This window comes from Dactylosporangium salmoneum (genome assembly GCF_039532525.1).
GTDB classification, from domain to species: Bacteria; Actinomycetota; Actinomycetes; order Mycobacteriales; family Micromonosporaceae; genus Dactylosporangium; species Dactylosporangium salmoneum.
Genome location: NZ_BAAARV010000072.1, coordinates 1 through 55,617, shown reverse-complemented (window position 1 = coordinate 55,617; position 55,617 = coordinate 1). Strand labels below are relative to the sequence as shown.

Below are 55,617 nucleotides of genomic sequence, written 5' to 3'. Positions count from 1 at the left end.
CCTCGCGCGCCGTCGCCGTCGTTGCGCCGCCGCTCGCGATCGGGCCCGGGCGCGTCGAGCCCGCCGTCGCGCTGCCGCTCGTGATCCAGCGCGAGGTCGGCGCCGCCGCGCAGGCCGCCCTCACCGTCGCCGCGCGGCGCGGGTTCGGCGCGGTGGATCTGCGTGGCGCCCGCCAGCTCGCGGGACAGCAGGGCGAACGTGTCCGCGGCCGGGTGGCGGCGGGTCAGCGCGCCGTCACCGTCGAAGTCCAGCAGCGGCAGCCGGCCGAAGAGCAGGTCCATCATCTGGTAGCGGTCGCGGTAGCCCGGGATCTCCGGGGCCAGGTTCCAGTACGCGGTCCGGGTCACGCCCGCGGCCAGCGCCCGCACCGTGCGCGTCACCACCTGCCGGCACGCGATCCGGTCGCGCTTGACCGACAGCTCGCCCGGGCAGCCCTCCATCAGCATCTGCAGTCGCGGCGGGAGCTCGGGCATCCGGGCGTACAGGGCGGCCATCGCGCGCCGCTCCGGCGACGACTCGGCGGCCAGCGAGGCCGGGTCCGAGGGCAGCGCGGCGAACGTCGCGGCCAGGATCGACTCCAGCTCAGGGAACTCGAACAGCACCGGGCCGCCGTGCTCGCCGGCCAAGACCGGGCGCTCGCAGCCGTGGCGGCGCATCATCGCCCGCGCCTGCTCGACGTAGTCGCCGACCCGCTCCGGCGGGCCGTACAGGTGCACGTCGAAGGCGTCGAACGCGTCCCCGCCGAGGGAGAGCACACGGTCGAAGAACGCCCGCTCGGGGCTGTCCTCGGCGCTGCTCAGCATGTCGTACCCGCACCCGCCCAGGACCACCAGCGAACCGGGCGCGCCGGCGTGGACGGCACGGTGCAGGGCGCGCAGCTGTGCGACGTAGTCGTCGGCGGTGCCGGCCCACAGCAGGGCGGTGTTGCTCGGCTCGTTGTCGCATTGGAAGTACCGGATCCAGCCCCGGCAACGCTCGACGAGCGCCGCGGCGAACCGCTCGTAGTCGGCGATGTCCTTGGCCGGGGACGGGGGCAGGAAGGTGGCCGGCCGCTGTGTCGCCCACGGCGAGCTGGAGACCACGGTCAGCCAGGCCTCCTCGTCGCCGTCGAGCTGCGCGAGCAGCGCGTCGGTGGCGGTCCAGTCGAAGCGGCCCGGCTCCGGCTCGACCTGGGACCAGTACAGGTAGGCGCGCACCAGGCCGGCGCCGAGGGCGCGGGCCTGCGGCACGAACTCGCCCGGCGGCCCGAAGAGCCCATAGCTGATCCCGCGCACCACACCGACCCGGAAAGTTTTGTTCATATACTCAGGTATAGCTCGTATATTTGAACCATGCCAGCAGGTACTCCCCCGGTGTGGGCCCTTCCCGCGCCCCCCGCCCGCCAGCGCCGGCTCGGGCGAGACGAGATCGTCGCGGCGGCGATGGAACTTGCCGACGAGGGCGGGACGGCGGCGCTCACCATGAAGGCGGTCGCGGCGCGGCTGGGGCCCTACACGCCGATGGCCCTGTACCGGTACGTCCACCACAAGGACGGCCTCGTGGACCTCATGCTCGACGCCGCGGCCGCCGAGGTGCGCCTGCCCGACCCCGCTGGCCCCGACTGGCGGGCCGCCCTGCACGACATCGCCACCGGGACGCGTTGGATGATCAAACGCCATCCCTGGTACGCCGAACTGGTGCACACCCGCCCACCGGCCGGACCGCACGCGATGCGCCGCCTCGAGTGCATGCTGCGCATCCTGACCGGCCGGGGCGTCGAGGTGGGCCGCGCGCTCACGTTCGCCGCGCTGCTGGACCGGCACGTGGTCGGCAGCGGCGTGCAGGAGGCACAGGAGGCCCGCTTCGAGCGGCTGGACGAGCCGGGCGCCTTCGCCACGGTGCGCGACCTGGCCGCGGCCGACGGCACGGTACCGCTGCTCACCGGCTGGCTGTCCGCCCCCGAGCCGGCCCCGCCGGACGAGCAGTTCGACCTGGGCCTGGCCATGCTGCTCGACGGAATCGAGGCCCGCCTGCCCTGATCGGAGGGGCATGCTGGAAGGGCAACAACCGCAACTCAGGCGAGGAGGAGCGATGCACGCGAACGTCGGAGATCGCCTGATCATCGAGGGCACGCACGTCGGCGACGGCCGCCGCGAGGGCGTCATCACGAAGGTCCGCCGCGACGACCACACGCCGCCGTACACCGTGCGGTGGCACGACGGCCACGAGGCCCTGGTGTACCCCGGCCCCGACGCCCGGGTCCTGCCCCCGGCGCCCACCGGTCGGCGCTGAAAACCGGGCGGCCGGTGGATCCGGCCGCCTGGCGCCGCCGTGATGTGATGGGTGCGTGGTCGATCCCCGACGGATCGTGATGCTCGTGGTCCGCCGGGCCGACGGCTCGCGCTGGGTCGGGTCGGGCTACACGCTCGCCCCCGACGCCGTGCTCACCGCCGCCCACGTCGTCGAGGGCGCCGCGTCGATCGAGATCCGCCCGGAGGGCGCCGCCGCCCTGCCGGCCACCGTCGCGCGGGCCGACCCCGGCCCCGACCTGGCCCTGCTCGCGCCCATCGACGGCACGCTGCCCGCCGCGACCGAGCGCCCGCAGTGGGGCACCGTCGGCGACCGGCCGGCCGTGCTCGACGTGGCCGTGTTCGGCTACCCGCGCTGGAAGCTGCGGGACACCTTCCGCGTGCTCGCCCACGAGCCCGGCACCCTGGCCGCCCTGGCCAACCGCCGCGAGTCGACCTTCCAGGTGACGGTCGCCCCGCCCGCTCCCGACGCGGCCGGGGTCTCCCCGTGGGAGGGCATGTCCGGCGGGCCCGTCTTCGCGGGCGAGCGCCTCATCGGGGTGATTTCGCGGCAGTACCCCAGGGAAGGCCCCAACCGCCTCACCGTGGCCCGCATCGATCGCTGGTCACCGTTGCCCGCCGGGGTGGAGCCGGTCGACGTGCTGCCCCGCCCGGCCGCCGAGACGACCACCGCCGCGTACCTGGCCCAGGTCCGCGACCTCGCCCCTGCCGCCGGGCTGCGCGACCGGGCCGCCGAGATCGACGAGCTGACCGCCTTCTGCGCCGGCGACGAACCCTACGTCTGGTGGCAGGCGGGCCCATGGGCCGGCAAGACCGCCCTGCTGTCCACGTTCGTCCTGCACCCGCCGGCCGGCCTCGACGTCGTGTCGTTCTTCATCACCGCCCGCCTGGCCGGCCAGACCGACAGCACGGCGTTCACGGATGCCCTGCTGGAGCAGCTTTCGGCGTACCTCGGCGAACCCCTGCCGCCCCTGCACTCCCCCGCCGGCCGTGACGCCCACCGCCGCCGCCTCCTGCGCGACGCCGCCGACCGCGCCGTGCGCGACGGCCGCCGCCTGATCCTGGTCGTCGACGGCATCGACGAGGACACCGGCGCCGAGCCCGGCTCGGCGGTACCGTCCATCGCGTCCCTGCTGCCCAAGCACCCCGACCCGGGCCTGCGGGTGGTCCTCGCCGGCCGCCCGCACCCGCCGATCCCGTCCGACGTCGCGGGCGACCACCCGGTCCGCACCTGCCCGGTCCGCCCGCTGACCCCGTCGCCGTGGGCCGGCGAGCTCGCCCTGGAGGCCCGCCACGAGCTGGGCCGTCTCCTGGCCGCGGGCGGCCTGCACCGGCAGGTCGTCGGCCTGGTCACCGCCAGCGGGGGTGGCCTGACCCTCGACGACCTGGAACACCTGACCGCCGCTCCGCGCGACGAGATAGAGCACCTGCTGGGCGGCGTCTTCGGCCGCACCGTGCGCGCCGGGACCGACCTCGTCTACCTGTTCGCCCACGAGACCCTGCGCGTCGAGGCCCTGCAGAAGCTGGGGCACACGCAGGTGGCCGTCTTCGCGGACCGGATCCATTCGTGGGCCGACGGATACCGGGAGCGCGGCTGGCCGGACGACACCCCGGGGTACCTGTCCCGCGGCTATCCGCGCATGCTCGCCGCCGCCGAGGACCACCGCCGCCTGTCCGCCCTGGCCCTGGACCAGTCCCGGCACGCCTGGCTGCTGCGCTCCACCGGTGCGGACGCGGGGGCGCTGGACGACCTCCGCGCGGCCCAGCGCCTGACACTGACGCAGGCCGATGCCGACCTCGCGACGATGGCCCGCCTGGCGTACCGCCGCGACCAGCTCGCCGACCGCACCCGGAACATTCCCACGGGCCTGCCAGCCGTCTGGGCCGCCCTCGGCCAGGTCCGCCGGGCCGAGGCGCTCGCCGCCAGCATCAGCGACCCGGACCGTCAGGGGCGGGCGAAAGCCGCGCTCGTGGCACCGATCGTGGCGGCCGGCGAGCCGGGACGGGCTGAACGCCTGGCCCTCGACGTCGCCGACCACAGCGTCCGGGCCCAGGCGCTGCTCGATCTGGTGCGTGCGCTGGACGCGACCAACGCCCAGGCCGAGGCACGCCGGGTGATCAACGTCCTCCCCGCGGAGCGACAGGACGAGGCGTTCGCGGAGCTGGCCGGGGCGGCGGCCGCGCGGGGCGACCACGACGGTGCCGAGGAGCTGGCCGGCGCCATCGCCGAGCCGTCCGCCCGGTCCGCCGCGCTGGACGGGCTGCTGGGGATACTGATCGAAGCCGGCGCGTTCGACCGCGCCGAACGGCTCGCCCAGAGCGTGGACGACCCCGGCAAACGGGTCCGTTGGCTGACGGCGCTGGCCGCGGCAGGCGACGCGGAGCTCGTGCGGCGCGTCATCGGGCACCTGGAGCTGATGCCCGGGGCCGGCGATCCACCTCGGCACGCCGCGCGGCTGGCCGAGCTGGCCCTCGCGCTCGGCGCCGCCGGCGAGCCGGGTGCCGTCGGCGAGCCGGGTGCCGTCGGCGAGCCGGGTGCCGTCGGCGAGCTGGCCGACGCTGTGGAGCGACTCGTCGAACCACCGGTCCCGATGGCCGTCGGCCTTCTGCGGGCGCTGTCCGGAGCGGGCGAGCGCAGCCGCGCGGCCCGGATCGCCGCGCGCGCCGAGCGGTCAGCCTGCGCGCCGGGGCAGGATTCGGCGGCGCAGGCCGCCGATCTGGGCCTGCTCGCGTCGGGGCTGGTGGCCGTGGGTGACCTCGGTGGCGCCCAGCGCGTCGTCGCCCGCACCCGCCTGCTCGGGCTCGACAACCAGCGACCTGAAACCACGCAGGCGCTGACCGAGGTGGTGACGGCGCTGGTCCGCGCGGGTGACCTCGACCGCGCCGAGAGGCTGGCCCGCGCGTTCACCGAGCTGCCGTTCGACGGCGGGCCGTACCGGGCGGCCGTGTTCACCGCGCTCGCCGTTGCCTTCGTGGCCGCCGGCGAGCCGGACCGCGCCGAGCGGCTGGTCGAGGAGATGCCCGGCGCCAGGCAGCGGACCGAGGCCCGCATGCGGCTGATCCCGGTGCTGGCCGCGGCCGGTGCCGACGAGCAGGCAGAGCGCCTCGCCGGCGCCGAGCGCCTCGCTGGCACCGGCCGCGGCCTCGACGCGGGCAGGGCGGTCGTCGTCGCGGTCGCCGCGCACGGCGGCGACGAGCGCGCCGAACCGATCGCCTGGCGGCTCGACCTGCCGCTTGCCGAACGGCCCGGGCTGACCAGAGAGCTCATCGCCACGGGGGCCTTCGGCACGGCCGAGCGCGTCGCCGTGTCCATCGGCAACGCCGGCCTCCGGGCCGAGGCCCTGACGGAGCTGGCGGCCGCGCTCGCCGCGGCCGGGCAGCACGATCGCGCCGCCCGCCTCGCCGAGGAGGTCGAGCAAGGCGCGCGCCTGACGGCCGGTGCGGGCCTGGTGATGGCACTGACGCCCCTCCTGGCCGGGCTTGCGGCGGCAGGCGATCCCCGGGCGCGCGGCCTCGCCGAGGAGGTGGAACGGCAGGCCCGGGAGACGGCAGGCTACGATGGCGCGGTCACGCTGGAACGGCTGACCACCGCCTTGATCTCGGCCGGGGAGTTCACCTGGGCTGCGCGGCTGGCCCACGAGATCGGCATCCCGTATGAGGCAGAACCGGTGCTGCCCTTGCTGGTCGCCGGGTTGACGAAGGCGGGTCTCCACGACGGTGTCGAGCATCTCGTCCGGCGGGCCGCCGCCCGGACCGGGCGACACGGGCAGCTGGCCGCGCTGATTCCGGCGCTGATGGCCGCCGGCGAGCGCGAGCGCGCCGAGGCCCTTGTCGAGCAGATCGCGGCCGAGGCCGCCAGGGCCACCAACAGGAACTCGGCGGAGGACATCAACGCCGCCCTTGCCATCGCACTCGCCGCGGCCGGCGACCTCGATCGAGCCGAGCGCCTCGCTCGCGACCGGCCGGGACGCGCGGGCGACCTGCTGGCACGGATCGCGGCCAGGCACAAGGCGGCCGGCAACCACGCCCGCGCGCGGCGTCTCGCCGAGGAGGCCGAGCGGGTCGTCCGCCGCGGGTCTCGAGAGGGCCCGTTGACGGAGCTGGTGGCGGGGCTGGCTGCGGCCGGGGAACCGGACCGGGCGGAGCGCATCGCCCGCTCGCTCAACGGCCGGGATGCGTTGGCAGCGGTGCTGAGCAGGCTCGCGGCGGCCGTGCCGGACCCGCGCCGCACGCGGGGGCTGTATGCGGAGGCGTGGCTGACCGCGCGGTGGCAGGTGCCCTTCGAGGCGGTGCCGCTCCTGTCACCGGAGGCGGCCGTGGCGGTCGCCGACGAGGCCGGGGTCGGCAACGAGCACGACGTCATGGCAGGGCCGGGCAGGATCGGCGGACTACGGCCGCTTCCAGGCACATCGCTGTGAGCACGGCCCAGACCGCTGCGCCCGAGGCCGCGCGGCCGACGGCAGCCGCCCACCCGGCTAGTCCGGAAGCGGCGGGGCGGGGCTCAGCCAGGTCCGCACGGCCGCCTCCTCCTCGCCGGTGAGGGGGATCTGGGCGGCCTCGGCGCGGGCGAGGACGTTGTCGACGAAGGCGGCGCCGATCTCGGTGGGGGTCGGCGGGGGCTGGCGGTGCAGCGGGGAGCCGCCGAACGAGGTGCCGCGGACCACGAACGCGACCGCGCCCCGGCTGACCGGGACGCCGCCGTCGCGCAGCTGGTCGCGGGACCAGCTGGTGCACTGGGTCAGGTTGAAGCGGTGCGTGCGGGCGTACGCCGACAGCGTCTCGTAGATCGAGGGCCACCACGCCTGCGGCAGGCGGGGCAGGCTGAGCTGGTCGGCGAGGCGCTCGACCGGCTCGGGCAGGGTGGTGCGCTGGGCGCCGGGCGCGGGTGTCTCCGGGGTCGGGTGGCGGCCCTCGTCCCACAGCAGGTGCTGGGACATGCGCAGGCCGGGCAGGCCCAGCGCCTCCACGGCCCGGGCGAAGCTGCCGAGGCCGAACCAGCCGCTGGCCGCGATCACCGGGCCGAGCTCGCCGCGCAGCCGGTAGGCCAGGGCGGCCATGTTCAGCGGGGACTCGGCGGCCTCGTAGTCGGCGGTGACGATGGCCCGGAAGCGCTCGTGGGCCTCGTCGACGGCGCCGGTGTCCTCGAAGCCGCCGGCGGCGACCTCGTCGGGCTCGTCGTCGAGGTCGACCGGCTCGCCCTGGACCAGCGCCAGCAGCTGCTGGCTGTCCAGCAGCTGGTCGGCGATGGCGGTGAACGCCTCGGCGGCGTCGGCCGGGGAGACGATCATCGTGCGCCGGTCGGCGCGGCGCAGGCGCTGCAGCAGCGGGGTCATGTCGGAGTCGCCGGACGCGATGACGAACTGCTCGTAGCGGGCCTCGTCGGCCAGCGCGTCCAGGGCGTCGACGACGATGCGGATGTCGGCGGCGTTCTTCGTCGCGTTGTACCGCGGGCAGTCGATCACCTCGAACCCGGCGCGCACGAACGACGGGCGGAAGCGGGAGAAGTACAGCCGCGTGGGTTCGCCGGCGCCGTCGCGGGCGTTGACCCAGCCGGCCGGGTTGAGGTAGCACCGCAGGATGAGCCAGCGCCGCGGGTCATCCGGAGTGAGGGTGGTCGACAGCCGCCGCAGCCAGGTCCCCGGCTCGGTGGCGAAGAGCACCGCCACCTCGGGGTCCAGCTTGAACAGTCCGCTGAACACGTTGTCGAAGTCGAGGAAGAAGGCCGCCCGCACGGGTCCATGATCCCCTACCGGGGGCCTGAGTGAACCCCCCGTGAATGGGCCTCAGTGTGTTGCGATCGACATAGCACATCGTGCATCGAGCAACTTCACGCAGCGTCATTCAACGGCTACGCTGAATGCCCGGCGACCCGGACGGGGAGGAAAAGGCGACCATGGTCAAGAAGATCCTCAGATGGGGTGGCCTGGCGTTTCTGGTGTTCTTCGTCGCGTACCGGCCGCACTCCGCGGCCAACGTGGTGACCACCATCGGCGGCAGCCTCCTCGACATCGCGAACGGCTTCGGCGACTTCTTCGCCTCGCTCGGCGGCAGCTGATCCCCCGGCCGCAGGCGAGCAAGCCCGCAGCTGATCCCCCGGCCGCAGCCGAGCGAGGTGGCAGCAGATCCGGTTCGCCGGGTCAGGTGCGCACCGGCGAACGGCGGCGCAGCACGATGTGCGACGGGTCGGGCGGCGGCGCCGGCGGCAGGGTCACGGTCACCGTCACCTCGGCGTCGTTCGCGCTGACGGCGAGGGAGCCGCCGTGGTGCCGTACCACCGCGGCCACCACGGCCAGCGCGAGCCCGACGCCCTCCAGCTCGGCCGGGCCCGGACCGAAGCAGCGCTCGTAGAGGGCGCGCTGCTCGTCTGCCGGCGTGCCGCCCGGCGGGCAGAGCAGCGCCAGGCGGACCGAACCGCCCGGGTCGGGCTCGGCGGCCAGCCGGACCGTTCCCTGGCGGGGCGCGAAGGCGATGGCCGCGGACAGCAGGTTGGCCAGGGCCCGCTGCAGGTGCCGCGGGTCGGCGTCGAGCGCGGCGGCGTCCGGGACGGCCACGTCGATGGTCACCCCGGCGGCGCGGGCCTGCGTGGCCAACTCGCCAGCGACCCGGACCGCGAGCGGGGCCAGCCGGGTCGGCTCGACGGCCAGGCCGAAGCTGCCCTCGTCGAGCCCGGCCAGGACGATGAGGTCCTCCACGATGCCGTACACCCGGCCGGCGCACAGGTCGATCATCGTCACCATGCGCAGCTGCTGTTCGCTCAGCTGGCCGGCGCGGCCGCTCACGAGCATTTCGCTGTACCCGCGCAGGGAGGTCAGCGGGGTACGCAGCTCGTGGGAGGCGATCCGCATGAACTCGGCACGCAGCTGGCCCTTGCCGGGCGGGGGCCCGGGTGCGGCTGGCAGTCCGGCTGACATGGAGGGGCAACCTCCCCGTCGGTGACGCCGGCCGCGGCAGGGCGGCGGCGGGCATATCGGATGTGTCGGTTTATATCCCGCCGAACGTAGCACCTGGATCATGAGGATTCGGTACCGTCGGACGGAAAGCAACCGACCCGAGGGGCCTGGTGGAATGGCGACGGTGCTGCTGGCGGAGGACGACGACGCGGTCCGGGAGCTGCTGGAGTTCATGCTCACCGGCGCGGGCCACACCGTCCTCGCGTGCGGCGACGGCGACGCCGCGCTCCGGCTGGCCCTCGCCCGGCACCCCGACGTGGCCGTGCTCGACGTCTCCATGCCCGGCCGCAGCGGGCTGGAGGTCTGCGCCGCGATGCGCGCCGACCCGGCCACCGCCCGCACGCCGGTCCTGCTGGTCACCGCCCGCGGCACCCACGGCGACGTCGCCGACGGCTTCAGCGCCGGCGCGACCGACTACGTGGTCAAGCCCTTCGGCGCCGGCGACCTGCTGGCCCGCATCGACGCGCTGACCAGCACCGCCGGCGGGGGCGGCTGGGACCGGCTGGGCAACGCCCAGGCGCACCCGACGCGAGCCTGACCGATGGACCCGGCGCACGGCGGGCGGTCACGGTGAACGCGGCGATGCCGGCGACCGAGGCGGCGAAGGTGGCCGCCGCGCCCGGGCTCGCACCGAGCCTGCTCCCCGAGGTGCTCGGCGTGCTCGACGTGGGCGTGGCGGTGGCCGGCCCCGACGGGCGGCTCGTGCTGGTGAACCGGGCGATGCCGGCGCTGCTGGGGCTGAGCGGCGACGGCCGGCTCGCCGACCCGCTCGGCATGGCGCTGTCCGAGGTCGGGGAGGCGCTGGCGGCCCACGACGCCCGAGCCGCGGCGGCCGCGCTGACGTGGCCGCCGCCGGAGCACCCGCAGCAGCTGCGGCTGCCGGACGGGCGCAGCGTGCAGGCGGCCTGGCACCGGCTCAGCGGCGACGGCTGCTGGGTGCTCGTGGTGCGGGACGTGACGCTGCAGGCCCAGATCCGCCAGCGGCTGCGGGAGCACAACCGGGCCCTGGCCGAGAAGGTGGCGGAGAAGACGGAGCTCGTCGCGGCGCTGTGCCACGAGCTGCGCACGCCGCTGACCTCGACGAACACGATGCTGGACCTGATGCCGGACGCGTCGGCGGCACCGGAGATGGCCGACCTGCTGGACGTCGTGCGCCGCAGCGCCGCCCGCATCGGCGACGTCGTCGACGAACTGTCCACCCTCAACGCGCTCGAGCAGGGCTCCGTCGGGCTCGACCTGCGCCCGGTGGACCTTCCGGCCCTGCTGCGCGGCGCCGTCGAGCGGTGGAACGCGCGCCAGGCCGGCGGAGCCCCGGTCACCCTGGCCGTGGAGGCGCCCGGCGACGGCCCGATCACCGCCGACCCGGCCTGGCTGGACGCCCTCGTCGAGCGGCTGCTGTCGGTCGCCGTGGCCTCGGCCGGGGACGGCCCGGTGCGGGTGGCCGCGGCGCCCGGCCCGGGCGGCTGGCTGGTCCGGGTGCCGCTGCACGAGCAGCTCACCAGCAACCGCCTCTTCACCGCGACCGGCGGGGCCCGCACCTCGACCGCGCTCATGCTGGCCCGGGCGGTGGTGGCACGGCACGGCGGCAGCCTGCGGATGGCGACCGGGCCGGACGGGGGCGCCATCGAGCTGCGCCTGCCCCGCGAGGCGCCCCGCGACCCGCGCGCCTGAGCACCCGGCCGGCGGGCGCGAAAAGCCGGGACGAAGCCGATCAGGCCGGGCCGAGGAGCTGCTCGATGCGCTGTAGCAGGTCGCGCGGGCTGAAGGGCTTCACCACGTAGTCGTCGGCGCCCGCCGCGAAGCCCGACGCCACGTCGAGCCACTGCCCCAGGGCGGTCAGCAGCACGATCGGCAGCTGGGCGGTCTCCGGGTGGGCGCGCAGCTCCCGGCACACGTCCAGCCCCGACATCCCCGGCATCGAGACGTCCAGCACGGCGAGGTCGGGGACCCGGCGCAGGGCGTCGCGGACCGCGGCCCGGCCGTTGTCGTGGGCGGCGACGTCGAAGCCCGCGCCGTCGAGCACGGTCTCCAGCATCGAGCGCACGTCCCGGTCGTCGTCGACCAGCAGTACCGTCGGCATGATCAGACCCCTGGGAACAACATAACCCGATGTCAGGAGCTGCCGCTGCCGAAGGCGTACAGCACCGAGGCCCCGTCCGGCGTGCGGATCGTGACCGGCAGGCGGCCCGGGGTGCCGGCCCGGCCGGTGAGGGCGTCGGCCAGGGCGGCCAGCGACGGGGGCTGGTAGCCGTAGACGGCGAGGTAGGCGGGGGCCGTCGGGAAGTACGCGATGTCGTAGGGGCCGCCGACCGCGGCCACCACGACCGGGCGGCCGGTGGCCAGCAGCGCCTGGACGAGGGCCACCTGGGTCGGGTCGGACCAGGCGTTGTTGGTCGTCACGACGGTGGCGGCGGCCGTCTGGGCGGCGGCGACGGCCTGGGCGATGAGCGCCGGCGACGGCGAGCCGGTCCACAGCCGGGTGGCGCTCAGGCCGCGGGCGGCGAGGCCGTCGGTGAGGGTCTGGGTGGTGCTCACGCCCCAGCCGGTGACCAGCACGCTCGACCCGGCGGCCAGGGGCAGGCCGGCGCCCTTGAGCTTGGTGACGGAGCGGGCGGCGATGTCGGCCATGGTCTGCAGGTGCTCCGGGGTGCCGACGACCGGGGCCGGCGCGTCGCCGCGGTCGAACAGGCCCAGGGCGCGCTTCATGCGCAGGATGCGGCGCACCGACTGGTCGATGCGGGCCTCGGTCAGGGTGCCGGCGGCGACGGCGTCGAGGACGGCCCGCACGGCCCGCGGCGGGTCGGCCGGCATGAGCAGCTGGTCGATGCCGGCGTCGAGGGCGCCGAGGACGATCTGCTCCTGGGTGAGGCCGGCGAGGGCGGCCGCGTCGAGGGCGTCGGTGACGACGACGCCGTCGAAGCGCAGGCGCTCGCGCAGCAGGCCGGTGACGATCGGGCGGGACAGGCTGGCCGGGGCGCCGGAGGGGTCGAGGGCGGGCGCGACGATGTGGGCGGCCATGATGCTGGGCACGCCCGCGGCGATCGCGGCCACGAACGGCGGCACATGGGTGGCCAGGATCTGTTCGCGGGTCTCGTCGGTGACGGCGACGCCGTTGTCGGTGTTGACGGTGGTGTCGCCGAGGCCGGGGAAGTGCTTGGCCTGCGCGCCGATCCCGGCCGCGCGGTAGCCGGCCACGGCCGCGGCGCCGAAGAGCGCGACGGCGGCGGTGCGGTCGCCGAACGCGCGGGGGCCGTCGGCGGCGTTGCGCGGGTTGGTGTTGACGTCCACCACGGGCGCGTCGACCACGTTGATGCCCAGGGCGAGCAGTTCCTGGCCGCTCACCCGGGCGGCCCGCAGCGCGGCGCCCGGGTCGGCGGTGGCGCCGGCGGCCATGTTGCCCGGGGAGATGGCGAGCGGGGCGCCGATCCGGTTGACGATCCCGCCCTCCTGGTCGGTGCTGATCTGCAGCGGGATGCCGGCGTCGGCCCGGGCGGCCGCCTGCAGCCCGTTGGACAGCGCGGCGATCTGGGCGGGCCCGCCGCCGAGGTTGTGGCTCCACGTGAAGTAGATGACCCCGCCCAGGTGGTACCGCCGCACGACCTCAGCGCCGCTGGCCACCCCGTAGCGGGCGGTGTTGGCGGCCGCGTCGGCGGCGGAGGGGGCGGTGGCGTTGTCGCCGTACACGTACCCGACGAACAGCTGCCCGACCTTCTGCTCCAGGCTCAGCCCGGACAGGAGCTTCGCCACGGGGTCACCGGGACCGGCCCAGGCGTCCTCGGGCAGGCTCGCGGCCGCGAGGGCCGCCGCGGAACACATCAGCACTGATCGCCGCAACATACATCAATCTCACTCCTGTCTATGCGTGCCGTCAACCAGAGCGGCGATCCCGTCCAGGACCCGGGTGAGGCCGAACGCGAACTCGGCGTCCGGGTCGAACTCGGCGTCGTCGTCGATCGCGCCGGCGGCGATGGCGGCCGCGATGGCCGGGAACCGGGCCGGGACGGCCAGCCGGGTCAGGGCCCGGCCGTAGTCGATCCGCGGGCGGTCGCCGGGTGCCCGCATCGCCGCCGCGGCGGTCGCCGCCCAGCTGCGCACGAAGCCGCCGAGGAGCATGACGACGGAGAGCTTCGACCGCTCCGCGAGACCCGTGTCGCCGAGGGCGGCGAGGCAGCGTTCCAGCCAGGCGATCTGGTTCGGGGTGATCGGCGGGGCGGCGGTGGGCACCTGCAGCATCCACGGGTTGGCCAGCAGCGCGGCGAGGTACGCGCCGGCCCACGCCTCCAGCCGCGGCCGCCAGCCGCCGCCGGGCGCCGGCTCGGGCGGGGTGCCGACGCCGGCGTCGAGCATGAGGTCCAGCAGCTCGTCCTTGGCGGCGACGTAGCGGTACAGCGCCATCGCCGACGTGCCGAGTTCCTTGCCCAGCCGGACCATCGACACCGCCGCGAGGCCCTCGGCGGCCGCCACCCGCACCGCGGTGTCCACGATCCGCTCGAGGCTCAGGCCGGGCCGCGGGCCGTAGCCGGGCCGGTCGCGCAGCCCCCAGGCCGCCGCGACGCTCGCGGGAACTCCGTCGTCATCCACCCCTTGTTTATATCATAAACAGTCGTGTTTAATCCTTAAACAGTCGAGCGAAGGAGACCCCTCATGCACGTCCTGATCTCCGGCGCGGGTGTCGCCGGACCGGCCCTCGCCTACTGGCTGCGCCGCGGCGGCCACGCCGTCACCGTCGTCGAGCGCGCCCCCGGCCTGCGCGAGGGCGGCCACGCCGTGGACTTCCGCGGCGCCGCGCACCTCGGCGTGCTGCGCCGCATGGGGGTCCTCGAGGAGATCGAGCGCCGCCGCACCGGCATGGGCGCCATGTACTACGTCAACGAGTCCGGCCGGCGGGTCAGCCGCATGCCGGCCGACCTGTTCGCCGGCGACGTCGAGATCCTGCGCGGCGATCTCGGCCGGATTCTGTACGACGCCACGGCCCCCATCGGCGTGCAGTACCGTTTCGGCGACGCGATCACGGCGCTGCACGAGGACGAGGACGGCGTGACGGTGGCGTTCGAGCGCGCCCCGGCGGCCCGCTACGACCTCGTCGTCGGCGCCGACGGCCTGCACTCCGCGGTGCGGGCGCTCGCCTTCGGCCCCGAGGAGCGGTACGTGCACCACCTCGGGCTGCACTGCGCGATCTTCCCGGTCGGCAACTTCCTCGGCCTGGACCACACCGCCGAGGCCTACCGCACGACGAGCAAGGTCGTCATCGTGGCCAGCGCCAACCACAACGCCGAGGCGCGCGCCCAGCTGTTCCTGCCCACCCCGGCGCGGCTGCCGGACCGGCGCGACGCCGACGCCCAGCGCCGCGCCGTCGCCGAGGCGTTCGCCGGGATCGGCTGGCAGACGCCGCGCCTGCTGGAGGCGATGTTCAAGACCCCCGAGTGGTACTTCGACAGCGTCGCCCAGGTCCGCATGCCGCGCTGGAGCACGGGCCGGGTGACGCTGCTCGGCGACGCCGCGTACTCACCGTGCCTGCTGTCCGGCATGGGCTCCGGCCTGGCCGTGGTCGGCGCCTACGTCCTCGCGGGCGAGCTGGACCGCCACCCCGGCGACCCGGCCGCCGCGTTCGCCGCGTACGAGCGGATCATGCGCCCCTACGCCGAGGGTGCCCAGCAGGGCGCGGAGGGCACGAGCAGGATGATGGTGCCCCAGGGGCGGCTGCTGACCGCGTTCCTCAACCAGTACATCAGGCTGGTCCCGTATCTGCCGGGCAAGAAGATGATCGCCGACGCGGCCCGGCGCACCGCGGAGGCCGTGCGGATGCCCGAGTACGCCTGATCAACGCGCCAATCTCGGTTTCGTCAAAATTTTGCCGAGATCGATCGCGGAAACGACTCTTGACGCGCGAGCGGATCCAGCGTTGCATGCAAATACTTGCGGCCGCCGCTACGTGCCGCGACAAGGAGGACGTGTTTCCATGCAACGACCGTCCATGCGGGCGGGACGCCGGGCTGTCGGGGTGGTGGGGGCGGCCGGGCTGGTCGGCGCGCTGCTCGTCGCGCCGCTCAGCCCCGTCTCCGCCGCCACCACCGCCGGCGCCACCACGCCGTTCACCAGCCTCGAGGCCGAGGCCGGCACCCTTGCCGGAGGAGCGTCGACCGTGGCGCTCACCTCGGCGCCCACCACGCAGTACTCCAGCCCCGCCCTGGAGGCGTCCGGCCACGCGTACGTGCACCTGGCCGGCACCGGCCAGAAGGTCCAGTGGACCAACACCACCGGGCACCCGATCAGCGCGATCGTCGTGCGGGCGAGCATCCCCGACGCGCCGGGCGGGGGCGGCATCGACGCCACCCTCAACCTGTACGTCGACGGGACCTACCGCCAGGCGCTGAACCTCACGTCGCGCCAGACGTGGGTGTACGAGGGCAACAACCACTACAACGACAGCAGCGACCAGAACCCCGCCGACGGCAACCCGCGGGTGTTCTTCGACGAGGCCCGCGCCTTCGTGACCGGCACGCCGATCGCGGCGGGGGCCACGTTCGCGCTGCAGAAGGACGCGGCGAACACGGCGGCGTTCTACGACATCGACGTCGTCGACGTGGAGCAGCCGGCGCCGATCGCCCAGCCGGCGAACTCGCTGTCGATCACGTCCTGCGGCGCGGTCGCCGACAACCCGGGCGTGGACAGCACCGGGGCCATCCAGAGCTGCATCGACCAGGCGCAGGCGCAGGGCAAGGTACTGTGGATCCCGGCCGGGACCTTCTACCTGAAGGGCACGAACGGGCTGCACGCGCAGGGCATCACCATCGCCGGGGCGGGGCCCTGGTACAGCACGGTCTACCGCGCGGTACCGCTGCCCAACCCGACGCCGCTGGGGGCCGTCTTCCAGCTCACGTCGACCACGGTGAAGGACTTCCACGTCGACTCCAACGCCACCAGCCGGGCCACCGCCGACGGCGCCGGCGGCGCGATGGACACCACCGGCACGAACTGGGTCGCCGACGACATCTGGACGCAGCACACGCTGTCCGGGTTCTGGGCCTCCGGGACCGGCGGGCAGGTGCGCAACAGCCGCCTGACCACGATCTGGGCCGACGGGATCAACCTCAACAACGTGTCGCTGAACGGCACCGTCGGCAACAGCCTGTCCGCGACGAACAACTTCGTGCGGGGCACCGGCGACGACGGCATGGCGATCAACTCGGTCAACTACAACACGGACGGCAACGGCACCCGCACGTACTACACGGCGATGTCCAACGTGTCGTTCACGCACAACACGATCGTGGCCCCGTGGGGCGGCAAGGGCATCGGCATCTACGGCGGCTCCGGGCACGACGTGGAGTACAACCTCGTCTCCGACACCGCCCGGTACATCGGCCTGGGCGCGGGCCGGTTCGGCGTCAACGGCAGCGACCTGCTCGGTGCCACCGTCAACGGCAACGTCGTGGCCCGCTCCGGCGGCAACGGCTACAGCCAGGGCCAGCCGGCGCTGCAGATCGGCAACGGCGGCGACGGGCAGAACGTCGGCGCGGTGGACCGGGTGAACGTCACCAACAACACGGTCACGGACTCGCTGTACGACGGCATCGGCTTCTCGCAGTCGACCAACACCCAGCTGCAGGGCAACACGGTCACGTCGCCGTGGCGCAACGGCGTGGTGATCGCCCCGCCGTTCTACCCGGCCCCGAGCGGCTCGGCCACGATCACCGGCAACACGGTGACCGGGCTGAAGGCGGGCGCGTCGGCGTACCTCAACAACTCCGGCGGCTTCGCGGCCACCCTGAGCGGCAACAGCTGGCAGGGCGGCGGCGGCCCGGTCGAGGCCCCGTACGGCGGCACCCCCGCGGCGATCCCCGGCACGGTCCAGGCCGAGAACTACGACACCGGCGGCCAGGGCCTGGCCTACAACGTCACCTCGGTCAACGGCAGCGGCGCCGGCTACCGCGCCGACGGCGTCGACCTGGAGCCGACCTCGGACGCCGGCGGCGGCTGGAACCTCGGCTGGACGTCGGGCGGCCAGTGGTTCCGCTACACGGTGAACGTGGCCACCGCCGGCCAGTACACGGTGACCGCCCGGGTCGCCGCCCCCGCCGCGGTGACCGGCGCCTGGCACCTGGCCAACGCGTCCGGCGCCAACCTGACCGGCGCGGTGAACCTCCCGGCCACCGGCGACTGGCAGGCGTGGGCCTCGGTCACCGCGACCGTGACCCTGCCGGCCGGCCAGCAGGTGCTCACCCTCGTCGAGGACACGGGCGGCTGGAACCTCAACAGCCTGGCGTTCGCCTCCGGCGGCACCACCCCGCCCCCGTCCAACCTGGCCGCGGGCAAGCCGACCAGCGAGTCGTCGCACAACCAGACGTACGGCTCGGGCAACGTGACCGACGGCAACCAGGGCTCCTACTGGGAGAGCGCCAACAACGCGTTCCCGCAGTGGGTCCAGGTCGACCTGGGCAGCGCGCAGAAGGCCACGAAGGTGGTACTCCAGCTGCCCGCGTCGTGGGGCGCCCGCAACCAGACCCTGACCCTGAGCGGCTCCGCCGACGGCGCGAGCTTCACCACGGTCGTGTCCTCGGCGAGCTACGCCTTCAACCCGTCGTCGAACAACACCGTCACCATCACCTTCCCGGCGTCGACCCAGCGCTACTGGCGGGCGACGTTCACCGCGAACACGGGCTGGCCGGCCGGCCAGCTCTCCGAGTTGCAGGTCTGGGCGTAGATCCGCACCGAACACCGGCGCGTCGCCCGCAGCGGCGGCGCGCCGGCGTTCGGTAAGGTGGCGTCCGTGTCGGGCCCGTGCTGGACATGAGCCGCCGGCGCCCTGCTGCGCAGCGCCTCGGCCGGCGTCCGGCTGGCCGGCGCCACTCCCCCGCTGTCGGACCTGCTGGCGTTGCTGTCCGGCGACGTCAGCCGGTGACGGGCGCCGACGGGTCGGTGACCGGCGGCAGGCTCGACCACGGGAAGTTGATCCAGCGGTCCGTCCGGTGCCACACGTACTCGCACGCCACCGTCGAGTGCGGCTTCTCGTACAGCACCGCGCACCGCACCTGCGCCACCCGCCCCGCGCAGAACTCGCGGACCACCTCCAGGGTGGCGCCGGTGTCGGCGACGTCGTCGGCGATGAGGACGCGGGCGGCGGACAGCTCGCGCAGGTCCGGCACGGGGTCCAGGATGACGGGGGCCTCGAGGCGCTCGTCGACGCCGGTGTAGTACAGGACGTTCAGCATGTGGATGCTCTTGACGTCCAGCGCGTAGCTCAGCGCGCCGGCGACCAGCAGCCCGCCCCGGGCGACGCTGAGGACCAGGTCGGGGCGGAAACCGTCGTCGGCGATGGCCTGCGCGAGCTCGCGCGCGGCCGTGCCGAAGGCCTGCCAGTCGAGGATCTCCCGCTGCTGTTCCATGCTGACCGTCCCACGCCGGCTGCCCGGCTCCGCGCGGCCGGTCCGCGCAGCATATCGGTCAGCGGTGGTGGTGGACCGCTGCGGCCGGGTGCGGCGGGACCTGGTCCGCCGGAGCCTGGTCGGCCGGGGCCTCGTCGGCCGGAGCGAGTCCGGCCTGGTTGGCGTCGGCCGGGACGACGGCGGTCTCCCGGCGGCCGATCTCGGTCGAGGTCACGTGCCCGCTCAGCTGCGCGACCGGCTCGGGGCGCAGGGCGACGCCGCTCGTAGCCAGCGTGACGAGCAGCGCACCCCAGGCGAGGGTGGGGTACCGGCGACGGCGGCGGGGCCGCGGCCGGGGCCGGGGCACCACCGGCGCCGAGGTCACCGGCGTCGAGTGGCGCGGGCGGTACTCCACCGGCGCCGGGCGGGCCGGGATGGGTGAGCTGCGGGGGTACGCCGGGGCGACGTGGGTGATCGGGATGACCCGCACGTACGGTCGGACGAGGGCTGCAGGCATGGACCGACGGTAAGCCGCATCAGTCCCCGCCGATCCCTTCCGGACCGGGTGAGCAGACGAATCACCCCGTCGCTCACCCGATCCGGGCGAGATGTCACACGAACTTGAACCAGTCGAGGTCGAGCGCGTCGGCGCTGTCGCTCACCTTGGCCACCGCGGTGATCGTGGTGGTACCGGCGGGCAGGTTGCTGACGTTGAAGGAGATCTCCTTGTAGGTGCGCCAGTCACCGGTGCCCAGCAGGCCGGGGGCGGCGATGACCGGGCCGGTGGCCGAGCCCGCGTGGAACTCGAGCGTGAACGCCTGGTTGGTCGGGCGGCCCGAGGAGTAGCGGAAGGTCACCATGTTGGGGTTGCGGCCGCCGAAGTTGACGCCGTTGTACTGCAGCCAGTCGTTGTTGCCGAAGTAGCCGACCTCCACGCCGCCGCTGGCCGTGGACGTGGACACCTTCTGGGTGCCGGACTGGCTGTCGTACGACTCGGCCTCGATGGTGGCGAAGGCGTTGCGGTTGCCGGGGTTGCCGCCGGTCGGGGACGGCGTCGGCGAGGTCGGCGGGTTGGACGTCGGCGGGTTCGAGGTCGGGGGAACCGTGCCGCCGCCCCAGTTGGCGCCGCGGCCCGACAGGGTGCCGTTGACGAAGACCGAGTTCTGCAGCTCGCGCTTGAAGTTCGCCTTGATGTTGGCGTTGTCCTGGACGCGGCTGTTGCCCCAGTAGCCGTCGGTGCAGTTCGGCGAGCCGGCGGTCGCGCCCGGCGGGCAGGCGAACTGGGTGATCGCCTCCCAGTTGCTGTTGATGTAGGCGGCCGCACGCAGCACGTCGGTGTTGGCGTTGACGTAGGAGAAGTACTGGTCGTACCACGACCCGATCTTCGTCCAGTCGCCGTTGAGGGAGACGCGGTTGTTCACGTTGGTGCAGGACGCGTCGAGGTTGGCGGTGCGGTACCCCTGCGGCGTCGACTCCGAGATCATGGCCGGCTTGTTGTGCGCGCGGGCGAAGGTCAGGGAGCGGTCGTAGAGCGACTTCGGGCTGGCCGTGGTCGGGGTGTCACACGCCCACTGGTACTGCCGGAAGTTCGCGTCCCAGTAGAAGGTGCTCATGCCGATCCAGTCGACGACGTCGTCGCCCGGGTACCAGTCGGTGAGGTGGCTGGGGTTGCTGAAGTCGAACTTGTACTGCGCGTCGCCGTCCTTCGGGTAGGTAGCGCTCTGCCACACGGTGGCCACGTTGGTGGCCCCGAGGGCGTCGATGCGCTGCTTCACCACACGGAAGGCCTGCTTGTAGAAGTCGGTGTTGTAGCAGTTCCACGGCCCGTCGAACTCGTAGCCGACCCGCAGGTAGATGGCCCGGTTGGTGTTCTTCAGGTACGTGATGAGGTTGTCGAGGTTCTGCCGGTACTGCTGCCCCAGCGCGCCCGCGATGTCGGCGTCCTGGCGGCCGATGATGGCCCGCAGCGGCTGGTTGTTGCAGCCGGGGTTGTCGGCCAGGTACAGCCCGACGGCGAGCGCCGCGCCGGGGTACTCCGACAGCGTCTGGTCGAAGTTGAAGACGTTGCCGTTGAGGTTGCACGTCGCGGTGAGGCCGTTGCACGCGTTGGGGGAGATGTTGGTGTACAGCGTGACGCCGCCCGGCCGCGGGAAGCTCGCGTCGACGTCGAGGACCTGCTGCTTGAGCGCGGTCAGGTCGGGCGTGGTCTGCCCGGCGAGGAACAGGACCTTGCCGTTGGCGGGGAGGTTGCGCCCGGCGACGGCGGCGGCGGGCAGGGCGTTGATGATCGGCAGGGTGACGGCGGCCGCGATGGCCAAGCCGGCGCCGAGCAGCACTCTCGTACGGAACATGGGGCTCCTTTTGCGGGGGTGTCCGGGCCTCAGGCGGTTGCGAGGCGCCAGTTCTGGTTGGACTGCGGGCCGGTGCCGCACGTCCAGATCTGCAGCCGGGTGCCGTTGGCGGTGCCCCAGCCGTTCGCGTCGAGGCACTTGCCCGACTGCGGGTTGACGATGGTGCCGTTGGCCTGCACGGTCCAGCGCTGCGCGCCGTTGCCCAGGCACGTCCACAGCTGCACCTTGGTGCCGTCGGCGGTGCCGCTGCCGGTCACGTCCAGGCACTTGCCCGACTGCGGGTTGACCCAGGCGTCCCCGTTGCGCCGCCAGGTCTGCGCCCCGTTGCCCAGGCAGTCCCACAGCTGCACGACGCTGCCGTCGGCGGTGGCCCCGCCAGAGATGTCGACGCAGCGGTTCGATCCGACGCCGATGATCCGGTTGTTGGTCTGCGTTGCCGTACACCCCGTCACAAACCCTCGATCCGTCAGACCTTGGCAGAACGAGGCCTTCGCGGCGGGGTACTGCGACAGCCGCCCGTCCACGAACCACGTCGAGTTCACCGGGAAGTCGAACGTGCCGTCCTGCACCCCGTCCCAGCCGTAGCGGAAGTCGAGGTCGATGTAGACGGCGGCCTTGATGACGTTGCTCAGGTCGTACGTGCCCGAAAGGTTGGGGATCGGGCCCTTGTAGTTCATGAGGCCGAAGTACCGCTTGACCCAGGTGTCGCCGCGGGTCGCCTCGAGGCCGCTGGTGTCCGAGCCGTTGTCGGTGAAGTTCATCATCCCGGACTCCGACACGATCATCGGCTTGCCGTGGTCCTTGGCGAACTTCATCATCTTCAGCACGTTGCCGTCGTAGTCCCAGTTCTGCCAGACGGCGGCCTGGTTGCCGTTGCTGTCGGTGCCGAGGTACGCGTTGCGGCACTGCAGGGTGCCGGTGTCGTAGTTCTGCGGCGGCGTCCCGTTGTACAGGTAGCCGTTGTCGTAGATCGGCATGCACAGCTCGTGCGCGAAGATCGACACGCCGACCCAGTCGGTGACGGCGTCGCCCGGGTACATCGCCTCGAACTCCCCGCGCACCGGGTGGAACACGTAGGTCACGTTGTCCTGGTGCTTGGCCCCGTCGATGAGCTGACGGATCTTCGCGAAGGCGCCCTTGTACGACGAGCAGCTCGCGTCCGTGCAGTGGTAGAACGACGACACCTCGTAGTCGAGGCGCAGGAAGAGCTTCGCGCTGGGGTACTGGTTGATGAACGCGATGAGCTGGTTGAACTGCGCCGCGTACTGCCCGGCGGCGAGCTCAGCGGTGACCTGGCGGGAACGGGCGGCCTTGGCCTGCTCGTCGCCGCCGGTGAACCCGGGCGGGTTGTCCTTCCAGGACACGCCGATCTGGACCATCTTGCCCTGCTGGGCAAGGTAGGTCGCGTAGTCCTTGTGCCCCTGGTTGACCCAGGTGCCGGACTTCACTTCGTAGTAGACGGAGCCGCCGCTGGGTGCGGCGGCGAAGGATGTGTAGTCGTCCCATGCCGCCTTCGTGGACTGTCCCACGAACAGCAGCCGGCCACTCCCCGGCACGAACGTCGAGGCGGTGGCGGCCGCCGGCGCCGCTACGGTGAGCGACGCGAACATGAGCACGACGACGAGGAGGCGTCGCATCATGCGGGTAAGGTACGAACCCTTCGCCGGGTATCGAAGCCTTTTCGAAAGCCCCGTGTAAATTTCGCCCCCGGCGCCCCGGCGGGCGTGACCGCGGCGCAACGGCCTGGGCGGTCGCGGCCGGCGCCACGGTTTCCCCGGCTGTGCCGCCTGGCCTAGCATCGAGCCATGCCGGGCAAGCCCACCCAAACCCATCTCCTCCTGGGAGCCGCGGCCGCGGGCCTGACGCATGCGGGGTTCAGCCTCTACTGGGCACTCGGCGGTCGCTGGCTGTTACCGACGGTCGGCCAGTGGGCGGTGAACGGCGCGCGGGAAGCGCCGGTGGCCGCCGGCCTGTTGCTGGTCGCCGTCGCCGCGGTGAAGTGCGCGGTCGTGATCATTCCCCTGGTGGGGCCGCTCCCCCGCCCGGGCCTGTGGCGGGCCTTCGCATGGCTGGCCGCCGTCGTGCTCACCGGATATGGGGCCTTGAACACCATCGTGGCCTGGCTCGTGCTGGGTGGTGCCGTGCGGCCCGAGGGTGGCTTCGACCGGCAGGCGATGATCGGCCACGCGTACCTGTGGGACCCGCTGTTCCTCGTGTGGGGCATCCTCCTCGGCGCCGGCCTGTTCATCGGCGGCCGCGACAGGCGGAACCGCGCGGCCGAGCCCATCGGCGAGGTGGCGCTGCGGCCGGTCGACGACTCCGACCTGGATGCCCTGTTCGAACAGATGCGCGATCCCGAGTCGGTCCGGATGGCCGCCTTCGTCGCCAGGAATCCCGACGACCGCCCGGCCTTCGATGCCCACATGGCAAAGATCAGGGCGTCGCCCGAGGTGACCATCCGCGCGGTGACCGTCGACGGGCGGCTCGCCGGCACTGTCGGCAGCTTCGCCGTCGACGGCGAAACCGAGGTCACGTACTGGATCGACAGGTCATGCTGGGGCCGGGGCATCGCCGGCCGGGCGCTCGCCCTGCTGCTGGAGTCGGTTCGCGTGCGACCGCTGTTCGCCCGCGCCGCGACCGACAACATGCGGTCGCTCAGGGTGCTGCAGCGGGCAGGGTTCGCGATCATCGGCACGGAGGTTGCGTTCGCCGCGGCGCGAAATGCGGAGATCGAGGAGACGATCCTGCGCCTCGACGGCAGTTCCGGGCGCCCGCCGGCACCGGACGCCGGCCACGAAGCGTGACACCCTCGGATCGGCGGCACCAAAACCGTCGGCAATCATCAATACTGTGCCGATGTGGAGGTGGTGGGGCGTCCAGGTGGCGGCCGTCCTCGCGCTCGGCCTCGTCACGGGGTTCTTTCCGGGCAGCTCGACCCGGGTGACCATCGAGCGCTGCCACGTGAGCGCCGGCGACTACACGCCGGACGTGGTCTGGTGCACGGCGCACTGGAAGACCGCGGGGTTCACGGTCACCGGCCAGGTCCACGGGGTCGACATGTCCCCGGGACCGATCTGGCACGGGATCGGCTACCAGGACAACTGGTACGTCTCCGAGCCGCCGGACTCCCTCCGCCATCTCCCGGCGGTCGCGGTGCCAGGCGACGCGGCCGTCTACCCGGCGCTGGTCTGGCCGACCCGGGTCCTGTTCGGCCTCGCGGTGGCGATCCTGCTCATCGGGCTGGCGAGCCGCGCGCGGTACCTGTGGCACCTGCGAAACGCGCCCCCGCGCGAGAGCATCACCCTGCGGAAAACCGCCGGGCCCGAGTGACGTCGGAACCCTGACGCTCGGGCGGCAGCGCACGGTCGCCGTCGGGGGTCGACGCCCTGAAGGACAACGGCGCGCGGACGGAACCCCGAAGCGTCGCCTCGGGCGACCGGGGGATATCCCCCGGTCGCGTTCGGGGGGTGGTCGGATGGTTACCGGCGGGCGGTTCGCCGAGGCTGATGGACATCCATCGTCATCGTGGCGGCCGGTTGGGCACCGTCCGCTCGTTTCTCTGTCTGGAGCCTCCGATGAACGTGCTCACGAGGTTTGTCCACGCGGTGCGTGGGTGGCACCGGCCGCTGGTGTTCCACGCGGCGCTCATGTTCGGGCTGGCGGTCTTCTCCGCGGTGGGAGTGTTCGCCGATGATCGGTCGTTGCTGGGCGAGCCCGTGTGGATGAAGCCGATGAAGTTCGGCGTGGCCATGGGCGTCTACAGCCTGACGTTGGCGTGGCTGCTCACGCGGCTGGCGAAAGGGCGGCGTGTCGGGTGGTGGTTCGGGACCGTGTTCGCGGTCGCCGGGGTGCTCGACGTCGGGGTGGTGGCGTGGGCCGCGGCCGACGGGACGTTCAGCCACTTCAACAAGGACACCGATGGCGTGGCCCCGATCGTGCAGAAGGTGTTTGCCTTCGGCATCCCGCCGTTGATGCTGGCCACGCTGGTGATCGTGATTCTGGTGCTGATCCAGCGGACCGGCGACCGCGCCCTCACCCGCGCCCTGCGCGCCGGGCTCGGGCTCGCGTTCGCCAGCATGGTCGTGGCGCTCTGGCTCAGCATCTCCGCCGGGTCGGCGCCGCGTACGGAGATCGACGCGAACGGGCACGCGGTGCCCCTGCTCGGCGCGCACGGCATCGGCGACCCGGACGGGCACGGCATGTTCCTGACGAACTGGAGCACGACCGGCGGCGATCTGCGCGTGCCGCACTTCGTCGGTCTGCACGCCATCCAGGTACTGCTGGCGGTCACCGCGATCCTGAACGTGCTCGCGACCCGGCGCGCGTGGCTGCGCGCCGAGCGGGTCCGTGCCCGCCTGGTCGGGGCCGCCGTGTTCGGCTACGCCGGCGTGTTCACCGTGCTGACCTGGCAGGCCAAGCGAGGCCAGTCCGTGCTGCACCCCGACGCGCCGGCCCTGGTCGCGTTCGGCGCGGTCGCGGTGCTCACCCTGGTGGGAGCGGCCACGGCGGTCGCGGCGGCCCGCAGACAGACCGTGGAGCTCGCCGCCGCGAATGCCTGAGGTTCGGCCACTTCTACGATCAGCGCGTGGCCGAGATGTTGATGCTGATGTTCAGCTACTTCGAGCATGACTGGGACGAGAGCATTGAGGGCGCCGCGGAGTCCGATGCGGAGCTGATGCGTCGCGTCACCGAAGGTGAGTGGATGCCGTACGCCGGCGACGAGCCCGATCCGCAGGACATCGCGACGATCGAACAGCTCGCGGCCCGGGCGCGCGAGTCGATCGACGAATGGGATGTGCCGGAGGACGTCGTACGCATCCCCATCGAGAAGCTGCGGGCCCTCATCGCGGCCGGCGGCTGGACGTTCGTCGCCGGTGAGTTCATGGAGTTCGAGGGTCACCACAACGACACCGAGTACATCGTGAAGCTCACCCGCGCGGCGTCCAGCTGACGTTTCGGCCCAGGTACGCGGCGAGGTGATCGGCGGCGCTCGCCTCCGCGGGGACCGGCTGGGCGGGAGCGAACGAGCCGCCAGGTGTTCGCGGCAGCGCTCGGTAGATCTCGTGGACCGCGGGGAGGGTCCTCGCGGCGACGTCGGGGGCGAGGTCCGTGGGCCGGCCGGTCGCTTTGGCCAGGTCCCAGCCGTGGACAAGCATCTCGATGACGACCTGCTCGACGAGCCGCCACCCCGGGGCCGGCCCGTACCGCTGCACCAGCATGCCGGGCCGGTCGAAGGCGGTCAGCGCGGCTTGGGCTGACGCACGAAAGGCGGCCACGTGGTCGTCGCCGAGGTGGTCGGCGGTGAAGTCGGTCCGGGGGTTGCCGTCGGCCAGGCTGGTCCACATCAGATTCTCGTAGACCAGATGGTTGAGCAGGGTGCGCACGCTCCAGCCGGCGCAGGGCGTGGGGTCGTCGAAACGGTCGGCGGTGACGGTGGCCACGATCTCGGCCACCTCGGCCACGACCCGGGCGTACGCACGCGAAACCTCTTCCGGGCCGGACCGGGCGGCGCCCCCGAGGACGGCAGAGATCTCCGCGGCGCGGGCGCCCGGCGCGGGGTTGGCGCGCAGCGCGGTCATGAGCCACTGCCCCGCCGCGGCCAGGCTCGGTCGCACGGGCCAGCCGTTGATGACGCACAGGAGCTGCCAGTACCGTTCGGCGCGCGGGTCAGCGGCGATCTCCAGCTGCTCGAGCAGCTGGCTCCGCGCGTCCTCGCCGTCGCCGCCCGGTCGCAGGTCGCCGCCTTCCTGCATCGGCAGCCAGACACCGACGACATCGGCCACGACCGGGTCGGCCGCCGGCGAGTCCGCGGGAACGCCGGCGTCGATCGCCTCGGTGACCCGCCGCACCCAGAAGTCGGTCACCTGCTGGACCGCCCGCACGTCGTGTTCGTCGTACGGGCCGGGGGCGTGCCGCGCGGCGTACTCGCCCATTCTGCGCATCGCGGCGCGCAACTGCGGATCGCCGAGCATGTCGGCCAGTTCGATCCACGCGTCGACCTGCTCGTTGGTGGGTTCGTCGGGCAGATCCGGAGTGGCGGCCATCAGGCCCTCCCGGTACCCCGAGGCGTCGAGGTCGCCCAGCACGTCGGATACGAACTGGTGAATGATCGCGTTGCGCTGCGCTGCGGACAGCCGCGCCAGCTTGGTCATGACAGCAAGCTCCTCGGTTGTGGAATTGCGGGTGGCGACCGAACGCAGTACCGCGCACTGCACCCGCAGCGTGCGCATCTGCACCTCCAACGCATCCGCGTGCAGTGCGGCCACGTCGGCGATGCCGTGCCGGCCGTCGAGGACGTCACGTATCGCGGCCATGCCCAACCCGAGATCGCGCAGGGTCCGGGCGAGTTCGAGGCGGGCCACCGCTCGTGCGTCATAGCGCCGGTAGCCGGCCGCGCTGCGACCGGTCGGCGGCACGACGCCGACGTCGGACCAGTGACGGATCAGCTTCACCGACAGACCGGTCCGCTCCGCCAGCTCACCGATACTCAACAGGACGGCGTCATCGTCGGGCACGTCGCCAACCATCGGGTCTCCCACACTGGGAGAGTCAACCCCATTCGCCCCTCCTTCAGGCGAGCCGCGCAAAACCTGTTGGCGTACCACGGCGACCGGTGCTAGTTTTCCGGAGGCCGTGCGAGAGACCGAGGAGGTGGTACCCGTGAACGATTCGACATGGGTGCTCCCCTCAGGGGTCACGGCCGGGCGATAGGTCGTCCGGGAGCGCCGTTCGCGAGCACTCCCGAAAGGCACGACCATGCAATTCACTTCCGAACAGCGCCTCGACGACGGCGTCCTCGAGCGCGAGTTCACCCTCGGCGAGATCCCCGGCATCCTGTGGACGCCCGCATCCGCCTCCGTGTCCGCACCGGCCCCGCTGATCCTGCTCGGCCACCCCGGCGGACTGCAGAGGATGTACCCCCGGCTGGCGGCCCGGGCCCGGCACGCTGCGGCAGAGGGCTACGCCGCGGCCACCATCGAGCTCCCCGGGAGCGGTGACCGGCCCCGTTCCGCCGTCGCCGACGAGGCCCGCGCCGACCTGCGCCGGGCGCTGGAGGCCGGCGAGCCGGTCAGCGACGACATCGTCGACCGGCTCGTCCTGCCGCTTGTCGAAACGGCGGTCCCGGAATGGCGGGCCACTCTGGACGCCGTCCTGGCGCTGCCCGAGATCGGCGGCCCGGTCGGGTTCGCGGGAGGGGTGATCGCCATCGGCGTCCGGCTGGCGGTGGTCGAGCCGCGCATCTCGGCCGCCGCGCTGTTCGCCGGGAGTTTCGTGCCCCGCACCATGTTCGAGGAGGCCCGGCAGGTCACCATTCCGCTGCTGGTCCTGCTGCAGTGGGACGACGAGGGAAACGACCGGCAGATGGCCCTGGACCTGTTCGACGCCTTCGGCTCCAAGGAGAAGACGCTGCACGCCAACATGGGCGGGCACACCGGCGTACCGCGGTACGAGGGGGACGACGGGAACCGGTTCTTCGACCGGCATCTGAAGTAGGGCCGGGCCGTCAGGCGGGCGGCAGCCGATAGGAGCTGCCGCCCAGGCTGACGCACAACCGCCCCGATCGCGGCGGTACCGGCCATCGGCGGTACCGCCCGGTCGGGGGCGGGCAGGTTCGGCCGATGTTCAGTCGGGGTCGCCCGGCTGCCATTCCTCCAGGCTGAGCATCAGCTCGGTGCACGAGGACACCTCCGGGCAGGTGCTCTCGTGGGCGATGTTCCGGTCGTCGGCGTTCAGGGTCATCCGGTACTTGGGCGGGTAGACCAGGCTGACGCAGGTTGGAATCCCGCTGCAGCGATTCTGCCCGGGCAGAGCGCCGACCTGCTGGAACTGCCCGGAGAGGGCACTGAGCGCCGCCGGCCCCTGCACGTTCGGCGCGATGTAGAAGCGCGTCCAGTACGGCTTGCCGGAGGAATACTTGTCCTCCAGCGTGTCCGTCACCCGCCACCCCTCCGGCAGCGTGATCTTGTCGAGGGCCGCGTACGCGGCGTCGGTGCGCTGCGCGGCGGGCCGGTACGAGAAGTACCAGTAGCCCCCGCCGATGAGGACGAGGGCCACAACGACTCCGGCCACGATGAACCACTGGTCTCGGGTTTTGATGGCGCGCTCCACGACGTCGAACGGTCTCCGGCGCACGCAGTATCCCGCATCGATCCTTCGCCGTGGGGGCGCCCGCGACGCTGGAGCTAGACTGGAGAGTGGCTCTCACACATCAGGAAGTCTTCGAGCGGTACATGTACGCCGGCGCGATCACCCGGAACCCGGACGCGATCGCCGCGATGTTCACCGAGGACGGCGTGTACGACTCGCCGCTGGCTCCCGACGGTCATCCGCTGCGGCATCTGGTGGGCCGCGACGCGATCCGGACCGGAACCAGCCTGTATCACCAGCAGCCGGCCTATCAGGCCACGATGAACCTCGAACGGTCCGCGTACGTCCTGCACGACACCGCGGATCCCGACGTGTTCATCGCCGAGATCGACGTCGCCTTCGACGAAGCCGGCGGGCGGCGCACGACGATGTCGCTCCTGCAGATCTTTCGCCTCCGCGACGGGCAGATCGCCAAGCTTCGTGACTACTTCTCGGAGTTGCCGTCCGAGCTGATCCCGTAAGGGGCGGCACACATCCGGCTCAACCGAAGGTGGAGCGCCGTGGTGTCGGTGTCAGCATCGGCGCCACGGCGGTGAGGTCCACGACCGGGACGGACGGTGCGACGAGGTTCACCGCGGCGCTGAGCGCCGCGGGGTCCACCTTGAACCCGTTGGTGGTACGGCTGGCCGCCGCCACGTCGGCCGGAACGTGCCAGATCATCTGCACCAGGTTGGCAGGGATGCGCGCCGGCAGCGGGGCCGGCCCGTCATGACCCTGCAGGCCGACCAAGGTCTCGGTGAACAGGAGGATGCGCACGCGGTACAGGTAGACCGCCGAGATGTCCGACCACGCCACGAAGTCGGTCATCGCCCGGTACACCGGCGGCCGTCCACCGAACGTTATTCCCTGCCGATCGACCCGAAGCCCGATCTTGCCGGTGAGCGCGGCGTGGCCGTAGAGCGCGAGAAGGGTGGCGGATGCGGCGTAGCAACCGGCGCCGACGACCAGCCCCAGGTCGTCGGAGCCGTCCAGCACCAGCGCGGCGGTGCCCGCGATCAGACCGGCCACCACCAGTCCCCATACCGTCGAGCTCACGCGGTACCGGGCCTGGAAAGGCGCTGCCGACTCGTCGATCATGCGCGCATCATGCCCGCCGCCGGTCACCCGGGCAATCCTCCCGACGCATGCCGGCCCGAAGCCTGCGCGTGCCAGCCCGAAGCCGGCGCGTGCCAGCCCGAAGCCGGCGCGTGCCAGCCCGAAGCCGGCGCGTGCCAGCCCGAAGCCGGCGCGTGCCAGCCCGAAGCCGGCGCGTGCCAGCCCGAAGCCGGCGCGTGCCGACCCGAAGCCGGCGCGTGCCGACCCGAAGCCGGCGCGTGCCGACCCGAAGCCGGCGCGTGCCGACCCGAAGCCGGCGCGTGCCGACCCGAAGCCGGCGCGTGCTCAGGGAACGAGGCGCTCGATCCGGGCCAGGACCGCGCCGGCGCCGTCCTCCTCCGCCAGCCGGGCGGCCAGCGAAGTGGCCCCGGCCAGGTGCTCCGGGCGCTCCACGGCGGCCCGGATCGCCGCCGCGAGCCGCTCCACGGTCAGCTCCTGGAGCGCCACGGGCGAAGGGCCCACCCCGAGCGCCTCGACGCGCTCGCCCCAGAACGGCTGGTCGGCGAGCATCGGCACGACGACCGTCGGGCGCCCGGCCCGCAGCCCCGCGCCCGTGGTCCCCGCCCCGCCGTGGTGCACGACCTCGGCGTAGACGGTCTGGGCGCGCTCGAGCTGCCGGCGGCCCGCCGTGCGGTTGTCCACGCCCGGGACGGACGCGGAGCCGGTGCGGCTGCGGCCGGGGGGCCCGCCGCGCACCCCTGCGGGCGGGTCCCCCGAGTCAGCGGGCGGTCAGGGCTGCGCCTTGTAGGTCGCGGCCGAGAAGTCCGCCGGGAGCCCGCCGCCGGTCATGTCCTGCGCCCACAGGCCGAAGAAGGCGCCGGTGAAGCCCCACGTGCGGGCCGTGTCGCCGTCGAAATCGCGGGCGTACTCGTCGGAGAGGATGCTCGCGTCGAACGGGCCCCACTCGGCCTCGCCGCAGGAGGCGCGCAGCGTGCCGCCGTCGAGGTCCAGCCGCAGCCGCACCGGCCCCGCGACCGGTACCGCCGGGCCGTGCATCGTCAGGCGGCCGCGGTCGCTGGACAACACGTCGACGAAGGCGCCGGCGCGCTCGTCGAAGCCGACCCGCAGGAAGTACCAGTTGCGGCTGTTGTAGTACGCCGTGATGCCCGCCATGTGCTGGAAGTGGGCCGGGCGGAACTCGACCGTCGCCTCGAACGTGGCCCGGGCGTGCTGGACCCGGCGCCCGACAAGGCTCTCCCCGGCCAGGGCGCCCGGGGAGCGGCCGCCGCGGACGCGCAGGTGGCCGGGGCGGGCCCGGGTGGACAGCCAGTCCTCGTGCGCCGGGCGGCGCAGGGTGCTCCACTGCGGGCCGAGGCGGTCCGTGGCGAAGTCGTCGGTCTCGGGCTCGTCCGGCCACGGGTGGGCCGGCAGGGCCGGGGCCGGTACCTCGTCGTGGGGCACGCCGCCGTCGATGCGCGGCCAGCCGTCCCCGGTCCAGGTGACCCGCTGGATGGCGGTCTCCCGGCCGAGCACGCAGCGGCCGCGGGGGCTCAGCGGGCGGCCGGTCAGGTGGGCGAAGTACCACTCCCCCGCCGGGGTGTCGACCAGGCTGCCGTGGCCGGCCTTCTGCAGGGCGAGGTCCGGCCGGTGCACCGAGGTGATGAGCGGGCTGCCCGGGTCGGTCTCGTAGGGGCCGAGGACGCCGCGGGAGCGGGCCACCGTCGCCTGGTGGAACCACTCCGTGCCGCCCTCGGCGGTGACCAGGTAGTACCAGCCGTCGCGGCGGTACAGGTGCGGGCCCTCGGTCATCCCGGCCGCCGTGCCGGTGTAGATGGTGACCGGCTCGCCGACCAGGCGGCGGGCCGCCCGGTCGTACTCCTGCGCGATGATGCCGTTGGCCCACGGGTTGCCCGGGCGCCAGTCGGTGCGGTTGGACAGCAGCCAGCTGCGCCCGTCGCCGCCGTCCGCGGTGTCGTGGAACAGCGACGGGTCGAAGCCCTGGGCGTGCAGCGGGACCGGGTCGGACCACGGGCCCTCGATGGAGGGGGCGGTGACGAGGTAGTTCGGGGTGTCCCAGAAGCCGGAGTAGGACTTCACGTCGGTGTAGACGAGGTGGAACAGGCCGTCGGCGTAGGACAGGCAGGGGGCCCAGATGCCGCCGGAGTCCGGGTTGCCGGTCATGTCGAGCAGCCGGGTGCTGTCCAGGGCCCCGCCGATGGGACGCCAGTGGACGAGGTCGCGGGAGTGGTGCAGGCGCACGCCGGGGTACCACTCGAAGGTCGAGGTGGCGAGGTAGTAGTCGTCCCCGACCCGCAGGATCGACGGGTCCGGGTGAAAGCCCGGCAGCACCGGGTTCACAATGTTCAATGAGGTTCCCATCTACTTGCCGAACCCGGCGGCGAGTCCGCTGAGCAGGTGACGGCGGCCGAACAGGTACAGCGCCAGCACCGGCACGGCCGAGAGCACGACCGCGGCCATGAGGCCGGGCACGTTCGTCCCGTACTGGTTCTGGAAGTTCCACAGGCCCAGCGGCAGGACCCGTTGCTCCTCGCTCTGGGTGAGCACGAGCGGGAAGAGGAAACCGTTCCAGGCGCCGAGGCCGACGAAGATGCCGACGCTGGTGAGCCCGGGCCGGGCCAGCGGCAGCACCAGGCGGCCGAAGATGCGCCCGGAGGTGGCGCCGTCGACCGCCATCGCCTCGTAGAGCTCGTTCGGGATGTCGCGCAGGGAACTGGTCAGCACGACGATCGCGATCGGCAGCGAGAAGGCCGCGGTCGGCAGGATGATCGCCAGCAGCGTGTCGTACAGGTGCAGGCGGGTGATGATGAGGTAGATCGGCACGATGACCGCCTGGGCGGGCACCGCCAGGCCGAGCAGGAACACGTTGAACGCGGTGCGGATGGTCCGGCTCGGGTTGCGCACGATGGCGTAGGCGGCCGGCAGCGCGATGACCAGCACCAGGGCGACGGTGCCGAGCGCCACCGCGATGCTGTTGAACAGGAACGTGGCGAAGCCCAGGTCGAAGAGCTGGGCGTAGTTGTCGAAGGTCAGGTTGCGGGGCAGGTCGAGCGGGCCCGCGTCGATGTAGGAGTCCTGGGTGCGGAAGCCGGTGACGACGATGTAGTAGATCGGCACGGCGACGATGACCAGCCAGATGGCGGCGGCCACGCCGGCCGGGACGTTCCAGCGCCGCCGCTGGCGGACCACGACGGGGGCCGGCGTCTTGTGCGAAGCCGGCCTCGACAAGGTCTGGATGCTCACGCGCCCTCCCGGTCGCTGGTCATCCGGTGGTAGCCGGTGGAGCGGACGACGATCACGGACAGGGTGGTGCCGACGAGGACGAGCAGCACCGCGAGGGCGCTGGCGTAGCCCATGTCGAAGCCGACGAAGCCCTTGATGTACATGTGCAGCGGCAGCACGCGGGTCGCGGTGCCGGGGCCGCCGTTCGTCGTCAGCAGGATCATCTCGAAGTAGGTCAGCGAGCCGACCAGCATGAGCACGGAGGAGGCGACGATCGTGTTGCGAAGCTGCGGCAGCGTGATCGCGAAGAACTGCCGGACCCCCGTCGCGCCGTCCAGCGCCGCCGCCTCGTACAGCGACCGCGGGATCTGCCGGGTCGCCGACTGGTACAGCAGGGTGTGGAAGGGCACGAACTGCCACGCGATGATGAACGCGATGACGTACAGCGCCTTGTCCGGGTCGCCGAGGAAGTTCCCGTCGGCGGCCCCCAGGTACTTGCCGTAGTCGGCGGCGAGGCCGAAGTTCGGGTCGAGCAGGGCCACGAACGTGACCGCGATCGCCGCGGTGGACAGCAGCAGCGGCAGGAAGAACAGGCTGGACAGCACCGCCCGGCTGCGCTGCGGCCCGGCCGCCCACACCCCGATGAGCAGGGCGAGGGGCGTCTGCACGAGCCACGACACCACGGTCAGGATCAGCGTCTTGCCGGCCCCGCCGAACAGCTCGGTGTCGTCGCCCAGCGAGGTCCAGTTCGACAGCCCGATCCACTGCGGGTCGCCGAGGCCGTTCCACTTGGTGAAGCTGAGGTAGACGACCGCGAGGATCGGCAGGATCCCGAACGCGACGAAGAAGACGACCGCCGGCGCGGCCCAGATGACTCCGGGTCGCGCCGCCGCTTTCGATGTCGTCATTTCGCCTTGGCCATGTTGGCCGCGAACTGGTCGGGCGTGATGGTGCCCAGGAAGAGCTTCTGCAGGTTGGTCAGCAGCTCGGTGCTCACCGACGGGCTGAGCGCCTGGTCCCAGGACTGGGTGAAGCTCGGCGCGTCGGCCACCAGGTTGTAGGTGAAGGTGGTGAACTCGGCGTTCGGCTTGCCCTTGAGCACGTCGGCCGCGCCCTTGACCGCGGGCACCTGGCCGGCGTCGATGAGGCCGCTGATGTAGCCGTCGGAGGCGAGGGACTTGACCAGGAAGTCGGCGGCCACGTCCTTGTTCTTGGAGGCGGCGTTGACCGAGTAGTAGTTGCTCGGGTTGCCCACGATCGCCTTCGGGTCGCCGGCGCCGCCCTCGTAGGACGGGAACGCCACGTAGCCGAGCTTGCCGTCGGTGATGAAGGCCGCGTTGGCCTCCTTCTGCACCGAGAAGTCCCAGGTGCCCATGAGGTGCATGGCGGCCTTGCCGGTGGCCAGCAGCTTCGAGGCGCCCTGGTTGTCGTAGTTCACCGAGGCGAAGTTGGAGCCGAAGGCGCCCTTCTTGGCCAGGGCCTGGATCTCGGTGAGGGCCTTGACGACGGCCGGGTCGGTCCAGGCGCCGTCCAGCTCGCGCGCGATGTTCTTGAACTTGTCGGCGCCGCCGATGCGGTCCAGCAGGTACTCCAGCCACATCAGCTCGGTCCAGCCCTGCGAGCCGGCCAGCGCGATGGGGGTGATGTTCTTGGACTTGAAGGTGTCGACGAGCGCGAGCAGGTCGGCGAAGGTCTTCGGCGGCTGCACGCCGGCGGCGGAGAAGACCTCCTTGTTGTAGAACAGCACGACCGGCAGCACGCCGAGCATGGGCAGGCCGTACTGCTTGCCGTCGACCTGGCCGACCTGCATGACGCTGGGCAGGAACTTGTCCTTGAGCTCCGGGTTCTTGGCGAGCGTGTCGTCGAGCGGCTGGACCTGGCCGGCCTTGACGAACTGGGCGAGGTTGCCGCCGCCCCAGTTGAAGAACACGTCGGGGGCCTGGGGGGAGCCCATCGCGACCTGCAGCTTCTGCTTGTAGGCGTCGTTGACGTAGGTGACGAGCTTGACCTTGTTGCCGCTGGACTTGTTGTAGTCGTCGATGCTCTTGGTCGCGATCGGGTTGACCGCGGCGTCCTGCAGTGCCCAGACCTGCACGTCGGCGCCGCCCTTGCCACCGGACTCGGTGCCGGGGCCGGCGCTGCCGCAGGCGGCGGCGAGCAACACGGCGGAGGTGGTGAGTATCCCGGCGATGACCCGGCGAAGCTGCGCAGTTTTGCGCATGCGCCGTACCGTCCTTCCATGCTGAGGGTTCCGAAATCGCGCCCTGACTTTCGGGAAACATTTCGGAGTGGGGGGTGTGGGGTGTACGGTGCCGATCACAAGGCACCCCCCGCCACGCGGGCAACCGTTTTCGAAAAACACAGGTGACGTCATGACGCTGGACGGCCGGCCCACGATGGCCGAGATCGCCCGGGAGGCGCGCGTCGCGGTCTCCACGGTTTCGAAGGTCCTCAACGGCCACACGGACGTTTCGGCAAAGACCCGCCAGACGGTCGAACGGCTGCTGGCCGAGCGCGGCTACCAGCGGCCCCGCGCGGCCAAGAACGGCCGGCGGCGCCGCACCGATCTCGTGGACCTCGTCATCAACGAGCTGGACAGCGTCTGGGGCCTGTCCATCCTCACCGGCGTCGAGGAGGTCGTGGAGGAGGCCGGGCTCGGGCTGGTCGTCTCAGCGGTGCACAACCGGCAGTCGCTGACCCGCCGCTGGGTGGAGTCGCTGCTGGCCCGCGGCTCCGAGGGGGCCATCCTGGTGCTGTCGGAGCTGGCCGAGCGCCAGCACGAGGACCTTCGGCGGCGCAACCTGCCCTTCGTCATCATCGACGCGGTCAACCAGCCGCCGCCCGGCACCCCGTCGATCGGCGCGACGAACTTCGCCGGCGGGTACGCGGCGGCCGAGCACCTGGCCGGGCTCGGGCACCGGCGCATCGCCGCGATCGGCGGGCCCGAGCAGTTCCAGTGCACCCGCGCGCGCATCGCCGGCTACCGGGCGGCCCTGGAGTCGGCCGGGCTTCCGGCGGATCGCAGACTGGTGCGGTACGGCAACTTCCACCACGACGGCGGCCTGCGCGCCGCCGAGGAGCTGCTCGCCCTGCCCGACCCGCCGACCGCGGTCTTCGCCGGCAGCGACCAGCAGGCCACCGGCGTCTACGAGGCGGTCCGCCGGGCCGGGCTGACCATCCCGGGCGACGTCAGCGTGGTCGGCTTCGACGACCTGAACTTCGCCCAGTGGACCGCGCCCGCGCTGACCACGGTGCGCCAGCCGCTGCACGAGATGGGCGTCGCCGCGGCCCGCACCCTGCTGCGGATCGTCAACGGCGAGCGGATCGAGTCGCCCCGCATCGAGCTGGCCACCGAGCTCGTCGAGCGGGAGAGCACCGCGCCGCCGCGCGCCTGAGCGATTCACCCGCGAATTTGGTTGTCTTCGGCGCAGAATCGTGTTCGGGCTGCTCTTCAGCTTCCCCTCAGCTTTTGTCTGCGACCTTGAGCGACTCGAAGTCGGGTGAGGCGCACGGGGAGGGATCGGATGGGCGAAACGGACAGCACTGGCATGTCGGACGCGCCGGCCGGAGGACGCGGGCGGCGCGCCGCCCTGCTGCTGGTCGGGGTCGCCATCGTCGTCTGGTCCGCGATGCACCTGTCCGCGCTCGGCGCCTCCTGGACGCAGGCCTGGCACCTGATCGCCAACCTGGGCTGGCGCTGGCCGATCTTCCTGGGCGTGGTGTGGCTGCTCGGCCTGGTGGTGCACACCTCCGTGCTCACCGCCTCGCTGCCGGGCCTCTCCCACCGGCGGGCCCTGACGCTCAACCTGTCCGGCAGCGCCGTGTCCAACGTCCTGCCGCTGGGCGGGGTGGCCGGCACCGCGCTCAACCTCGGCATGGTCCGCGGGTGGGGCCACACCGGGCTGGAGTTCGCCCGGTTCGTGGTCGTCTCGAAGGCCTGGGACCTCGTCGCGAAGCTCGTCATGCCGCTCGTCGCGGTCGCCCTGCTGCTGCTGGCCAACGCCGGCCCGCTCGGGCACGGCCTGCTGTGGCTGGGCTGCTCGGCGCTGAGCGCCGGCGCCGGGCTGCTCGTCGTGGCCGCCCTGATGGGCCGGGCCGCGCCGCTGCTGCGCCTGGTCGCGCTGGCCGAGCGGCTGTGGACCCGGCGACCCCGCCGCACCCGGTCCGCGGCGGACGACCCGGACGCCTCCCCCGGCTGGACCGCCGCCACCGCCGCGCTGCTGGACGGCACCGACCGGCTGGTCCGCCGCCGCTGGGCGGAGCTGAGCTGGGGCATGGCCGGCTACTGGCTGCTGCAGGGCGCGCTGCTGTGGTTCTGCCTGGCCGCGATCCACGTGCGCCTGCCGCTGCCGGTGGTGCTCGCCGCGCTGGTCGCCGAGCGGCTGCTGACCCTGGCCGCGATCACGCCCGGCGGGGCCGGCGTGGTCGAGGCCGGCACGATCGCCGTGCTCATCGCCCTCGGCGCCGACCCCACCGACGCGCTCGCCGGGGTGCTGCTCTACCGGGCCTTCGTCTTCGTCGCCGAGATCCCGGTCGGCGGCCTCGCCACTGCCCTGTGGCTGCTGGGCCGGCGCCAAGCCGCCTGAGCATGCTGGAGTAGGAGACCCCTTCCATGCGCATAGCCCACGTGACGGACGTGTACCTGCCGCGCCTCGGCGGCGTCGAGCTGCAGGTGCACGACCTCGCCTCCCGGCAGCTCCGCGGCGGCCACGAGACCCTGGTGCTCACCACCACCGCCCCGGCCTGGCCCGCCGCGCCGGCGCCCGACGAGGTGCCGGTGCTGCGCATCGGCCGCGACGGCGGCATCGGCGCCGGGCCCTACCGCGCCGTCGGCGCGCGGGCCCTCGGCGAGCTGCTGCAGGCCCACGGCGTCGACGCGGTGCACGCCCACGTCTCCGCCTTCTCCCCGCTGGCCTGGACCGCGGCCCGCCTCGCCTCGGCCGGTGGCCCGCCGACGGTCGTGTCGGTGCACTCGATGTGGCACGACATCGCCCCACTGGTACGTCGCTTCGCCCGTTGGCAGGACGCGGCCGCCTGGCCCGTGCAGTGGGCCGCGGTCAGCAGCGCCGCCGCGTCCGCGGTCCGCGACGCCCTCGACGGCACCCCGGTCGCCGTGCTGCCCAACGGCATCGACCCGGCCGCCTGGCTGCTGCCCGACCGGCCGCCCACCGCCGCGGTGCCGACGCTCATCAGCGTGATGCGGATGGTGCGCCGGAAGCGGCCGCGGGCCCTGTTGCGCACGCTGCTGGCGCTGCGCGAGTCGCACCCGGGCCGGTTCCGCGCCGTGCTCGTCGGCGACGGGCCGCTGCTGCCCGGGCTGCGCCGGGAGATCGCCTCGGCCGGGGCGGCCGGCGACATCCAGCTCACCGGGGCCCTCGACCGCACCGCGATCCGCGCCCTGCTCGCCTCGGCCGACGTGTACGTGGCGCCGGCGCCCCGCGAGTCGTTCGGCATCGCCGCCCTCGAGGCCCGCAGCGCCGGCCTGCCGGTCGTGGCCCGGGCCGGCAGCGGGGTGGCCGACTTCATCGGCCACGGCGTCGAGGGCTGGCTGGTGCACTCCGACGAGGAGCTGCGGGCCACCCTCGGCGAGCTGCTCGACGAACCGGGCCGCGCCGCCGAGGTGGCCCGGCACAACCGCGCGGTGGCGCCGTGCGTGCGCTGGGAGACCGTGCTCGAGGCGGCCGACGCGCTCTACGCCCGGGCCGCCGCCTTCCTCGGGCGGCGTGCGCCCGCCCAGGAGAACGCGTGACGTTCACGCTGGTCGCCTTCCACGCCCACCCCGACGACGAGACCCTGCTCACCGGCGGGACCCTCGCCCGGGCGGCGGCCGAGGGGCACCGGGTCGTGCTCGTCACCGCCACCCTCGGCGAGGCCGGCCTGTCCGCCGGGCCGGCCGGCGCGGCGCTCGGGGAGCGGCGCCACCGGGAGCTGCTCACCGCCGCGGAGGCGCTCGGGGTCGAGCGGGTGGAGACCCTCGGGTACGCCGACTCCGGGCTCGACGCAGGCGCCGCCACCGGCACGACAGTCCGCTTCGCCGACGCGCCCGTCGCCGAGGCCGCCGCCCGGCTGGCCGCCATCCTGCGGCGGGAGCGGGCCGACGTGGTCACCGGCTACGACCCTCGGGGCGGCTACGGGCACCCCGACCACGTGCAGGTGCACCTCGTGGCCGAAGAGGCGGCCCGGCTGGCCGGCACGGCGGTGCTGCTGCGCGCCACCGTCGACCGCGGTGCGCTGCGGCCGGTGCTGGCCGCGCTGCGGCTGGCCGGGCGGCTGCTGCCGGCCCTGCCGCTGCAGGGCGCGGCGACGGCGTTCACCGAGCGGGCCGAGATCACGCACGTCGTGGACGTCAGGCGGTACCACCGCCAGAAACGCGCCGCCATGAAGGCCCACGCCAGCCAGGGCGAGGGCGGCCGGGGCCTGCGGACCCTCGCGCTGCTGTCGCGGCTGCCCGGCCCGCTGTTTCGCGCCGTGGCCGGCCGGGAGTGGTTCGTCGAGGCCGGCCGTACCCCCACCACCCCGCCGTGCGGCGACGTGTTCGACGGGGTGCGCCGCCCGGAGGCAGCGCCGCGGCCAGCACCGTGACCACCGCCGCGCCCAGCAGCCAGCCGGCCAGCACGTCGGACGGCCAGTGCGCGACCAGGAAGGCCCGGCTCAGCCCGACCAGGCCGGTCCAGGCCAGGACGACCGCCGCGAGAATCCGCCGGGCCCACCCGGGCCGCAGCAGGGTCCACCCGACGGCGATCGCCGCCCCGGCCACCAGCGCCGACGAAGTGCTGTGGCCGGAGGGGAAGGAGTAGCCGTACGACTCGGTCAGCCGGTGCTCGGGGCGCTGCCGCGCGATGAGGTGCAGCAGGGCCAGCCGCGCGCCGGTGCCCACCGCGGCGACCGCGGCCACGAACAGCGCCGCCCGCCGGCGCCGGGCCAGGAGCAGCCCGAGCAGCCCCACGAGGAACATCCCGCGCAACCAGAGCGGGTCGGCACTGTGCGTGACGGCCGACATGGCGGCGCGCCACCAGCCATGGGCCTCGGTGAACCGGCCGAGCGCACCGCTGAGGGCGGCGTCGGCCCGGACGAGCGCGGGGGCCCGGGTGGCGGCCAGGGCCACGAGCACGAGCAGGGCCGTCGATGGAACCACGGGGCGCGGGGAGGGCACACACCATGCTCCCCCGGGGGCGGGGCGGACGATCAGGGGTGCGGGGTGGTATCACGCATATGGGGGGTCGATGCAACGTGCGGGTGCTGATGGTCGAGGACGAGGTGAACCTCGCGGAAACGCTGCGTGACGGACTCGGCGGCGAGGGGTTCACGGTGGACGTCGTGCACACCGGGGTCGACGGGCTGTGGGCGGCGACCGAGACGCCCTACGGGGCGTACGACGCGATCGTGCTGGACATCATGCTGCCCGGGCTGTCGGGCTACGAGGTGTGCCGGCAGATGCGGGAGCGCGAGGTGTGGACGCCGGTGCTCATGCTCACCGCCAAGGACGGCGAGTACGACCAGGCCGACGCGTTCGACCTCGGCGCCGACGACTACCTGACCAAGCCGTTCTCGTTCGTGGTGCTGGTGGCCCGGCTGCGGGCGCTCATCCGGCGGGGCGGGCCGCAGCGGCCCGTGGTGCTGTGCGCCGGGGACCTGCGGCTGGACCCGGTGCAGCGGCGGGTCACCCGCGGTACCGAGGAGATCACGGTGACGGCGAGGGAGTTCGCGCTGCTGGAGTTCATGCTGCGCCACCCCGGCGACGTGCTGAGCCGCACGGCGATCATCGAGAACGTGTGGGACGCCCACTTCGACGGCGACCCCAACATCGTCGAGGTCTACGTCGGCTACCTGCGCAAGAAGATCGACCACCCCTTCGGGCGCACGGCCATCAAGACGGTGCGCGGGGCGGGCTACCGGCTCGATCCGGACGGCGGCTGAAACCGACAGGCCTACACAGAACTCCGGTGCTATTGACAACATTCTTTGCATTCGGCGACCATCTCCTGAGAGCGCTCTCACGTCCGCCACGTGGGGGCTGATCAGGCATGTACTTCTCCCCCGCCCCAGACCGAGAAGGGCACAACGGCTGTGACAGACCAACAGAAACCAACAGGCCGGCTGCGCGGACGCCGCGCACTGCTGGCCGGCGCGGGCGTCGCGGTGCTGGCCGCCGCGTCGTTCGCGGCGCTTCCGGAGGCCTCGGCCTCGCTTCCCGCGACCCCCTCCGGCTGGACCCAGGTGTTCGCCGACGACTTCAACGGGACCTCTGGCACCGGCGTCAACACGGGCAACTGGCTGTACGACCTCGGGCACGGCTACCCCGGCGGTGCCGGTAACTGGGGCACCGGCGAGATCGAGAACATGACCAACAGCACCGCGAACGTCTACCTGGACGGCTCCGGGAACCTGGCCATCAAGCCGATCCGTGACGGCTCCGGCAACTGGACCAGCGGCCGCATCGAGACCCAGCGCACCGACCTCGCCGCCCCCGCGGGCGGCAAACTGCGCATCGAGGCCCGCCTGCAGCAGCCGAACGTCAACACCGGAAACGGCGCCGGCTACTGGCCGGCCTTCTGGGCACTGGGCGCGGCGGCGCGCGGCACCGGCGCGTCCGGCTGGCCCGGCATCGGCGAGATCGACATCATGGAAGACATCAACGGCCGCAGCTCCGAGTTCGCCACCCTGCACTGCGGCACCTCACCAGGCGGCCCCTGCAACGAAACCACCGGCATCGGCAGCGGCGAACGCGCCTGCGGCGGCTGCCAGACCGGCTTCCACACCTACGCCGTCGAACAGGACCGCAGCACATCACCCGAGCAGATCCGCTGGTACCTCGACGGCAACAACTTCTTCACCGTCAACGCCAACCAGGTCGACGCCACCACCTGGAACAACGCCACCCACCACGGCTTCTTCATCATCCTCAACGTCGCCATCGGCGGCGGCTTCCCCGACGCGTTCGGCGGCGGCCCCAACGGCTCCACCGTCTCCGGCCAGCCGATGCTCGTCGACTACGTCGCGGCCTACACCAGCGGTAGTGGCGGCGGTGGCGGTGGCGGCGGTGGTACCGGCGGCAAGGCCATCAAGGGCCCCGGCGGCCTCTGCCTCGACGTGCGCTCGTCCGGCACCGCCAACGGCACCCCGGTGCAGATCTACACCTGCAACGGCACCGGCGCCCAGCAGTGGACCTACGTCGAGGCCGGCACCACGCTGCACGCCCTCGGCAAGTGCCTGGACATCCCGAACGGCTCCACCGCCAACGGGGCCAAGCTGCAACTGTGGGACTGCAACAACACCGCGGCCCAGGTGTTCATCCACCGCGCCGACAACACGTACTACAACCCGCAGGCCAACAAGTGCCTGGACGACCCGTCCGGGTCGGTGACGCCGGGCACCCAGGTGCAGATCTGGGACTGCAACGGCAGCGGCGCGCAGAAGTTCTCGCTGCCGGCGTAAGTTTCTCGGCTCGCCGCTGGTCGGCGACCTACCGGGCCGCCCGCGATTGACGCGCGGGCGGCCCGGCCCAACGTTGACGGGTATGACCACCCGCTTTGCACCGCTCGCCGCTGCGGCTCTCCTGGTCGTGGTGGCCCTGCAGGCCTCGGCCGAGGCCACCGTGGCGCCGCCGACGACGACCCCGGTGACCGGCAACGCGACGTACTTCGACGGCCTCGGCTCGCCCTACGGCGGCTGCGGGCTACCCCAGGCGGAGCTCGACTCCCAGAACTTCGTCGCCCTCAACGTCTTCGACACGCCGGGCGACGGCACCGCCTACACCCGGCCACTCCCGCCCGCCCAGGCCGACAAGATGGGCCTGTGGGACAACGGGCGCAACTGCGGCCGCTGGGTCCGCGTGAAGATCGGCGACTACTGCACCGGCGTCAACGACGGCGCGCTCGGCCAGCCGTTCTGCCGCAACGGGGCGTGGAGCGCCGACGCGTACAACGACGGCACCCTCGACATGCTGGTCGCCGACAGCTGCGGGGACCCCAACGCCTGGTGCCGCGACGACAAGTACCACCTCGACCTGGCCAAGGACGCGCTGAACAGGTTCGCGAAGAACGGCACGACGCTGACCGACCTGTACCCGGCGCACTGGAACAACCGGCACGTGTCGTGGCAGTTCGTCCCGGCGCCCTCCTACACCGGCGACATCCGCGTAGGGTTCATGTCCGGCGCGCAGCAGTGGTGGCCGGCGATCGCCGTGTCGCACCTGCCCAACGGCATCCACGGGGTGGAGTACCTCGCCGACGGGGCCTGGAAGTCCGCCACCATGAACGGCGACATGGGACAGTCGTACGTCATCGGCGGGACCACCGCCGGGGCGACCACGTTCCGCATCCGGGTGCGCGACGTGAACGACGCGCTGCTGTTCAACGGCCGGGAGTACACCTTCTCCCTGCCCTCCTCGTGCGCCGCGCAGTGCAGCGCGGCGTACACCCCGGCGGTCGTGTCCTCCGGGACGAGCGGTTCGCCGAGCGCGTCGCCCAGCGGCTCGGCCAGTGCGTCGCCCAGCGTCTCGCCCAGTGCGTCGCGCAGCGCGTCGCCCAGCGTCTCGCCCAGTGCGTCGCGCAGTGCGTCGCCCAGCGTCTCGCCCAGCGCCCAGCCGGCCGGGGGTTGCACGGCCACGGTGAGCGTCACCAGCTCGTGGAACACCGGCTACCAGGCCGACGTGAGCGTGCGCAACACCGGCACCGCCCCAACGGCAGGCTGGACGGTCCGGTTCACCTTCGCCGGCACCCAGACGGTCGCGAACTCCTGGAACGCGATCGTCACCCAGTCCGGCGCCACGGTGACGGCGGCGAACCAGACGTACAACGGCGTCGTGCCGGCCGGCGGGAGCACCAGCTTCGGCATGCTCGTCAACGGTGCCCCGCAGCCGGTGACCGCTGTCACCTGCACCTCGCGCTGAGCCTTTGCTAAGCCCCGCCGCCCGGCGACCGATGATCGCGATGTTGCCGGGCGGACTGGGGAGCGCGCATGACCGATCGATGGATGGCTGTCGGGACCTCGCTGAGGGCGGACTCCCACGAGGCAGGACGGGAGGCCGCCCTCGCCGCGCTGGACGGCCCGGACCCGAAGCTGCTGCTGGTGTTCGCCGGCATCGAGCACGACCCGCGGCGCCTGGCCGAGGGCGTGCGGGCCGCGGCGCCGGGCGTGCCGGTGCTCGGCTGCTCGACGCACGGCGAGATCGGCGCCGGCGGCCCGCGCGACGGCAGCGTGGTCGTGACCGCGCTCGGCGGCCCCGGCTTCTCGGTGAGCACCACCGCCGTGGCGGAGATCTCGGGCCGGCAGCGCGAGGCCGGCGCGGCAGCGGCCCGCTGCGCCGCCGCGGTCGAGGACCGGCCGCACCGCGTGCTGCTGCTGCTCACCGACGGGCTCGCGCTCGACCAGGAAATGGTGATCAAGGGCGCCTACGGCGTGCTCGGCGCCGCCGTGCCGCTCTTCGGCGGGGCGGCCGGCGACGGCTGGCGCATGTCCGGCACCTTCCAGCTGCACGGCACCGACGTCTACGCCAACGGCCTCGTCGCCGCCTGCATCGGCTCCGACGCGCCGATCGCCATCGGCATCGACCACGGCTGGCGCCCGGCGGGCGAGCCCCTCGTCGTCACCCAGAGCGGCGACGGCCGGGTGCACGAGCTCGACGACGCCCCGGCCCTGGACGCCTACCTCGACCGGCTCGACGCCCCCGGCGACGTGTACCGCGACGAGGTCGCCCTGCGCCACTACGTGCTGAGCCGCCCGCTGGGCGTGCAGCGGCGCAGCGGCATCGAGATCCGCAACATGAGCACCGCCGTCGACGTCGCCGGGCGCACCATCGGGGGCGGCGGCGACCTGGCCCTGGGCGCGCTCACCTTCGCCATGGAGGGCGACGAGGAGTCGGTGGTGGCCGCCTCGGCCCGGGCCTGCCGCTCGGCGATCGACCAGCTCGACGGGGTCACCCCGGTCGGCCTGCTCACCCTGAGCTGCGCCGCCTGCCGGGCCGTGCTCGGCGACGACGGCGTCGCCAAGGAGGGGGCCGGCATCGCCGAGCAGGCCGGGAGCATCCCCTTCGCCGGCTTCTACACCTACGGCGAGATCGCCCGCGCCAAGGGCATCAACGGGTTCCACAACCAGACGATGGTCGTCCTGGCGTTCGCCTGAAAGGGGAACCTGCGGTGGCCGAAGGAGCCCTGGCAGCGCAGCACCTGGTCGAGCTGCTCGCGATCGTCTCCGGCTACGGCGACGAGGACACGGCGATCCACGCCGCGGTCGAGCGGGCCGCCGAGACCGTCGAGGCGGAGGTCTGCGCCCTGCTCATCGGCGCCACCGTGATCGACGCCGTCGGCCTGCCCGAGGGCTCGGCCGACTACGCCGAGCTGGCCCGGGTGCCGCGCGGCCGCGGCCGCGTCGAGCTGCCCGGCCTCGGACCGTGCGGCGCCGGCTGGGCCCAGCTCGGCCGGGCCGACGAGGGCGTGCTGGTGCTGGCCCGGGCCGGCGACGAGTTCACCGTGGCCGAGCACAACCTGATCCGGGGCATGGCCAAGGTGCTCGGACTGACCCTGCGAATGCTGCGCCGGGAGCGTCTGATGCGCCACCTGTACGACATCCAGCGCCTCATCTCGCGTCGCGCCCCGCTGGCCGAGGTGCTGCGCGCGACCCTCGCGGCGGCCGCGGACGTGCTCGGCGCCGTGGAGCTGTTCCTCGTCGACCCCGACGACCCGGGCGGCGCCCTCGTCACCGCCGGCGGCCCGGGACCCCTGGCCTGGCGGCGCCGCCCGATGGCCGGCGACCCGCTGGTCGCCTCGGTGATCGACATCGACCGGGTCCAGGAGCGGCCCGGCGGGCGCATCGCGGTCCCGGTGCACGAGCGCGGCCGCACGGTGGGTGCCCTGGCCGCCGACCCGCCGGCGGGCCACCGCCTCGACCGCGACAACCTGCTCTCCTTCGCCGAGCACGTCAGCCTCGCCCTCACCGACGCCAGGGCCGCCAGCGACATGGACGCCGCCCGGCACGACGCCCTCACCGGCCTGCCCGGCCGCGCGCTGTTCCACGAGCGGCTGCGGCACTGCCTGGCCCAGCGCCCCGCGCCGGGCACGGTCGCGCTGCTCTTCGTCGACCTCGACCGCTTCAAGGCGGTCAACGACACCCTGGGCCACGCGGCCGGCGACCTGCTGCTGGCCGAGATCTCCGGGCGCCTGCAGGCCGCCGTGCGCCGCGGCGACGTGGTCGGGCGGCTCGGCGGCGACGAGTTCGCGGTAGTGCTGAGCCCGGCCGGGGAGGACCTGGCGGCCGAGGTGGCCGCCCGCGTCATCGACGAGCTGTCCCGCCCGGTCCCGGTGCCTGGCGGCCTGGCCGTGGTCGGCTGCAGTGTCGGCGTCGCGCTCAACGGCGCGGACGGCGACGATGACCTGCTGGCGCGGGCCGACATGGCGATGTACGAGGCCAAACGCTGCGGCGGCACCCGCTTCGTGCTGGCCGGCGCCGAGACGCTGCGCCTGGTCGAAGGGGCGGCGCTGGTGCCGTGACGCCGGCGGCGTCGTTGCGCAGGCTGTCTAGTCGTTGGCCCAGAACCAGAAGTCGGGCTCGCCGGGCACCCCGGCCTCGGTGAACAGCCCCAGCACCGCGTCCCGGTTGGTCTCGATCGCGCGGCCGTCGCCCAGCACGCCCGTGGCCAGCAGCCCCTCGAAGCATCGCGCGAGCCGCTCGGCCGGCGGGCCGTCGTGCGCCCGGCCGAGCCGCGGCTCGAGGTGCCCGAGCAGCCTGCCGATGGAGTCGTACGGCGTCACGGCGCTGTACCCGTACTCCCGCCCGGCGTCGGCGCCCCGCGCCTCGTAGTCGTAGAACTCGGTGAACGCGATCCTGTTCTCGATCGAGGAGACCAGCAGCGTCAGCGAGAACAGGCAACCGGTGCCGGTGCGGTTCGCGTGCAGCAGGCGGTACCGCCACTCGAAGCGCTCCTCGTGCTCGACCCCGAGCTCGGTGTAGAGCCGGGCGGCCGCCTCGACCCGGCCCTCGTGCTCGGCCGCGAACGCGGTGAACGCCCCGAGGAACCGCCCGATCCGGTCGCCCTCCCCGACGCCGTCCACGGACCGCGGGTGGCGGGCGGCGAGGTACGCGGCGATCCGGTCGAGATCCTCGAAGCCGGCCTCGACCTGCCGCCGCCCCGCGTCGCCGTGGTGCTCGGTGAAGCGGATCGCGGGCGGGCGCCCGTCCGGCTCGAGCACCACCGTGGCCCGCCCGCCGACGTGCGCCCACGGCACCGTGCTCGAGCGCCGCACCAGCACCCCGGCCGCGACCAGCAGGTCGGCGACCAGCTCCCGGGCCTGCATCGGCGGCAGGTCCAGCCGCCCGCGCCCGGCCAGGTCGGCCACGGCCTCGATCAGCGGCGCCGGGTCCTCCCCGTCGCGCGCCTCGACCCGGAAGGCGGCGAAGCGGCCCATCCAGCCGGTGTCCTGCCCGCTGGGCGTCCGGGCGCTGTACGTCTCGGCGAACCCGAACCGCCCGTCGCCCTGCGTCACGGCGAGCACCCGCAGGTGCCCGCTCGCCGTCGTCGAGGTCCGCAGCACCCGCTCCGTACTCACCCGTCCGTCGATGCTACCCACCCGTCCGACGATGCCAGACGCGTGCCACCCGAACGGCCGGTGGCGGGCTGGCGGGACGGCGGTATCGTCGTGGTCCGCCGAAGACGTGGAGCGGTCATGATCGATCCCTGGGTGGTTGGGCTGGCCCTGGCTGTCGCCATCGCCGGTGGATACGCGCTGTGGCGGATCGTGACGCTGGTGCGGTTCCGGCGAGCGAGCGGGCCCCGGGCCGGGCACGCGCCGGCGGCCCCCAAGGCGGAGGTCGTGACCGCGGACCGGCTGGTCAAGCGGGCCGAGGCGGCGGTGGCGCGGCTGCGCGAGCAGACCGACTCGCCGCGCGACCCGCTGCTGCGGGCGCAGATCGGCGACGTCGACGACCACGCGGCCGAGGTGCTCGGGGACCTGCGGCGCTTCGCCGAGCAGGTCAAGGCGCTCGAGCGGTCGCTGCACGAGATCCCGGTCGAGCGGCTGGAGCGGGAGCTGGAGCAGGCGCGACAGCAGCGCGACGGGGCCGGGGACGCGGGGCTGCGCAACGAGCTGGACCGGTCGGTGCACGCGCTGGAGCAGCAGCTCGCGGTGGCCGATCGGCTGGACACCACCCGGCGCACGCTGCTGGCCCGCATCGAGGCCGCCGTGTTCGACCTCGAGGGACTCGGGGTGCGGGTCACCGAGCTCATCGTCATGCACGACGCGGCCGGGGCGGGCGACACCTCCGCGCGGCTGTCCGAGCTGACCGGCGACCTGGAGGGCATGCGGGCCGGGCTCGCCGAGGCGCGCGGCCTGTCCGACGCCGTGCTCGACGGGGGCGAGCCGAAGCGGGCCCGTGCCGTACCGGAGCGGCAGCAGCACCACGAGGACCCCGTCCCCGCGGTGCCGAGCAGGCCCGGGCGGGCGCGGTGGGACATCGTCACCGTGGCCGTCGTCGTCGTGCTCGCCGGCACCTGCCTCGCCGAGGACTACCTGCCGCGGGGCGGCGCGCCGGCCGTCTCCGCGACCGGCGAGCCGCGCGACGCCGACGAGTGCCCGCAGACGCTCGCGTTCATGGGCGAGCTGACCGGGGACGACGCCGCGGACGGTCCGGGCGAGCTCAACGCCGTGGAGCTGGCGGTGGCGCAGGACAACGCCGCGCACGCCGGGGACTGCCAGGTGCGGCTGCAGCAGTACGACACCGCCATCACCGGCGACGTGGCCAAGTCGGCGACCGTCATCGCCGGCGACCCGTCGATCGTCGCCGTCGTCGGGCCGACGTACGGCGGCGAGGCACTGAAGGCCCTTCCCGTCTTCCAGCCGGCCGGGCTCGCCGTCATCAGCCCGTCCGCGAGCGACTCGGCCCTCACCGCCAAGGGCTGGACGGTCTTCCACCGCACCCTGCCCAGCGACGACGACCAGGCCGACGCGGCCGCGCGCTACCTGCGCGACACGCTCAAGGTCCGCAAGGTGTTCGTCATCGGCGACGACACCGACTTCGGCAAGGACGTCTCCGCCCGGGTCGCCGCGGCCCTCGGCGGCGCCGTGGCCGGGCACGCGGCCGTGGCCGAGGACGACGCCGACTGGTCGCCGGTGGTGGACCAGGTCCGCCGCAGCGGGGCCGACGCGGTGTACTTCGGCGGCCACTCCGACGACACCGCCCCGTTCGTCCAGGCGCTGCGCGCGGTGCTGCCGAAGGTCATGGTGATGAGCGGGGACCGGATCATCACCGAGACGTTCCGCAAGAGCGCCGGGGACGCGGGGCACGGGACGTACGCCACCTGCCCCTGCCTCCCGGTGAACCAGGGCCTGGACGTGTTCCGCTCGCAGTACAAGGCCCGCTTCGGCGACACGCTGGAGTACTACGGTCCGGAGGCCTACGACGCCGCGCGGATCGTCCTGGCCGGCCTGCGCGCGGGCAAGACCACCCGGCCGGCGATGCTGCAGTTCGTCGACGGGTGGGACCGCGACGGGCTGGGCCGGCACATCAAGTTCGGGCCCGGCGGCGGGCTGGCCGGCCCGGCGCTCAACGTGTGGGCGTACCAGAGCGGCACCGACGGGTACTTCGCCGCGAAGACCGTGATCGGCTGAGTTGCGTCGGCGGGCGACACTGACGTCGTGCAGATCGTCGAGCACAGCGTCATCGGCACACGCTCGGCCGTGCTGCGGCTGCGGCGGCCCGGCACCGAGCTGCAGTTCGTCGTGTTCCCGATGTTCCACGTGGCCGACCCGCGGTTCTACGCCGAGGTGCGCGAGCGGCTGCGCCGCTGCGACCTGCTCGTGGTCGAGGGGGTCTCCGGCCGCTCCCCGCTGAGCTGGGCCATCACGTCGACGTACCGGATCATCCCGGCCAACAAGCGCTCCGGGCTGGTGGAGGACGACATCCCGTATGGCTCGCTGGGCGTGCCGGTGATCAACCCGGACGTGACCGCGGGCGAGCTCGGGCAGGACTGGCGGGCGCTGCCGCTGCGCACCCGGCTCCTGATGTGGCTGGCCATGCCGATCGCGGCCGGGCTGCAGCTGTTCGGCGGCCGGCGGCGGCTGCTCGGCCCCGAGGTCGAGCTGGACGACCTGCCCGCCGACCTGGCCGACCACGAGGTGATCGGGCAGCTCGACGGCGTCTTCGGCGGCGCGCGCGACGAGCGGCTGCTGGCGACGCTGTCGCAGATCCACCGGGAGCGCGGAGCCGAGCGGATCGACGTCGCGGTGGTCTACGGCGCCGCGCACACGGCGGCGATCGTCCACGGGCTGCTCAGGCGGCACGGGTACCGCCCGCGCTCCTCCGAGTGGCTCACGGTCGTGGCGCCGGCCCCTTCGCGGTCCGCGCCGCTGCCGCGGCCCCGGTGGCCCGAGCCGACGCCGAAGCCGGTACTGGAGCCGATCCCGGAGTCGGTGCCGGCCGAGGCGGTGGACGCGCGCCGGGAGCTCATGCGGGTCGCCTTGGCGCGCCGGACGGCGGCCGCGGAGCCGGGCGCCCACCGGCCGGAGCTGGCCGCGGCGCTGGACGCGCTGGCGCGCCGGCTGAGCGACCTGGGCCGCCGCGAGGAGGCCCTGCGCGCGGCCGACGAGGCCGTGGACGTCTACGAGGAGCTGTACGAGCACAGCCCCGGTTCGTACCGCGCCGCGCTGGGGATCGCGACCAGCAATTTCGCGGTACAGCTGGATCGCGTCGGCCGGCGCAAGGACTCCCTGGCCGTCGATGAGCAGGCGGTCGAGATGCTGCGCGGCGCGGACCGCAACGACCCCGGTGCGCGCGCCGACCGCCTCGGCCACGCGCTGACCAACCTGGCCATCAGCCTGTCCCGGTTCGGCCGCGACGACGAGGCACTGGCCGCCGCTCGCGAGGCGGCCGAGCTGTACGACGCGGCCGGACACCGGGTCGCCGGTCACAGCCGGGCCCTGGTCATCCTGTCCGACCGGCTGGACGACGTCGGCGCCCACGAGGAGGCGCTCGAGGTCGCCACGCGTTCCGCCGCCGTCGCCCGCGACGGCGCCCCGAGGGAGCTGGCCGTGGCCCTGCGCGCGACGTCGGGCCTGCTGTTGCGCCAGTTCGGCCGCCCGGAGGAGGCCTTGGCGGCCGCCGAGGAGGCGCTGGCCCTGCAGCGGCGCGTGAGCCCGCCGGACGGCGAGGAACTCGCGCGGTCGCTGCGGCGCGTGGCCGACGCCCTGCACGCCCTGGGCCGGCCGGCCGAGGCGGTGGCGGCCGACGAGGAGGCGCTGCCCATCTGGCGGTCCCTGGCCGAGCGCTACCCGCTCGCCCACGAGGCCGACCTGGCCGCCGCCCTGGCGGCCCACGCCGAGCACCGCGCCGCCGCCTGAGACACGGGGGCTCAGCCGAGCAGCAGCGGGACGACCACGATCGCGAAGAAGTCCAGCAGGAAGTGCGCCACCACCGGCGCCACGAGGCTGTGCCGCCAGACGTAGAGGCCGGCCAGCGCCAAGCCGGTCACGCCGGCGGTCAGCACGCCCGCGCCGCCCTCGTACCCGTGCCCGGCCGAGAACACGAGCGCGGACAGCAGCACCGCCCACCCGCGGCTGCGCAGGACGCTCGCGAACCGCAGGATCAGGTACCCGCGGAAGATCGTCTCCTCGGCGACTGCGACGACCGCGACCAGCGCCACGCCGATCAGCAGCTGCCCGGTGTCGGGCGCGGCCTGCAGCGCGGTCGTCTGCGGCCCGGACAGGCCCGCGGCCCGCAGGGCGACGTTCAGCGCCTGCGTGCCGACCAGGAGCGGCAGGAACAGGGCCGCACCAAGGGCCGCCTCCCGTCCGGCGGCCCGCGCGACCCAGCCGACGGCCGCGACCGGCTGCCGGGCCCGCGACAACAGCAGCAGCACGAGCGCCACCAGGGCCACGTCGCGCAGGATCGTCGCGACGGCCACCAGCGCGAAGCTCCCGCCGGCCGACCCGCTCGCCAGCAGCGACAGCAGCCACGGCGGCACGATGAGCAGCAGGAACACGACCAGCTCCGCCGACTCCTGCCGGCGTGACAGGCCGCCGGCGGATGCTCGGTCGTTCATCGTCGCTCCGCTGACACCTCCGGCGTCACGAGCCGGTAGGCGCCGGCGTCTCGCCCGGCGACGGTGTCGCAGGTGCCGTCTGCTGCATGCCGCCGTGCTGGTGCACCTTGACGAGCCGCGCGGTGTACGTCTCCCCGGTGGTACCCGCGCCGGTGGTCGTGCCGGCGATCACGATCTTCGTGCCGGCGGTCAGGGCGCTGGGTTGCAGGGTGTGCCGCTGCTCGAAGACCCGCAGGTTGCTACCAAGGTTCCACGTCCTGGTCCACCCGTCGGCCGACTTCACGGTGACCGACGACCCGGTGGCGGAGGTGAGCGTGCCGACCTGCATGGCCACGGTCACCTGGCCCTTGTCGGTCTGCACGACGCCCTCGCCGTGCTCGACGCCCTTGAGCATGCCTCCGCCGTGGTGATCCTGCATGCCGTAGCCCGGAGCCGTGGTGGCCGTCCCACCACCCGGCGGGGTCGGGCTGGGCTGGGCCATCGCCGTGGCCGGTATCCCGACCAGACCGGCGCCGGTCAGCATCGCGGCGCCGATGGCGAGCCCGATTCGATTGCGTCTCATGTTGGTCCCTCCTCGCACTGGACCTAACGGTCAGCTACCACGCGGGTACCGGCGGCAAACCCTGGCCCGGCGCGGAATCTGCCGGAGTCCGGCGCGGCGGCCCTCAGGCCGCCAGCTCGCGCAGCCGGGCGGACAGGGCCTCGGCGCGGATGGTGAGGTGGGCGAAGTCCTCCTCGCCGCGACGGTCCGCGGCGGTGATGCCGTCCTCGCCGCGACGGTCCACGGCCGCGATGCCGTCCTCGCCGCGACGGTCCACGGCCGCGATGCCGTCCTCGCCGCGACGGTCCGCGGCGGCGATGTCGTCGAGCAGCTCGGTGTACTCCCCGATCAGCTCCCGGTAGCGGGCGGCGAAGCCGGACTTGCCGCCGCGCTTCTTGGCGGGCCGCCGGACCGCCTCGGCGTAGCGGGCGTCGAGGTCGATGATGTGCTGGGCGACGGCGGCGGTGGTGGCGCTGAGCACCGTGCGGGCGTCGGTGGCCCGGTCGCGGCGCTCGCGGCGGGTGGCGGCGAGGCGGCCGGCACGGCGGGCGGTGAGGTACAGCACCCCGGACCCGACCAGCACGGCGCCGACGGCCGCGGCGGCGACCAGGAACCGGGGCAGCGACGGGCTGATCGTACGGGCGGTCCGCGGTACGACATCGGCCTTGGCCAGCCGGTCGTAGTTCACCGCGATCACCTTGATCGCCTCGAGGGGCCGGTCGGCGAACGGGTCGATGCCGTCGCCGATGGTGGTCTCGGCGACGAACGCGTCGCCGAAGTTCTCGTCGCCGGCGCCCGGCAGCTGCGAGCAGCCGTACGTGTCGTACTTGTCGTCGCTCTTGCGGCTCATCACCAGCACCAGCGTGCCGGCCGCGGCCCGCTCGACGTCGTTGCAGGCCTTGCGCAGGTCGTCGCCGGGGCGCATGAGCAGCACGACCAGCCGCCGGTTGCCGATCACCCGCTCGGCGGCGGCCACGTCCAGGCCGGTGCCCGGGGCGGCGTAGACCGAGGCGCTGCGCACCTGCCGGGCGGCCGGCCCGTCGAAGATGCCGCCGGACCACAGCGCCCAGCCGGCCAGGATCAGGCAGGCAAGCACGCCGAGCAGGTACGTGCGCCCCGCCTTCACGCGAGCCTCCCGCGCAGGTAGTCGCCGGGTCGGTAGCCGCGGACGCCGACGGCCCGGCCGACCGCGTCGAGCTCGTGCTCGGCGTCGTCGAGCAGCCCGGCGACGTGCCGGTCCGGCAGGCCGCCGGCGATCGCGTCGCGGGCCGCGCCGAGGCTCTCGATCGCCCGGGCCAGGGCCGGGTCCTCGGCCGCCGCGGTGAGGCCGGAGACCTCGACGGCCAGGGCGGCCAGCCCCGCCAGCCTTGCCGGCGAGCCGCCGCGGCCGGGCGGAACCAGGGCGGCGGGCGGCCGGCGCCCGGGCAGCGCGGCCGCCGACAGCAGCAGGAACACGATGACGCAGGCCGCGAAGAGCCACGGCAGCACCGGCAGCGCCACCCGCACGGGGTCGAAGGGTCGGAAGGGCAGGGGCCGGTCGAACAGCCCCGCGAAGCGGACGTCGGTGACGAGCGCGAGGTAGGCGCCGAGGACGTTGTCCTGCGGGTAGGCGTAGGAGCTCAGCCGCTCCTCGAAGCGGGCGTAGAAGCTCGCCGTGGTGATCTCGGCGAAGTCGGCGGCGTGCGGGCCGTGGTACTCGATCCAGGCCCCGTACATGACGATGAGCGGCCGGTCCGGGAAGAGCGCGGACAGCGGCGCCCCGTAGTCGGGCGCAGGCTTGTCGCGCGGCTGCGGCGGCAGGGCGGCGACGAGCGGCGGGGTGTCGCCGAACGCCTGCGCGGCCGCCGTGGCGGGCACCCCGGTGAGGGTGGCGCCCGGGGCGGCGTACATCCCGGTGCCGCGCAGCCCGTCGGCGACGGTGGCCAGCTCGGCGGCGGTCGGGTCGCGCCACAGTCCCGGCCGGTCGGCGTCGCCGGAGCTCTTGTCGCCGTCCTTGCGCAGCCCGTGCACGAGGGTGACGAGCAGCTCGGTGACGTCGTTGCGGGCGAGCTGGTTGCGCCACTCCGCGGGCGTGGTCGACGAGGCCCGGTACATGCCTCCGGAGACCTCGGTGCCGATGACGCGCACGGTGGCGTTGTCGACGTCGCGCAGCTTGTCCTGCTGCGCGTCGGTCAGGCCCGGCGGTGCGACGATGATCCGCACGTCGGTGCCGGCGACGGCGACGGCGACGGCGGCCTGGTCCCACTCGGCGACCGCGCCGGGCAGCCGCACCACCGGCCGCTCGGCGACCATGGCCTTCATGTCGTCGACGGACGGCAGCAGCGCATCGGAGTTCTCGCCGGCCGAGCCGCCGGAGACCGTGGCCGTGGACGGCGAGTGGCCGTAGGTGACGTCGGCGCTCTGCCGCTGCGCCGCGATGAACGTGATGATGCTGGCCGCGGCGATCGCCAGCGCGACCCACCGCGCGGGCCCGGCCGCGACGCGGCGAAGCGGATCGGCCGCCACGCGGCGAAGCGGATCGGCCGCCACGCGGCGAAGCGGATCGGCCGCCACGCGGCGAAGCGGATCGGCCGCGTCGCGGGCCTGCGGGCTCCGGTCAGTCATCGGCGGCCGCCCGCCACAGCCGGTCGGCCTCGCGCGCGAGGCGGGCGGCCTCGCGGGCCGCGGCG

General features: G+C 73.5%; 48 protein-coding genes and 1 pseudogene. 25 read left to right on the top strand and 24 right to left on the bottom strand.

The features are described 5' to 3' along the window. Positions 1-1,301 (bottom strand): hypothetical protein (locus tag ABD352_RS37245; protein WP_344617257.1); only part of this gene is annotated, 1,301 nt, incomplete at its 3' end. Between the two features lie 30 nt (positions 1,302-1,331). Between ABD352_RS37245 and ABD352_RS37240 the strand changes: the two genes are divergently transcribed. From ABD352_RS37240 to ABD352_RS37230, 3 genes are read left to right on the top strand one after another with little or no spacing between them, the layout of a single operon-like run. Next, positions 1,332-2,018, top strand: coding sequence for a TetR/AcrR family transcriptional regulator C-terminal domain-containing protein (locus ABD352_RS37240; RefSeq protein ID WP_344617256.1), 687 nt, complete (start codon positions 1,332-1,334; stop codon positions 2,016-2,018). A 52-nt stretch (positions 2,019-2,070) separates the two neighbouring features. Beyond that, positions 2,071-2,271, top strand: coding sequence for a DUF1918 domain-containing protein (locus tag ABD352_RS37235; protein WP_344617255.1), 201 nt, complete (start codon positions 2,071-2,073; stop codon positions 2,269-2,271). 55 nt (positions 2,272-2,326) lie between these two features. Beyond that, a complete protein-coding gene (locus ABD352_RS37230; RefSeq protein WP_344617254.1) occupies positions 2,327-6,706 on the top strand; it encodes a trypsin-like peptidase domain-containing protein in 4,380 nt (1,459 codons plus the stop codon). Positions 6,707-6,763: 57 nt separating this feature from the next. Here ABD352_RS37230 and ABD352_RS37225 read toward each other — a convergent pair whose 3' ends face one another. Then, positions 6,764-8,020 carry an NYN domain-containing protein gene (locus tag ABD352_RS37225; RefSeq protein ID WP_344617253.1) on the bottom strand — a complete coding sequence of 419 codons (1,257 nt, stop codon included), beginning with the start codon at positions 8,018-8,020 and terminating at the stop codon, positions 6,764-6,766. A 125-nt stretch (positions 8,021-8,145) separates the two neighbouring features. Between ABD352_RS37225 and ABD352_RS37220 the strand changes: the two genes are divergently transcribed. Beyond that, on the top strand, positions 8,146-8,343 hold the full coding sequence (locus tag ABD352_RS37220) for a hypothetical protein (RefSeq protein WP_344617260.1): 198 nt from the start codon (positions 8,146-8,148) through the stop codon (positions 8,341-8,343). Positions 8,344-8,425: 82 nt separating this feature from the next. On the opposite strand, the gene ABD352_RS37215 is transcribed toward ABD352_RS37220, so the two are convergent. Then, the gene (locus ABD352_RS37215; RefSeq protein WP_344617252.1) at positions 8,426-9,199 is read right to left on the bottom strand and encodes a sensor histidine kinase; all 774 of its coding nucleotides are present in this window, start codon (positions 9,197-9,199) and stop codon (positions 8,426-8,428) included. A 154-nt stretch (positions 9,200-9,353) separates the two neighbouring features. Between ABD352_RS37215 and ABD352_RS37210 the strand changes: the two genes are divergently transcribed. Both ABD352_RS37210 and ABD352_RS37205 read left to right on the top strand, forming a co-directional pair. Further along, entirely contained in the window at positions 9,354-9,776 is a 423-nt protein-coding gene (locus tag ABD352_RS37210) for a response regulator transcription factor (protein ID WP_344617251.1), read from the top strand. Between the two features lie 44 nt (positions 9,777-9,820). Continuing rightward, on the top strand, positions 9,821-10,909 hold the full coding sequence (locus ABD352_RS37205; protein ID WP_344617250.1) for a sensor histidine kinase: 1,089 nt from the start codon (positions 9,821-9,823) through the stop codon (positions 10,907-10,909). A 40-nt stretch (positions 10,910-10,949) separates the two neighbouring features. On the opposite strand, the gene ABD352_RS37200 is transcribed toward ABD352_RS37205, so the two are convergent. From ABD352_RS37200 to ABD352_RS37190, 3 genes are read right to left on the bottom strand one after another with little or no spacing between them, the layout of a single operon-like run. After that, a complete protein-coding gene (locus ABD352_RS37200) occupies positions 10,950-11,318 on the bottom strand; it encodes a response regulator transcription factor (protein WP_344617249.1) in 369 nt (122 codons plus the stop codon). A gap of 32 nt (positions 11,319-11,350) precedes the next feature. After that, entirely contained in the window at positions 11,351-13,054 is a 1,704-nt protein-coding gene (locus ABD352_RS37195) for a glycoside hydrolase family 3 protein (RefSeq protein ID WP_344617259.1), read from the bottom strand. Between the two features lie 30 nt (positions 13,055-13,084). After that, a complete protein-coding gene (locus ABD352_RS37190; RefSeq protein ID WP_344617248.1) occupies positions 13,085-13,819 on the bottom strand; it encodes a TetR/AcrR family transcriptional regulator in 735 nt (244 codons plus the stop codon). 63 nt (positions 13,820-13,882) lie between these two features. On the opposite strand from ABD352_RS37190, the gene ABD352_RS37185 reads away from it, so the two are divergent. Continuing rightward, positions 13,883-15,058, top strand: coding sequence for an FAD-dependent monooxygenase (locus ABD352_RS37185; protein WP_344617247.1), 1,176 nt, complete (start codon positions 13,883-13,885; stop codon positions 15,056-15,058). Positions 15,059-15,197: 139 nt separating this feature from the next. Next, positions 15,198-17,942, top strand: coding sequence for a galactose-binding domain-containing protein (locus ABD352_RS37180; RefSeq protein ID WP_344617246.1), 2,745 nt, complete (start codon positions 15,198-15,200; stop codon positions 17,940-17,942). Positions 17,943-18,129: 187 nt separating this feature from the next. Here the strand turns inward: ABD352_RS37180 and ABD352_RS37175 are convergent, their stop codons facing one another. From ABD352_RS37175 to ABD352_RS37160, 4 genes are all read right to left on the bottom strand, one after another. After that, positions 18,130-18,624 carry a phosphoribosyltransferase gene (locus tag ABD352_RS37175; RefSeq protein ID WP_344617245.1) on the bottom strand — a complete coding sequence of 165 codons (495 nt, stop codon included), beginning with the start codon at positions 18,622-18,624 and terminating at the stop codon, positions 18,130-18,132. Between the two features lie 58 nt (positions 18,625-18,682). Then, positions 18,683-19,120: a hypothetical protein gene (locus ABD352_RS37170; RefSeq protein ID WP_344617244.1), complete on the bottom strand. Its 438-nt coding sequence runs from the start codon at positions 19,118-19,120 to the stop codon at positions 18,683-18,685. Between the two features lie 94 nt (positions 19,121-19,214). Further along, positions 19,215-20,954, bottom strand: coding sequence for a carbohydrate-binding protein (locus ABD352_RS37165; RefSeq protein WP_344617243.1), 1,740 nt, complete (start codon positions 20,952-20,954; stop codon positions 19,215-19,217). Positions 20,955-20,983: 29 nt separating this feature from the next. Continuing rightward, positions 20,984-22,594 carry an RICIN domain-containing protein gene (locus ABD352_RS37160; RefSeq protein ID WP_344617242.1) on the bottom strand — a complete coding sequence of 537 codons (1,611 nt, stop codon included), beginning with the start codon at positions 22,592-22,594 and terminating at the stop codon, positions 20,984-20,986. A 165-nt stretch (positions 22,595-22,759) separates the two neighbouring features. Between ABD352_RS37160 and ABD352_RS37155 the strand changes: the two genes are divergently transcribed. From ABD352_RS37155 to ABD352_RS37140, 4 genes are all read left to right on the top strand, one after another. Continuing rightward, a complete protein-coding gene (locus ABD352_RS37155; RefSeq protein ID WP_344617241.1) occupies positions 22,760-23,758 on the top strand; it encodes a GNAT family N-acetyltransferase in 999 nt (332 codons plus the stop codon). Between the two features lie 52 nt (positions 23,759-23,810). Beyond that, entirely contained in the window at positions 23,811-24,284 is a 474-nt protein-coding gene (locus ABD352_RS37150) for a hypothetical protein (RefSeq protein WP_344617240.1), read from the top strand. Positions 24,285-24,529: 245 nt separating this feature from the next. Beyond that, positions 24,530-25,513: a hypothetical protein gene (locus tag ABD352_RS37145; RefSeq protein ID WP_344617239.1), complete on the top strand. Its 984-nt coding sequence runs from the start codon at positions 24,530-24,532 to the stop codon at positions 25,511-25,513. A 26-nt stretch (positions 25,514-25,539) separates the two neighbouring features. Then, positions 25,540-25,905, top strand: a complete 366-nt coding sequence (locus ABD352_RS37140) for a hypothetical protein (protein ID WP_344617238.1) — start codon at positions 25,540-25,542, stop codon at positions 25,903-25,905. Here the strand turns inward: ABD352_RS37140 and ABD352_RS37135 are convergent. Continuing rightward, a complete protein-coding gene (locus ABD352_RS37135; protein WP_344617237.1) occupies positions 25,883-27,469 on the bottom strand; it encodes a TIGR03086 family metal-binding protein in 1,587 nt (528 codons plus the stop codon). The two genes, ABD352_RS37140 and ABD352_RS37135, sit on opposite strands and share 23 nt — an antisense overlap. 241 nt (positions 27,470-27,710) lie before the next feature. On the opposite strand from ABD352_RS37135, the gene ABD352_RS37130 reads away from it, so the two are divergent. Continuing rightward, a complete protein-coding gene (locus ABD352_RS37130) occupies positions 27,711-28,448 on the top strand; it encodes a dienelactone hydrolase family protein (RefSeq protein ID WP_344617236.1) in 738 nt (245 codons plus the stop codon). Between the two features lie 129 nt (positions 28,449-28,577). Here the strand turns inward: ABD352_RS37130 and ABD352_RS37125 are convergent, their stop codons facing one another. After that, the gene (locus ABD352_RS37125) at positions 28,578-29,087 is read right to left on the bottom strand and encodes a hypothetical protein (RefSeq protein ID WP_344617235.1); all 510 of its coding nucleotides are present in this window, start codon (positions 29,085-29,087) and stop codon (positions 28,578-28,580) included. Between the two features lie 62 nt (positions 29,088-29,149). Between ABD352_RS37125 and ABD352_RS37120 the strand changes: the two genes are divergently transcribed. After that, positions 29,150-29,563 (top strand): nuclear transport factor 2 family protein, encoded by a 414-nt coding sequence (locus tag ABD352_RS37120; protein WP_344617234.1) that lies wholly within the window; start codon positions 29,150-29,152, stop codon positions 29,561-29,563. A gap of 19 nt (positions 29,564-29,582) precedes the next feature. Here the strand turns inward: ABD352_RS37120 and ABD352_RS37115 are convergent, their stop codons facing one another. The 6 genes from ABD352_RS37115 to ABD352_RS37090 form a co-directional block, all read right to left on the bottom strand. Continuing rightward, on the bottom strand, positions 29,583-30,179 hold the full coding sequence (locus tag ABD352_RS37115; RefSeq protein ID WP_344617233.1) for a hypothetical protein: 597 nt from the start codon (positions 30,177-30,179) through the stop codon (positions 29,583-29,585). 303 nt (positions 30,180-30,482) lie between these two features. Next, a complete protein-coding gene (locus ABD352_RS37110) occupies positions 30,483-30,839 on the bottom strand; it encodes a nucleotide disphospho-sugar-binding domain-containing protein (protein ID WP_344617232.1) in 357 nt (118 codons plus the stop codon). 87 nt (positions 30,840-30,926) lie between these two features. Next, entirely contained in the window at positions 30,927-32,495 is a 1,569-nt protein-coding gene (locus ABD352_RS37105) for a glycoside hydrolase family 43 protein (protein ID WP_344617258.1), read from the bottom strand. Positions 32,496-32,516: 21 nt separating this feature from the next. Next, a complete protein-coding gene (locus ABD352_RS37100) occupies positions 32,517-33,398 on the bottom strand; it encodes a carbohydrate ABC transporter permease (RefSeq protein WP_344617231.1) in 882 nt (293 codons plus the stop codon). Beyond that, entirely contained in the window at positions 33,395-34,285 is an 891-nt protein-coding gene (locus tag ABD352_RS37095; RefSeq protein ID WP_344617230.1) for a carbohydrate ABC transporter permease, read from the bottom strand. Before ABD352_RS37095 ends, ABD352_RS37100 begins: the two co-directional genes overlap by 4 nt. After that, positions 34,282-35,598, bottom strand: coding sequence for an extracellular solute-binding protein (locus ABD352_RS37090; RefSeq protein ID WP_344617229.1), 1,317 nt, complete (start codon positions 35,596-35,598; stop codon positions 34,282-34,284). The genes ABD352_RS37095 and ABD352_RS37090 overlap by 4 nt, the downstream gene beginning before the upstream one ends. Positions 35,599-35,749: 151 nt before the next feature. Between ABD352_RS37090 and ABD352_RS37085 the strand changes: the two genes are divergently transcribed. The 4 genes from ABD352_RS37085 to ABD352_RS37070 all read left to right on the top strand — a co-directional run bounded on the left by ABD352_RS37085 (position 35,750) and on the right by ABD352_RS37070 (position 39,959). Continuing rightward, positions 35,750-36,772, top strand: coding sequence for a LacI family DNA-binding transcriptional regulator (locus ABD352_RS37085; protein WP_344617228.1), 1,023 nt, complete (start codon positions 35,750-35,752; stop codon positions 36,770-36,772). 129 nt (positions 36,773-36,901) lie between these two features. Then, positions 36,902-37,963: a lysylphosphatidylglycerol synthase transmembrane domain-containing protein gene (locus ABD352_RS37080; RefSeq protein ID WP_344617227.1), complete on the top strand. Its 1,062-nt coding sequence runs from the start codon at positions 36,902-36,904 to the stop codon at positions 37,961-37,963. Between the two features lie 26 nt (positions 37,964-37,989). Further along, on the top strand, positions 37,990-39,126 hold the full coding sequence (locus tag ABD352_RS37075) for a glycosyltransferase (protein WP_344617226.1): 1,137 nt from the start codon (positions 37,990-37,992) through the stop codon (positions 39,124-39,126). Continuing rightward, positions 39,123-39,959: a PIG-L deacetylase family protein gene (locus tag ABD352_RS37070; protein WP_344617225.1), complete on the top strand. Its 837-nt coding sequence runs from the start codon at positions 39,123-39,125 to the stop codon at positions 39,957-39,959. The genes ABD352_RS37075 and ABD352_RS37070 overlap by 4 nt, the downstream gene beginning before the upstream one ends. Before the next feature lie 43 nt (positions 39,960-40,002). On the opposite strand, the pseudogene ABD352_RS57825 reads toward ABD352_RS37070, so the two are convergent. After that, positions 40,003-40,332 (bottom strand): annotated as a pseudogene (locus ABD352_RS57825) (phosphatase PAP2 family protein); the annotation flags it as partial. Between the two features lie 275 nt (positions 40,333-40,607). On the opposite strand from ABD352_RS57825, the gene ABD352_RS37060 reads away from it, so the two are divergent. The 5 genes from ABD352_RS37060 to ABD352_RS37040 all read left to right on the top strand — a co-directional run bounded on the left by ABD352_RS37060 (position 40,608) and on the right by ABD352_RS37040 (position 46,864). After that, complete coding sequence (locus tag ABD352_RS37060; protein ID WP_344617223.1) at positions 40,608-41,294, top strand: response regulator transcription factor; 687 nt, start codon at positions 40,608-40,610, stop codon at positions 41,292-41,294. Between the two features lie 150 nt (positions 41,295-41,444). After that, positions 41,445-42,812, top strand: a complete 1,368-nt coding sequence (locus ABD352_RS37055; protein WP_344617222.1) for a ricin-type beta-trefoil lectin domain protein — start codon at positions 41,445-41,447, stop codon at positions 42,810-42,812. Between the two features lie 82 nt (positions 42,813-42,894). Further along, positions 42,895-44,268, top strand: a complete 1,374-nt coding sequence (locus tag ABD352_RS37050; protein ID WP_344617221.1) for a cellulose binding domain-containing protein — start codon at positions 42,895-42,897, stop codon at positions 44,266-44,268. A gap of 68 nt (positions 44,269-44,336) precedes the next feature. After that, complete coding sequence (locus tag ABD352_RS37045) at positions 44,337-45,500, top strand: FIST signal transduction protein (protein ID WP_344617220.1); 1,164 nt, start codon at positions 44,337-44,339, stop codon at positions 45,498-45,500. Positions 45,501-45,514: 14 nt separating this feature from the next. Continuing rightward, the gene (locus ABD352_RS37040; RefSeq protein ID WP_344617219.1) at positions 45,515-46,864 is read left to right on the top strand and encodes a diguanylate cyclase domain-containing protein; all 1,350 of its coding nucleotides are present in this window, start codon (positions 45,515-45,517) and stop codon (positions 46,862-46,864) included. Between the two features lie 27 nt (positions 46,865-46,891). Here the strand turns inward: ABD352_RS37040 and ABD352_RS37035 are convergent, their stop codons facing one another. Next, a complete protein-coding gene (locus ABD352_RS37035) occupies positions 46,892-47,941 on the bottom strand; it encodes a hypothetical protein (protein ID WP_344617218.1) in 1,050 nt (349 codons plus the stop codon). A gap of 96 nt (positions 47,942-48,037) precedes the next feature. On the opposite strand from ABD352_RS37035, the gene ABD352_RS37030 reads away from it, so the two are divergent. Both ABD352_RS37030 and ABD352_RS37025 read left to right on the top strand, forming a co-directional pair. Next, positions 48,038-49,978, top strand: a complete 1,941-nt coding sequence (locus tag ABD352_RS37030) for an ABC transporter substrate-binding protein (protein ID WP_344617217.1) — start codon at positions 48,038-48,040, stop codon at positions 49,976-49,978. 27 nt (positions 49,979-50,005) lie between these two features. After that, complete coding sequence (locus ABD352_RS37025; protein ID WP_344617216.1) at positions 50,006-51,706, top strand: tetratricopeptide repeat protein; 1,701 nt, start codon at positions 50,006-50,008, stop codon at positions 51,704-51,706. Positions 51,707-51,717: 11 nt separating this feature from the next. Here the strand turns inward: ABD352_RS37025 and ABD352_RS37020 are convergent, their stop codons facing one another. From ABD352_RS37020 to ABD352_RS37005, 4 genes are all read right to left on the bottom strand, one after another. Continuing rightward, on the bottom strand, positions 51,718-52,407 hold the full coding sequence (locus tag ABD352_RS37020; protein WP_344617215.1) for a CPBP family intramembrane glutamic endopeptidase: 690 nt from the start codon (positions 52,405-52,407) through the stop codon (positions 51,718-51,720). A 25-nt stretch (positions 52,408-52,432) separates the two neighbouring features. Next, positions 52,433-52,969 (bottom strand): hypothetical protein, encoded by a 537-nt coding sequence (locus ABD352_RS37015; RefSeq protein WP_344617214.1) that lies wholly within the window; start codon positions 52,967-52,969, stop codon positions 52,433-52,435. Positions 52,970-53,072: 103 nt separating this feature from the next. Beyond that, the gene (locus tag ABD352_RS37010) at positions 53,073-54,074 is read right to left on the bottom strand and encodes a hypothetical protein (protein WP_344617213.1); all 1,002 of its coding nucleotides are present in this window, start codon (positions 54,072-54,074) and stop codon (positions 53,073-53,075) included. After that, the gene (locus ABD352_RS37005) at positions 54,071-55,552 is read right to left on the bottom strand and encodes a hypothetical protein (RefSeq protein WP_344617212.1); all 1,482 of its coding nucleotides are present in this window, start codon (positions 55,550-55,552) and stop codon (positions 54,071-54,073) included. Before ABD352_RS37005 ends, ABD352_RS37010 begins: the two co-directional genes overlap by 4 nt. Positions 55,553-55,617 lie beyond the last annotated feature (65 nt).

Excerpts from the sequence above, each read along its gene's own strand:
- ABD352_RS37240 (WP_344617256.1), top strand. The coding sequence starts at position 1,332 with ATGCCAGCAGGTACTCCCCCGGTGTGGGCCCTTCCCGCGCCCCCCGCC.
- ABD352_RS37235 (WP_344617255.1), top strand. The coding sequence starts at position 2,071 with ATGCACGCGAACGTCGGAGATCGCCTGATCATCGAGGGCACGCACGTC.
- ABD352_RS37220 (WP_344617260.1), top strand. The coding sequence starts at position 8,146 with ATGCCCGGCGACCCGGACGGGGAGGAAAAGGCGACCATGGTCAAGAAG.
- ABD352_RS37215 (WP_344617252.1), bottom strand. The coding sequence starts at position 9,199 with ATGTCAGCCGGACTGCCAGCCGCACCCGGGCCCCCGCCCGGCAAGGGC.
- ABD352_RS37210 (WP_344617251.1), top strand. The coding sequence starts at position 9,354 with ATGGCGACGGTGCTGCTGGCGGAGGACGACGACGCGGTCCGGGAGCTG.
- ABD352_RS37205 (WP_344617250.1), top strand. The coding sequence starts at position 9,821 with ATGCCGGCGACCGAGGCGGCGAAGGTGGCCGCCGCGCCCGGGCTCGCA.
- ABD352_RS37200 (WP_344617249.1), bottom strand. The coding sequence starts at position 11,318 with ATGCCGACGGTACTGCTGGTCGACGACGACCGGGACGTGCGCTCGATG.
- ABD352_RS37195 (WP_344617259.1), bottom strand. The coding sequence starts at position 13,054 with ATGTGTTCCGCGGCGGCCCTCGCGGCCGCGAGCCTGCCCGAGGACGCC.
- ABD352_RS37185 (WP_344617247.1), top strand. The coding sequence starts at position 13,883 with ATGCACGTCCTGATCTCCGGCGCGGGTGTCGCCGGACCGGCCCTCGCC.
- ABD352_RS37180 (WP_344617246.1), top strand. The coding sequence starts at position 15,198 with ATGCAACGACCGTCCATGCGGGCGGGACGCCGGGCTGTCGGGGTGGTG.
- ABD352_RS37175 (WP_344617245.1), bottom strand. The coding sequence starts at position 18,624 with ATGGAACAGCAGCGGGAGATCCTCGACTGGCAGGCCTTCGGCACGGCC.
- ABD352_RS37170 (WP_344617244.1), bottom strand. The coding sequence starts at position 19,120 with ATGCCTGCAGCCCTCGTCCGACCGTACGTGCGGGTCATCCCGATCACC.
- ABD352_RS37165 (WP_344617243.1), bottom strand. The coding sequence starts at position 20,954 with ATGTTCCGTACGAGAGTGCTGCTCGGCGCCGGCTTGGCCATCGCGGCC.
- ABD352_RS37160 (WP_344617242.1), bottom strand. The coding sequence starts at position 22,594 with ATGATGCGACGCCTCCTCGTCGTCGTGCTCATGTTCGCGTCGCTCACC.
- ABD352_RS37155 (WP_344617241.1), top strand. The coding sequence starts at position 22,760 with ATGCCGGGCAAGCCCACCCAAACCCATCTCCTCCTGGGAGCCGCGGCC.
- ABD352_RS37150 (WP_344617240.1), top strand. The coding sequence starts at position 23,811 with ATGTGGAGGTGGTGGGGCGTCCAGGTGGCGGCCGTCCTCGCGCTCGGC.
- ABD352_RS37145 (WP_344617239.1), top strand. The coding sequence starts at position 24,530 with ATGAACGTGCTCACGAGGTTTGTCCACGCGGTGCGTGGGTGGCACCGG.
- ABD352_RS37130 (WP_344617236.1), top strand. The coding sequence starts at position 27,711 with ATGCAATTCACTTCCGAACAGCGCCTCGACGACGGCGTCCTCGAGCGC.
- ABD352_RS37115 (WP_344617233.1), bottom strand. The coding sequence starts at position 30,179 with ATGATCGACGAGTCGGCAGCGCCTTTCCAGGCCCGGTACCGCGTGAGC.
- ABD352_RS37095 (WP_344617230.1), bottom strand. The coding sequence starts at position 34,285 with ATGACGACATCGAAAGCGGCGGCGCGACCCGGAGTCATCTGGGCCGCG.
- ABD352_RS37090 (WP_344617229.1), bottom strand. The coding sequence starts at position 35,598 with ATGCGCAAAACTGCGCAGCTTCGCCGGGTCATCGCCGGGATACTCACC.
- ABD352_RS37085 (WP_344617228.1), top strand. The coding sequence starts at position 35,750 with ATGACGCTGGACGGCCGGCCCACGATGGCCGAGATCGCCCGGGAGGCG.
- ABD352_RS37080 (WP_344617227.1), top strand. The coding sequence starts at position 36,902 with ATGGGCGAAACGGACAGCACTGGCATGTCGGACGCGCCGGCCGGAGGA.
- ABD352_RS37075 (WP_344617226.1), top strand. The coding sequence starts at position 37,990 with ATGCGCATAGCCCACGTGACGGACGTGTACCTGCCGCGCCTCGGCGGC.
- ABD352_RS37050 (WP_344617221.1), top strand. The coding sequence starts at position 42,895 with ATGACCACCCGCTTTGCACCGCTCGCCGCTGCGGCTCTCCTGGTCGTG.
- ABD352_RS37045 (WP_344617220.1), top strand. The coding sequence starts at position 44,337 with ATGACCGATCGATGGATGGCTGTCGGGACCTCGCTGAGGGCGGACTCC.
- ABD352_RS37030 (WP_344617217.1), top strand. The coding sequence starts at position 48,038 with ATGATCGATCCCTGGGTGGTTGGGCTGGCCCTGGCTGTCGCCATCGCC.
- ABD352_RS37020 (WP_344617215.1), bottom strand. The coding sequence starts at position 52,407 with ATGAACGACCGAGCATCCGCCGGCGGCCTGTCACGCCGGCAGGAGTCG.
- ABD352_RS37015 (WP_344617214.1), bottom strand. The coding sequence starts at position 52,969 with ATGAGACGCAATCGAATCGGGCTCGCCATCGGCGCCGCGATGCTGACC.
- ABD352_RS37005 (WP_344617212.1), bottom strand. The coding sequence starts at position 55,552 with ATGACTGACCGGAGCCCGCAGGCCCGCGACGCGGCCGATCCGCTTCGC.